67 protein-coding genes, 1 tRNA gene, 5 pseudogenes and 2 riboswitches (2 of these 75 running past the window's edge) are annotated in these 56,170 nt (G+C 41.6%); of the genes and pseudogenes, 35 read left to right on the top strand and 38 right to left on the bottom strand.

All coding sequences use genetic code 11. The annotated features are described in order from the left end of the window. A protein-coding gene (gene fdhF / locus LJF29_RS07895; RefSeq protein WP_229147888.1) for a formate dehydrogenase subunit alpha crosses the window boundary here: on the bottom strand, positions 1-1,998 show its 5' portion. The gene continues 960 nt to the left of window position 1, outside the view; only the first 1,998 of its 2,958 coding nucleotides appear in the window; its start codon is at positions 1,996-1,998; the stop codon falls past the left edge of the window. Between the two features lie 146 nt (positions 1,999-2,144). Here fdhF and LJF29_RS07890 point away from each other — a divergent pair, with 146 nt between their 5' ends. Continuing rightward, entirely contained in the window at positions 2,145-2,711 is a 567-nt protein-coding gene (locus tag LJF29_RS07890; protein ID WP_229147887.1) for a YjgB family protein, read from the top strand. A 100-nt stretch (positions 2,712-2,811) separates the two neighbouring features. Further along, positions 2,812-3,204, top strand: coding sequence for a DUF2809 domain-containing protein (locus LJF29_RS07885; RefSeq protein WP_229147885.1), 393 nt, complete (start codon positions 2,812-2,814; stop codon positions 3,202-3,204). A 14-nt stretch (positions 3,205-3,218) separates the two neighbouring features. Here LJF29_RS07885 and LJF29_RS07880 read toward each other — a convergent pair whose 3' ends face one another. Next, positions 3,219-4,118, bottom strand: coding sequence for a DUF2268 domain-containing protein (locus LJF29_RS07880; protein WP_229147882.1), 900 nt, complete (start codon positions 4,116-4,118; stop codon positions 3,219-3,221). A gap of 125 nt (positions 4,119-4,243) precedes the next feature. On the opposite strand from LJF29_RS07880, the gene LJF29_RS07875 reads away from it, so the two are divergent. Beyond that, positions 4,244-4,411, top strand: coding sequence for a YjfB family protein (locus LJF29_RS07875; RefSeq protein ID WP_010333849.1), 168 nt, complete (start codon positions 4,244-4,246; stop codon positions 4,409-4,411). Positions 4,412-4,538: 127 nt separating this feature from the next. Then, positions 4,539-5,012, top strand: a complete 474-nt coding sequence (locus LJF29_RS07870) for a YjfA family protein (protein ID WP_168747468.1) — start codon at positions 4,539-4,541, stop codon at positions 5,010-5,012. Positions 5,013-5,062: 50 nt separating this feature from the next. Here LJF29_RS07870 and LJF29_RS07865 read toward each other — a convergent pair whose 3' ends face one another. Beyond that, the gene (locus LJF29_RS07865; RefSeq protein WP_168747467.1) at positions 5,063-6,463 is read right to left on the bottom strand and encodes a polysaccharide deacetylase family protein; all 1,401 of its coding nucleotides are present in this window, start codon (positions 6,461-6,463) and stop codon (positions 5,063-5,065) included. 273 nt (positions 6,464-6,736) lie between these two features. Here LJF29_RS07865 and LJF29_RS07860 point away from each other — a divergent pair, with 273 nt between their 5' ends. The 4 genes from LJF29_RS07860 (at position 6,737) to LJF29_RS07845 (ending at position 9,410) form a co-directional block, all read left to right on the top strand. Beyond that, positions 6,737-6,973 (top strand): hypothetical protein, encoded by a 237-nt coding sequence (locus LJF29_RS07860; RefSeq protein ID WP_010333846.1) that lies wholly within the window; start codon positions 6,737-6,739, stop codon positions 6,971-6,973. 125 nt (positions 6,974-7,098) lie between these two features. Then, a complete protein-coding gene (cyoE, locus tag LJF29_RS07855; RefSeq protein WP_229148174.1) occupies positions 7,099-8,088 on the top strand; it encodes a heme o synthase in 990 nt (329 codons plus the stop codon). A gap of 494 nt (positions 8,089-8,582) precedes the next feature. Next, the gene (locus tag LJF29_RS07850) at positions 8,583-8,891 is read left to right on the top strand and encodes a YjdJ family protein (protein ID WP_010333844.1); all 309 of its coding nucleotides are present in this window, start codon (positions 8,583-8,585) and stop codon (positions 8,889-8,891) included. A gap of 324 nt (positions 8,892-9,215) precedes the next feature. After that, positions 9,216-9,410, top strand: a complete 195-nt coding sequence (locus tag LJF29_RS07845; protein WP_229147881.1) for a DUF4177 domain-containing protein — start codon at positions 9,216-9,218, stop codon at positions 9,408-9,410. A 220-nt stretch (positions 9,411-9,630) separates the two neighbouring features. On the opposite strand, the gene LJF29_RS07840 is transcribed toward LJF29_RS07845, so the two are convergent. The 3 genes from LJF29_RS07840 to LJF29_RS07830 form a co-directional block, all read right to left on the bottom strand. After that, positions 9,631-10,398, bottom strand: coding sequence for a MerR family transcriptional regulator (locus tag LJF29_RS07840; protein ID WP_168747465.1), 768 nt, complete (start codon positions 10,396-10,398; stop codon positions 9,631-9,633). 126 nt (positions 10,399-10,524) lie between these two features. Further along, on the bottom strand, positions 10,525-10,668 hold the full coding sequence (locus LJF29_RS07835) for a YrzO family protein (protein WP_010333841.1): 144 nt from the start codon (positions 10,666-10,668) through the stop codon (positions 10,525-10,527). A gap of 17 nt (positions 10,669-10,685) precedes the next feature. Continuing rightward, entirely contained in the window at positions 10,686-11,657 is a 972-nt protein-coding gene (locus LJF29_RS07830; RefSeq protein ID WP_229147880.1) for a DMT family transporter, read from the bottom strand. 128 nt (positions 11,658-11,785) lie between these two features. Between LJF29_RS07830 and LJF29_RS07825 the strand changes: the two are divergent. After that, positions 11,786-12,642: pseudogene (locus LJF29_RS07825) on the top strand (LysR family transcriptional regulator). 318 nt (positions 12,643-12,960) lie between these two features. Beyond that, positions 12,961-13,467: a GNAT family N-acetyltransferase gene (locus tag LJF29_RS07820; protein WP_229147879.1), complete on the top strand. Its 507-nt coding sequence runs from the start codon at positions 12,961-12,963 to the stop codon at positions 13,465-13,467. Between the two features lie 40 nt (positions 13,468-13,507). Here LJF29_RS07820 and LJF29_RS07815 read toward each other — a convergent pair whose 3' ends face one another. The 7 genes from LJF29_RS07815 to LJF29_RS07785 form a co-directional block, all read right to left on the bottom strand. Next, on the bottom strand, positions 13,508-13,990 hold the full coding sequence (locus LJF29_RS07815; RefSeq protein WP_229147878.1) for a YjdF family protein: 483 nt from the start codon (positions 13,988-13,990) through the stop codon (positions 13,508-13,510). A gap of 421 nt (positions 13,991-14,411) precedes the next feature. Continuing rightward, positions 14,412-14,705: a YozQ family protein gene (locus LJF29_RS07810; RefSeq protein WP_229147877.1), complete on the bottom strand. Its 294-nt coding sequence runs from the start codon at positions 14,703-14,705 to the stop codon at positions 14,412-14,414. 71 nt (positions 14,706-14,776) lie between these two features. Next, the gene (locus LJF29_RS07805; RefSeq protein ID WP_168747461.1) at positions 14,777-14,899 is read right to left on the bottom strand and encodes a biofilm-forming protein; all 123 of its coding nucleotides are present in this window, start codon (positions 14,897-14,899) and stop codon (positions 14,777-14,779) included. Positions 14,900-15,413: 514 nt separating this feature from the next. Next, positions 15,414-16,250 (bottom strand): chitosanase, encoded by an 837-nt coding sequence (csn, locus tag LJF29_RS07800; protein WP_229147876.1) that lies wholly within the window; start codon positions 16,248-16,250, stop codon positions 15,414-15,416. Positions 16,251-16,607: 357 nt separating this feature from the next. Beyond that, positions 16,608-17,327, bottom strand: coding sequence for an NPP1 family protein (locus tag LJF29_RS07795; RefSeq protein ID WP_229147875.1), 720 nt, complete (start codon positions 17,325-17,327; stop codon positions 16,608-16,610). A gap of 277 nt (positions 17,328-17,604) precedes the next feature. Continuing rightward, on the bottom strand, positions 17,605-17,871 hold the full coding sequence (locus LJF29_RS07790; RefSeq protein WP_168747458.1) for a hypothetical protein: 267 nt from the start codon (positions 17,869-17,871) through the stop codon (positions 17,605-17,607). A 411-nt stretch (positions 17,872-18,282) separates the two neighbouring features. Beyond that, entirely contained in the window at positions 18,283-18,726 is a 444-nt protein-coding gene (locus LJF29_RS07785) for a DUF805 domain-containing protein (RefSeq protein ID WP_229147874.1), read from the bottom strand. A 281-nt stretch (positions 18,727-19,007) separates the two neighbouring features. Here LJF29_RS07785 and LJF29_RS07780 point away from each other — a divergent pair, with 281 nt between their 5' ends. From LJF29_RS07780 to LJF29_RS07765, 4 genes and pseudogenes are all read left to right on the top strand, one after another. Continuing rightward, positions 19,008-19,403, top strand: coding sequence for a hypothetical protein (locus LJF29_RS07780; protein ID WP_229147873.1), 396 nt, complete (start codon positions 19,008-19,010; stop codon positions 19,401-19,403). 435 nt (positions 19,404-19,838) lie between these two features. Continuing rightward, positions 19,839-20,297, top strand: a complete 459-nt coding sequence (locus LJF29_RS07775; protein WP_229147872.1) for a DinB family protein — start codon at positions 19,839-19,841, stop codon at positions 20,295-20,297. A gap of 131 nt (positions 20,298-20,428) precedes the next feature. Then, positions 20,429-20,835 (top strand): annotated as a pseudogene (locus LJF29_RS07770) (T7SS effector LXG polymorphic toxin); the annotation flags it as partial. 540 nt (positions 20,836-21,375) lie between these two features. Then, complete coding sequence (locus LJF29_RS07765; RefSeq protein ID WP_010333831.1) at positions 21,376-21,648, top strand: hypothetical protein; 273 nt, start codon at positions 21,376-21,378, stop codon at positions 21,646-21,648. A 363-nt stretch (positions 21,649-22,011) separates the two neighbouring features. Here LJF29_RS07765 and LJF29_RS07760 read toward each other — a convergent pair. Next, a pseudogene (locus tag LJF29_RS07760) lies at positions 22,012-22,291 on the bottom strand (putative quinol monooxygenase). Between the two features lie 169 nt (positions 22,292-22,460). Next, entirely contained in the window at positions 22,461-22,781 is a 321-nt protein-coding gene (locus tag LJF29_RS07755; protein WP_168747452.1) for a hypothetical protein, read from the bottom strand. Positions 22,782-23,808: 1,027 nt separating this feature from the next. On the opposite strand from LJF29_RS07755, the gene LJF29_RS21295 reads away from it, so the two are divergent. The 4 genes from LJF29_RS21295 to LJF29_RS07735 all read left to right on the top strand — a co-directional run bounded on the left by LJF29_RS21295 (position 23,809) and on the right by LJF29_RS07735 (position 26,053). Then, positions 23,809-23,991, top strand: coding sequence for a YolD-like family protein (locus LJF29_RS21295; RefSeq protein WP_229147871.1), 183 nt, complete (start codon positions 23,809-23,811; stop codon positions 23,989-23,991). Positions 23,992-23,995: 4 nt separating this feature from the next. Then, entirely contained in the window at positions 23,996-24,205 is a 210-nt protein-coding gene (locus LJF29_RS07745; RefSeq protein WP_229147870.1) for a hypothetical protein, read from the top strand. A gap of 1,005 nt (positions 24,206-25,210) precedes the next feature. After that, positions 25,211-25,411, top strand: coding sequence for a hypothetical protein (locus tag LJF29_RS07740; RefSeq protein ID WP_015715692.1), 201 nt, complete (start codon positions 25,211-25,213; stop codon positions 25,409-25,411). A gap of 126 nt (positions 25,412-25,537) precedes the next feature. Further along, positions 25,538-26,053 (top strand): hypothetical protein, encoded by a 516-nt coding sequence (locus tag LJF29_RS07735; protein ID WP_168747450.1) that lies wholly within the window; start codon positions 25,538-25,540, stop codon positions 26,051-26,053. Between the two features lie 37 nt (positions 26,054-26,090). Here LJF29_RS07735 and LJF29_RS07730 read toward each other — a convergent pair. Continuing rightward, positions 26,091-26,180 (bottom strand): annotated as a pseudogene (locus tag LJF29_RS07730) (peptidoglycan-binding domain-containing protein); the annotation flags it as partial. Positions 26,181-26,325: 145 nt separating this feature from the next. Between LJF29_RS07730 and LJF29_RS07725 the strand changes: the two are divergent. The 4 genes from LJF29_RS07725 (at position 26,326) to LJF29_RS07710 (ending at position 29,218) form a co-directional block, all read left to right on the top strand. Further along, positions 26,326-28,116 carry a T7SS effector LXG polymorphic toxin gene (locus LJF29_RS07725; RefSeq protein WP_229147869.1) on the top strand — a complete coding sequence of 597 codons (1,791 nt, stop codon included), beginning with the start codon at positions 26,326-26,328 and terminating at the stop codon, positions 28,114-28,116. 11 nt (positions 28,117-28,127) lie between these two features. Continuing rightward, a complete protein-coding gene (locus LJF29_RS07720; RefSeq protein WP_229147868.1) occupies positions 28,128-28,520 on the top strand; it encodes a hypothetical protein in 393 nt (130 codons plus the stop codon). A 105-nt stretch (positions 28,521-28,625) separates the two neighbouring features. Beyond that, positions 28,626-28,865, top strand: coding sequence for a hypothetical protein (locus LJF29_RS07715; protein WP_229148173.1), 240 nt, complete (start codon positions 28,626-28,628; stop codon positions 28,863-28,865). A gap of 53 nt (positions 28,866-28,918) precedes the next feature. Further along, positions 28,919-29,218, top strand: a complete 300-nt coding sequence (locus tag LJF29_RS07710; RefSeq protein ID WP_229147867.1) for a contact-dependent growth inhibition system immunity protein — start codon at positions 28,919-28,921, stop codon at positions 29,216-29,218. Positions 29,219-29,375: 157 nt separating this feature from the next. Here the strand turns inward: LJF29_RS07710 and LJF29_RS07705 are convergent. Continuing rightward, positions 29,376-29,448 (bottom strand) — tRNA-Val (locus LJF29_RS07705). A gap of 175 nt (positions 29,449-29,623) precedes the next feature. On the opposite strand from LJF29_RS07705, the gene LJF29_RS07700 reads away from it, so the two are divergent. Continuing rightward, on the top strand, positions 29,624-30,814 hold the full coding sequence (locus LJF29_RS07700) for a DUF819 family protein (RefSeq protein WP_229147866.1): 1,191 nt from the start codon (positions 29,624-29,626) through the stop codon (positions 30,812-30,814). A gap of 70 nt (positions 30,815-30,884) precedes the next feature. Further along, a complete protein-coding gene (locus LJF29_RS07695) occupies positions 30,885-31,430 on the top strand; it encodes a GNAT family N-acetyltransferase (RefSeq protein WP_229147865.1) in 546 nt (181 codons plus the stop codon). Positions 31,431-31,460: 30 nt separating this feature from the next. On the opposite strand, the gene metC is transcribed toward LJF29_RS07695, so the two are convergent. Next, the gene (metC, locus tag LJF29_RS07690; protein ID WP_229147864.1) at positions 31,461-32,633 is read right to left on the bottom strand and encodes a cystathionine beta-lyase; all 1,173 of its coding nucleotides are present in this window, start codon (positions 32,631-32,633) and stop codon (positions 31,461-31,463) included. Beyond that, positions 32,626-33,747 (bottom strand): cystathionine gamma-synthase/O-acetylhomoserine thiolyase, encoded by a 1,122-nt coding sequence (gene metI / locus LJF29_RS07685; RefSeq protein ID WP_229148172.1) that lies wholly within the window; start codon positions 33,745-33,747, stop codon positions 32,626-32,628. Before metI ends, metC begins: the two co-directional genes overlap by 8 nt. Before the next feature lie 67 nt (positions 33,748-33,814). Beyond that, a riboswitch (SAM riboswitch) is annotated at positions 33,815-33,935 on the bottom strand. Between the two features lie 166 nt (positions 33,936-34,101). Here metI and LJF29_RS07680 point away from each other — a divergent pair. Genes LJF29_RS07680 through LJF29_RS07670 form a run of 3 tightly spaced genes read left to right on the top strand, consistent with a single transcriptional unit; the run spans position 34,102 to position 35,796 of the window. After that, a complete protein-coding gene (locus tag LJF29_RS07680) occupies positions 34,102-34,824 on the top strand; it encodes an esterase family protein (protein WP_168747444.1) in 723 nt (240 codons plus the stop codon). A gap of 28 nt (positions 34,825-34,852) precedes the next feature. Beyond that, positions 34,853-35,368 (top strand): YjcG family protein, encoded by a 516-nt coding sequence (locus tag LJF29_RS07675; protein ID WP_010333788.1) that lies wholly within the window; start codon positions 34,853-34,855, stop codon positions 35,366-35,368. Positions 35,369-35,373: 5 nt separating this feature from the next. After that, positions 35,374-35,796, top strand: coding sequence for a GNAT family N-acetyltransferase (locus LJF29_RS07670; protein WP_010333787.1), 423 nt, complete (start codon positions 35,374-35,376; stop codon positions 35,794-35,796). Positions 35,797-35,866: 70 nt separating this feature from the next. On the opposite strand, the gene LJF29_RS07665 is transcribed toward LJF29_RS07670, so the two are convergent. Beyond that, entirely contained in the window at positions 35,867-36,121 is a 255-nt protein-coding gene (locus LJF29_RS07665; RefSeq protein ID WP_010333786.1) for a hypothetical protein, read from the bottom strand. 119 nt (positions 36,122-36,240) lie between these two features. Between LJF29_RS07665 and LJF29_RS07660 the strand changes: the two genes are divergently transcribed. Continuing rightward, on the top strand, positions 36,241-38,520 hold the full coding sequence (locus tag LJF29_RS07660; RefSeq protein ID WP_229147863.1) for an ATP-dependent helicase: 2,280 nt from the start codon (positions 36,241-36,243) through the stop codon (positions 38,518-38,520). 65 nt (positions 38,521-38,585) lie between these two features. Here LJF29_RS07660 and LJF29_RS07655 read toward each other — a convergent pair whose 3' ends face one another. From LJF29_RS07655 to LJF29_RS07640, 4 genes are all read right to left on the bottom strand, one after another. Next, positions 38,586-38,840 (bottom strand): stage VI sporulation protein F, encoded by a 255-nt coding sequence (locus LJF29_RS07655; RefSeq protein WP_010333784.1) that lies wholly within the window; start codon positions 38,838-38,840, stop codon positions 38,586-38,588. A 163-nt stretch (positions 38,841-39,003) separates the two neighbouring features. Next, positions 39,004-39,144, bottom strand: a complete 141-nt coding sequence (locus LJF29_RS07650) for a YjcZ family sporulation protein (RefSeq protein ID WP_168747441.1) — start codon at positions 39,142-39,144, stop codon at positions 39,004-39,006. Between the two features lie 79 nt (positions 39,145-39,223). After that, a complete protein-coding gene (locus LJF29_RS07645; protein WP_229147862.1) occupies positions 39,224-39,430 on the bottom strand; it encodes a hypothetical protein in 207 nt (68 codons plus the stop codon). Positions 39,431-39,717: 287 nt separating this feature from the next. After that, positions 39,718-40,074 carry a DUF1360 domain-containing protein gene (locus LJF29_RS07640; RefSeq protein ID WP_229147861.1) on the bottom strand — a complete coding sequence of 119 codons (357 nt, stop codon included), beginning with the start codon at positions 40,072-40,074 and terminating at the stop codon, positions 39,718-39,720. A 155-nt stretch (positions 40,075-40,229) separates the two neighbouring features. Here LJF29_RS07640 and cotV point away from each other — a divergent pair, with 155 nt between their 5' ends. From cotV to cotZ, 5 genes are all read left to right on the top strand, one after another. After that, positions 40,230-40,616 carry a spore coat protein CotV gene (gene cotV / locus LJF29_RS07635; RefSeq protein ID WP_229147860.1) on the top strand — a complete coding sequence of 129 codons (387 nt, stop codon included), beginning with the start codon at positions 40,230-40,232 and terminating at the stop codon, positions 40,614-40,616. Positions 40,617-40,656: 40 nt separating this feature from the next. Beyond that, on the top strand, positions 40,657-40,986 hold the full coding sequence (locus LJF29_RS07630) for a spore coat protein (RefSeq protein WP_168747438.1): 330 nt from the start codon (positions 40,657-40,659) through the stop codon (positions 40,984-40,986). Between the two features lie 88 nt (positions 40,987-41,074). Then, complete coding sequence (gene cotX / locus LJF29_RS07625) at positions 41,075-41,584, top strand: spore coat protein CotX (protein ID WP_168747437.1); 510 nt, start codon at positions 41,075-41,077, stop codon at positions 41,582-41,584. Positions 41,585-41,733: 149 nt separating this feature from the next. Further along, entirely contained in the window at positions 41,734-42,222 is a 489-nt protein-coding gene (gene cotY, locus LJF29_RS07620) for a spore coat protein CotY (protein ID WP_010333777.1), read from the top strand. A gap of 127 nt (positions 42,223-42,349) precedes the next feature. Beyond that, positions 42,350-42,799: a spore coat protein CotZ gene (gene cotZ / locus LJF29_RS07615; protein ID WP_168747436.1), complete on the top strand. Its 450-nt coding sequence runs from the start codon at positions 42,350-42,352 to the stop codon at positions 42,797-42,799. A gap of 87 nt (positions 42,800-42,886) precedes the next feature. Here the strand turns inward: cotZ and cotO are convergent, their stop codons facing one another. From cotO to LJF29_RS07565, 10 genes are all read right to left on the bottom strand, one after another. Beyond that, positions 42,887-43,612 carry a spore coat protein CotO gene (gene cotO / locus LJF29_RS07610; protein WP_229147859.1) on the bottom strand — a complete coding sequence of 242 codons (726 nt, stop codon included), beginning with the start codon at positions 43,610-43,612 and terminating at the stop codon, positions 42,887-42,889. 100 nt (positions 43,613-43,712) lie between these two features. Further along, positions 43,713-44,489: an enoyl-ACP reductase FabI gene (gene fabI, locus LJF29_RS07605; protein ID WP_229147858.1), complete on the bottom strand. Its 777-nt coding sequence runs from the start codon at positions 44,487-44,489 to the stop codon at positions 43,713-43,715. A gap of 136 nt (positions 44,490-44,625) precedes the next feature. Continuing rightward, a complete protein-coding gene (gene thiD / locus LJF29_RS07600; protein ID WP_229147857.1) occupies positions 44,626-45,441 on the bottom strand; it encodes a bifunctional hydroxymethylpyrimidine kinase/phosphomethylpyrimidine kinase in 816 nt (271 codons plus the stop codon). An 18-nt stretch (positions 45,442-45,459) separates the two neighbouring features. Further along, the gene (gene thiF / locus LJF29_RS07595) at positions 45,460-46,470 is read right to left on the bottom strand and encodes a thiazole biosynthesis adenylyltransferase ThiF (RefSeq protein WP_229147856.1); all 1,011 of its coding nucleotides are present in this window, start codon (positions 46,468-46,470) and stop codon (positions 45,460-45,462) included. Continuing rightward, positions 46,467-47,237 (bottom strand): thiazole synthase, encoded by a 771-nt coding sequence (gene thiG, locus LJF29_RS07590; RefSeq protein WP_081720775.1) that lies wholly within the window; start codon positions 47,235-47,237, stop codon positions 46,467-46,469. The genes thiF and thiG overlap by 4 nt, the downstream gene beginning before the upstream one ends. Then, on the bottom strand, positions 47,234-47,434 hold the full coding sequence (gene thiS / locus LJF29_RS07585) for a sulfur carrier protein ThiS (protein ID WP_081720798.1): 201 nt from the start codon (positions 47,432-47,434) through the stop codon (positions 47,234-47,236). The genes thiG and thiS overlap by 4 nt, the downstream gene beginning before the upstream one ends. Continuing rightward, positions 47,434-48,543, bottom strand: a complete 1,110-nt coding sequence (thiO, locus tag LJF29_RS07580) for a glycine oxidase ThiO (RefSeq protein WP_229147855.1) — start codon at positions 48,541-48,543, stop codon at positions 47,434-47,436. Before thiO ends, thiS begins: the two co-directional genes overlap by 1 nt. Beyond that, complete coding sequence (tenI, locus tag LJF29_RS07575; RefSeq protein ID WP_229147854.1) at positions 48,527-49,144, bottom strand: thiazole tautomerase TenI; 618 nt, start codon at positions 49,142-49,144, stop codon at positions 48,527-48,529. Before tenI ends, thiO begins: the two co-directional genes overlap by 17 nt. Beyond that, complete coding sequence (gene tenA / locus LJF29_RS07570; protein WP_010333767.1) at positions 49,122-49,829, bottom strand: thiaminase II; 708 nt, start codon at positions 49,827-49,829, stop codon at positions 49,122-49,124. The genes tenI and tenA overlap by 23 nt, the downstream gene beginning before the upstream one ends. An 80-nt stretch (positions 49,830-49,909) precedes the next feature. Further along, positions 49,910-50,018, bottom strand: a riboswitch (TPP riboswitch). A gap of 62 nt (positions 50,019-50,080) precedes the next feature. After that, the gene (locus tag LJF29_RS07565; RefSeq protein WP_229147853.1) at positions 50,081-51,925 is read right to left on the bottom strand and encodes a monovalent cation:proton antiporter family protein; all 1,845 of its coding nucleotides are present in this window, start codon (positions 51,923-51,925) and stop codon (positions 50,081-50,083) included. A 182-nt stretch (positions 51,926-52,107) separates the two neighbouring features. On the opposite strand from LJF29_RS07565, the gene prpE reads away from it, so the two are divergent. Beyond that, positions 52,108-52,845 (top strand): bis(5'-nucleosyl)-tetraphosphatase PrpE, encoded by a 738-nt coding sequence (gene prpE / locus LJF29_RS07560; protein ID WP_168747427.1) that lies wholly within the window; start codon positions 52,108-52,110, stop codon positions 52,843-52,845. Between the two features lie 17 nt (positions 52,846-52,862). Here the strand turns inward: prpE and LJF29_RS07555 are convergent. The 4 genes and pseudogenes from LJF29_RS07555 to LJF29_RS07540 form a co-directional block, all read right to left on the bottom strand. Then, positions 52,863-53,715: pseudogene (locus LJF29_RS07555) on the bottom strand (RluA family pseudouridine synthase). Between the two features lie 62 nt (positions 53,716-53,777). Further along, positions 53,778-54,578, bottom strand: a complete 801-nt coding sequence (locus LJF29_RS07550; RefSeq protein ID WP_010333761.1) for an NAD kinase — start codon at positions 54,576-54,578, stop codon at positions 53,778-53,780. 19 nt (positions 54,579-54,597) lie between these two features. Next, entirely contained in the window at positions 54,598-55,233 is a 636-nt protein-coding gene (gene yjbM, locus LJF29_RS07545; RefSeq protein ID WP_024120930.1) for a GTP diphosphokinase, read from the bottom strand. Between the two features lie 28 nt (positions 55,234-55,261). Further along, positions 55,262-55,630, bottom strand: a complete 369-nt coding sequence (locus LJF29_RS07540) for a hypothetical protein (RefSeq protein ID WP_229147851.1) — start codon at positions 55,628-55,630, stop codon at positions 55,262-55,264. A gap of 123 nt (positions 55,631-55,753) precedes the next feature. Between LJF29_RS07540 and LJF29_RS07535 the strand changes: the two genes are divergently transcribed. Beyond that, on the top strand, positions 55,754-56,170 hold the 5' portion of the coding sequence (locus LJF29_RS07535; RefSeq protein WP_229147850.1) for a CYTH domain-containing protein. The gene runs 156 nt beyond the window's last position; the window shows 417 of its 573 coding nt (coding positions 1-417); its start codon is at positions 55,754-55,756; its stop codon lies beyond the right edge, outside the window.

Here is a 56,170-nt window from a genome sequence, read left to right as displayed (position 1 = left end):
CACATGATTGATATTTGAGTCGACAAGACCCATTTCCTCCCCTTTTACATACATCGCTTTCAGCTGTCCGGAATGGATTTTTTCAATCATTTCATGGTTGGTCATGCCCGGCTCCTTCGGCAGCTGCACACCCCAGGCTTGTTCGTATTTCTTGCGGACTTGTTCATCCTTCACTTTTTCATAGCCCGGCAGGCTGTCAGGCATGCTTCCGAAGTCACTTGCTCCCTGGACGTTGTTATGGCCGCGTAATGGATAAGAACCCGCACCCGGTTTTCCGTAGTTACCTGTGACAAGCAGCAAATTTGAAATCGCAGTGCTTGTATCGCTGCCTCCAATGTGCTGGGTCACACCCATGGCCCACAACGCGCACACACTGTCAGCCTCATGAATCATTTCAGCCATTTGAATCAGGGTTTGTTTATCAATTCCGGTTTTCTCCTCTGCATATTCAAGTGTGTACGGCGCAAGGCTTTTCACGTATTCATCCCGGCCGTTGACCCTTTCCTGCAAAAAGCGTTCATCGGCCTTGCCGTTTTCAATCAGATATTTGGCGATGGCATTCAGCCAGACGATATCTGATCCGGCACGCGGCTGGACAAATAGATCAGAACGCTCAGCCATTTCGTGTTTTCTGATATCGGCCACGATGACCTTCTGCCCTCTCAGCTTGTGAGCCCGTTTAATGCGGGTAGATAATACCGGGTGCGACTCTGACGTGTTCGAACCGATAATCAAAACTAGATCTGCCTGGGCGATATCTGTAATCGATCCTGAGTCACCGCCATATCCAACTGTCCGGAACAGTCCGGCAGTAGCCGGAGACTGGCAATAGCGCGAGCAGTTATCCACATTATTTGTGCCGATAACCCCTCTGGCCAGCTTTTGCATCAGGTAGGATTCTTCATTCGTACATTTAGACGACGTGATAAAAGCAAGTGAGTCAGGGCCACATTCTTCTTTCAATTCAGTGAACTTGCCGGCGATCAGTGTTAAAGCTTCCTCCCACTCTGCTTCCCGGAAATGGTCGCCTTCGCGGATGAGCGGTTTTGTCAGACGCTCCTCGCTGTTTACAAAATCCCAGCCGAACTTGCCTTTTACACAAGTGGAAATGCCATTGGCGGGCGCCTCCTCCTGCGGCTCCACTTTCAGAATATCTCTGCCCTTTGTCCAAACATCAAAACTGCAGCCGACACCGCAATAGGTACAGACGGTTTTGGTTTTTTTGATTCGTTCATCACGCATGGCAGATTCCATGTCAGAAATGGCGAGAATCGAGCCGTAACCTGTCTCTACGCCTTTCGTGATCTCAATCATCGGGCGCAGTGACTTGTTATTGATGCCTGTTAAATATCCTGCTTCCCCTTCCATTCCTTTTTCCATCATCGCGTTGCACGGACATACGGTTGAGCAGTGGCCGCACGACACACATGACGACTCGTTAATCGGCACGTCATGATCCCAAATGACGCGTGGGCGTTCCCGCTCCCAGTCAATCGTCAGTGTTTCTGTCACCTGTACGTCTTGGCATGCTTCGACACAGCGGCCGCACAAAATACATTGATCAGGATCATACCGGTAAAACGGATGGGACTCATCCTTATGATAAGGCTTATGATCAAACGGGATGCTTTGGTGATTGATTTTCATTTCCTTCACCGTATTATGTATTTCGCATCCTCCATTGTTATAATCGCAAACTGTACAGTAAAGCTCATGATTATATAAGATTTTATCCATCCCGATGACCTGTGCTTTTTTCACATCAGACGAAACCGTATCAATGACATCGCCATCCTTTATTTCAGCAGAGCACGATCTCTTCAGCTCACCATTGATGCTGACGATACACGTATCACATGTTTCAATCGGCCCAAGGCTCGGATGATAGCATACTTGCGGCACTTCGATTGAACTGTTATTCAAAAGCTGCAGCACCGTCTGGTCCCCGGCTGTCTCTAGCTCAACGCCGTTAATTGTTACTTTTTTTGTGTCCGCCATCTCCATTCCCCTTTCTTGCGTTTATATACCGAATTACCCATTTCAGTTCCCTTACATGTGCTGATTAAAACATACAGAGCGCATAGGAATGTTTTAATGCACGAACACCGGGAAACGACATGATAGACAAAAAGGGAGGGATAACCATGAAGAAAACCATTTCCGCATTAACAGCGGCGGCAGCACTGTCATGTACTGTTTTTGGCTTTGGGACGGCAATTCCGGCGAAAGCTGCCGCTCAGGCAAATCCGCCTGCTGAAGAAACAACCTCATCATCCGCTGAGCTTGTAAAAAGTCTTTATAACACCGCTTTTACAGGTGAAATGCCGCAGCAGGTACAAGGCCTTACGATGAACAAAAGCACAAAAGGGGATGTCCATGCCAAGATGGGAGAACCGGAAAGACCGGCTGGAGGAAACAATATGTTTGATTTATACAGCTGGAATATGGGAAATCCCGGTTACGGCTTTTCCTATAACAAAGACATGACCATTTCAGAAATCCGTTACTTTGGAACCGGAGTAGAACGCCGGCTGAATCTTGGAGGGGTTACACCGGATGTACTGAGCGATCAAATTGGCCCCGCCGATCGAATTTTAACTGTCCCATTCACGGATGAAATCGACTATATCTATGATACAGGCCGCTATGAGCTTCATTTCGTCATTGGAGAAGACCAGACAGCCAACCATGTCAATCTAAGAGCAAGATAAAGTACCTGCGGCTGTTCAGCCGCTTTTTTTATGGACAAAGTGAGGATGGATTCCTTACAATACATGGGAGGAAAAATGCGAGAAGAGGTATCAATCATTAATGAGAAGGAACCGGTTCATATATGCGGCCTTTACAATATTCATCATTGGGTTGGGACTGGGGTCAAGAGCGTTCTCCAGTTTTCTTCCGGCTAGCGTCAATGCCTATCTCGGAGATGCGCTGTGGGCCGCAATGATTTTTACGGGCTGCGGCTTTCTGTTTCAGACGACGAAAACCATCACGACAGGCATTATCAGCCTTTCATTTTGCGTTATTATCGAATGCAGCCAGCTGTACCATGCTGAGTGGATCGACCGGATCAGGGACACTTCGCTCGGCGGCCTCGTGCTGGGATACGGATTTTTATTGAGCGATATCATAGCTTATACGATGGGAATTGTCACCTGCACACTCATAGAGCTGATCCATCAAAACATCAAAAAGCGCCGCTGACGTGACGCTTTTTCTTATGTTGAGAACAGTCCGCACTGAGACAGAATCGTTTCTGTATCCAAGAGTGTGGCCTCCTTTATATCGACCCGGTGTTTATTCATAAAAGACTGAACAGCGTGATATCCAACCGCATATCCGGCAAAAGCAGATAATCCCGCCGGCTCGAAGCCTTGCGCTTTCGCTATTTGATCTCCAAACATGTAACGGCTCACCTCTGAAAAGCCTTTTACATCAAGCACCTCTTTTATAACTTCAATGGAATATTGCAAATCGTCCCGATCAAAGCGAGTAACCCAAGGGCCTAATTGTTCTTCGCCAAAGAGCTCCCGCGCAAATGACTCAGCCAGCCCTTCAATGACAAGATAATCCCCGACTGACACAGAACCACGATGAAAATCAAAATACGAAAACCGCAGATTATGGTGAAATTCATGGGCAATAATCGATGAAATCCTCAGAAGGTTATAGCTGTTCGGATACATCCAAACGTGAATAAAGCCTGGAATTCCCCCAAACCCGCAATACCCTTTTTGCAGCTTCAGCTTGTTTGGATCAGCAATGTAAAGCCCGAACCTCATTTCTTCCGCATTTACGCGCAGCTTTTCACGCTCGGCAAAATGTACGCACTGCTGCAGCGCAGATGCAGCAGTCTCGGCAATATGCAATTGCTGCAGTTTTCTCAATGCTTTCTGTCCGGTTTCAGCATCACACACATCCAAATAACCAAGCATCTTTACCGCCATCATCACATCATATCCATTCGGTGTCTTCGCTTTTAGCGGAACCTGTATGGCGCGCCACATTCTTTCAAACGGTCCCATCATCGTATACCGAAACTCGTCCTCTCTTTCGTGTTCTTCCATGGAAAACAGCTTTTCATATTGCTGAAAGGTCTGTTCTATTACGATATTCATCCTAATCCCTCCTTACGAAAAATATACGGTATGCCGCAGCGTAAGGGTCAACAGAAAAAATTAAGCCTTTCTGCCCTATAAAATCAAAGCGGGCCGCCGATAGGAAAGGCATAGGAGGTGTAGCAATGGATATTCCTGCATTATCAGTTGCCATGCATCAAGCAAATCTGGCCCAGAATGTTGATATCGCTTTAACGAAAAAGATGCTGGACACTGCCCAGCAAAATGCGGATCAAACCCTTAAGCTGATTCAGCATCCGACGCTTGGACAAAAAATTGACCTAAAAGCTTAGCTTCACGCTAAAGGCGGCAAAGAAACACCATCTCCCGGCCGCCTTTGTTTTTCACAAAAAAGCATGCATGTTTTGCTCTTTCCTCCGTATGATTAATTGTTTGTCATTTTAAGGAGGTCAGGAAAAAATGAAAAGAATGGTTAAAAAGGTGTCTTTGGCGTTGTTCGCATTCGTATTTATTTTTGCCGTCAAGGGAGCACCCGCTCATGCGGAAACGCATGCCTACGATGGAAAAAGCCCTTATTACAATGATTGTGCGTCCAGTGCCACCACAAAAAAATCTTCTAACCTAGTGAACGCAAACAATCAAGTCATCGGAGTCGTCGAGCTCAAGTTCAGCAGTACGTGCAAAACGGCATGGGCAAAAATCACGATGAACAACACCTTGACAACAGGCTATGAAGCAAATGCGGAAATTACCCGGAACACAGATAAAAAGAGATATAACTGTGACTCTGCAGGCGGCAATGGCAAAGCAGTGGCAGGCCAAAAATCTTGTTATACGCCTATGGTTTATGACTTAGACCCGAGAACCTCCTACGCTTTCGGTAAATATTCAGGCCCCAACCTGAATGTATGGGCAACCACAGGCTCTTATTAAAAAGAAAAAAGGCTGTCCAACGGGCATTTCCCGCGACAGCCTTTCCACATTTATTTCGCTTCCCTTTGTTTTTTTACCTCTTCAAGCTGAGTGACCGTCACCAATTGGTAGCCTTGATCGGTCAGTCTTTTAATAATCTCATCGGCCGCATCAGCAGAGGTGCCGTAAATATCGTGTACTAAAATCGTCTTACCGTCAGCCGCGTGGCTCATGACTCGGTTGACAATTGTGTTTTTATTTCGGTCTTTCCAATCTTCCGGATCAATGTCCCATAACGCGACATCCATTTTCAGCTTGCTTCGCAGTTCATCATTAATGCCCCCATATGGAGGCCGCACAAGCGCCGGACGATACCCGCTTATTTTTTCAATTATGTCCTGCGTGTCATTGATCTGCTTTAATGCCTCTTTCACTGAAAGCCTTGTGAGAAGCGGATGGCTCCATGAGTGGTTCCCCACTTCATTCCCTTCTTTCAGCATTCTTTTTAACGTTTCCGGATAATATTGAACCCTGCTGCCCAGCACAAAAAACGTTGCATGCCCCTCATATTTCTTCAAGGAGTCCAGAATCTGATTTGTTGTCGCAGGATTCGGGCCGTCGTCGAAAGTAAGCGCAATGACTTTTTTATTCGGATCAATTGTTTCTTCTTTGGGTAATGAAATGACTTCGTGCTTCGGTTTTTGTTCTTTGATTTTATTTTTGTTTTTCGCTTTATCAATATATTGTTCTTTCAATATATCTTTTAAAAGATGTTTCTTAATCGCAATCGACTGCTCTCCCAGATAGCCCGCAGCGACTTGATATGTATCAAAATAAAACTCGATATAATCTTCCTTGACGGCAAAACGGCTGAAATTGTCTTTTGCCGGTGCAGTTCCCTCTTTTAACAGTTCGTCGTCCGCTGCAATGTCCTTATTCTTTTTAAGCTCATGATAAGCGATCAGCGAAAGCTTTTGTAAATAATCCGATTCCTTTTTAAAAATATCATCAATAGAAAGAAAGGCTTCCTTACTAAAATCAAAGTTAAACGTTCTTTTCACGGTTTGTCCATGAGCGCCGCCTATGTATTTATATTCAGTAAAGACCACTGCCGCTGTCTGCTTGGCGTAATGAACGATTTCGTAATCAATGTTGAGTTCATTGCGCTTTTTTGTATGCTCCTGGTCAGCATCTTTCGTTTCCTTTTGAAATTGCCGAACCTCTTTCTCTGCGAAACGCTTTAATGCCGCATCCATTTTTTTATTTTTAAAAACAGGATAGTTGACCGCGTAATTAAATGTTTTCCCGTCATTCACAAGCGTTGCGATCTCTACATCTCCATACTGAGAATCGGTTTTCACTTGATTCATGACCGTTTCTTTTTTTGATGTATTATGGCAAAAGCCTATGACCCCTGCCACACAAACTACTGCTAGCAATAATTGAAACCATTTGATTCTTTTCCCCAACAAAACAAATTCCTTCTTTCGTAATCACTTCGATTTATATTCCATCAATAGATTCAGATAATGTTCTTTATGCTCTTTCGTCCCAATGAGAAATGCTTTTGTAACATTAAAGTAACATTTATTTCACATTTGTAATATTAGGAGATTTAGAAGTTCTTGTCAATCCCTTTCTAAGGATTTACTCATTAAAAAAACAATCTGGTCAATGGACATACACCTATTTCTCATATCAGGAATAAGGTAAACAGAATAAAAAATGCTAGGGAGGTAACCCTCTTGGAATTTCCTGTGAATTACGACCAGTATGAGCAAGTTTCCCCTTTTGATGAAAGACAGCCATATTACTACCCGCGTCCGCGCCCTAGACCGCCCTTTTATCCGCCTTATTATTACCCAAGACCGTTTTATCCGTTTTATCCACGTCCGCCTTACTACTACCCGCGCCCTCCTTACTACCCTTGGTACGGATACGGCGGCGGATACGGCGGCGGATATGGCGGATACAACAGATAGCAGGCGTTATGTACCGAAAAGGGGGGCAGTCCAGCCCCCCTTTTTTTGTATAAATATTGACAATACCATGACAAATACAGGAAATAATTGTGATCTGGCTGACCTCTTGGTACGATAACAAAAGCATGCAGTTTTGGGGGAGGCGTCTATTTTTGGAGAATTCAAGAGTTTCTGCTCCGATTTCTGAAACAAAATACATAAAAGCCTCGAACCGGGTATCCGTTTACGATTTTATAAAGCTTGCAAAACCCGGCATTATCATATCAAACTCAATAGCAGCCTTCGGCGGATTTTGGATCGCATTTGTGAGCTCAGAAAAACCATTAACGGGACTCGCTTTTTTCATGACAATGGTGACGGCAATGCTTGGAACCGCGTTTGTCATGGCTTCCGGCACTGTCTACAACAACTATTTTGATCGGCATATGGACGCAAAAATGGAGCGCACCCGCAGCAGGGCCTCTGTCACAGGAAAAATGCCGCCGGCTTTAATCTTAACGTATGGCTCTGTTTTAGGAATAGCAGGTCTTGCCATGCTGTATTCCCTCAATCCTTTACCTGCAATTCTCGGACTGGCCGCCTTTATTTTTTATGCCATCATCTATACAGTATGGGTGAAACGGGCCTCGTTATGGAGCACATTTGTCGGAAGCTTTCCGGGAGCTGCTCCGCCGCTAATGGGTTATTGTGCCATCACAGGGGAAATCAGTGTAACCGCCGTCATGTTATATGCCATTATGTTTCTGTGGCAGCCCCCGCATTTTTGGGCCATTGGGATAAGACGCAAAGAGGAATATCGAGCGGCTGGTGTCCCGCTCTTGCCTGTTGTAAAAGGAAATCATGTAACGAAAGTAAAAATGATTCAATATATTGCAGTCCTGATGCCGGTTACGCTATTATTTCCTTTTTCTCTCGGCACCGGCCATATAAGCCCATTTTATTTTTTAACTGCCTTGGTTCTCGGAGGTATATGGATCAAAAAAGGCGTCCATGGATTCAAAACAGACGATGACGTAAAGTGGGCAAAGGGTATGTTTGTCTACTCGCTCATTTATTTTTGCTTGCTGTTTTTTGTCATGATGATCGATTCATTAGTAATGTTTTTAATCAGATGATGTTGCAAAAAGAGCCACACATTAATGTGACTCTTTTTTGTTTGGAAAAACAGTATCTAATAGAAATGTCATGATAATAAACACAGCCGTGCAAATCAAAAATCTTATGATTTCAGTCAAAATCCAGCTATGGGCAATACTCATATCATCGGTTTCCTGGAGGGCTGCACATATTAAAAAAATAGTAAGTATGTATTTTAGAGATTCTTTTTTTCATGGACACCATCACTTTCTGGATATGATCACCAATATCCAAAATAACACATAGCTGAGAGCCACAAAAGACGAAAGAGTAAAAAAGCACCCGCCCAGGCAGAACTAAAATCCCAATAAAATACATAATATCTATCCATTTTAAAATATGAAACTAAACCAGACTAAGATCTTTTCCATTAATAGTCCCAATCCGGAAATAAAGAAAAAATTGTCGAACTGCCTACATTATGGTAATATATGATTTGCTTTTCTCATGTTCATTGATTTGGAGGCATACGATGAAAGGGATTGTTTTAGTTGTTCAGCTTGGATTTTCATTTATGGCTTTTCTGTTTTTAGCCGCTGTCAATTGGTATCAAGGAAGCGAGCTTGTTTCAGATCAATTCGATTGGAATTACACAGCCAAATTTACAAAGCTCCTTAACGGCATTGACACCATCACGAGCCCCAAACAAATTTCACAGCTGGACTTTTTCATATACTCTGCGAAACACTATCCACTCATGAGTATACTGATGATCTGTTCGTTTTTATATGTGTTATTATCACTTGTTTTGCTGATCCGCGATTGCCACACGGCTCGGTAAAGAATATGTCATTTCCACATGCCCCATTGAAATATCATAAAAGGAGCACCGTTATGATCCTCTCCCCCTTTTTCTAAATCGCCGGTTCATCTAGATGATAGGACAAGGCGTACCTCGCTCTACGTTCTTGCTTCCGACCATTGGCTTTTTTTGAAAATCAGCATCTAACGATTAGGTACTGGTCAATCAGAACTGTGTGAATATGATCAGAACTCAAATGTTCTTGAACCGTTAGTTATTTTCGGTATGTTCATCTTTTGTATTCCCATCTTTCGGAAACTTTTCTCTCGCTCTTTCGTATAACCTTAGAGGAGGTATCACATGATGAAAGAGTATGAATTCGTTAGAGTCGAACTTAGTACCATGAGAAGAAGACCCAAAGAAGACTACAAACAAATTATTCGTGACTATGCTCAAAGAGGATGGAAGTTTATTCAGATTTTCGCCCCTAGTATAGACGGGTATGGAGCAGCTGCTTATTTTGAAATGATATTTGAAAGAGATGTCGAGGATGCTTAGTCTTTTGGCTAAGTATTCTTACATACATTTATAAAAAAGCTTACAATTAGTAAGCTTTTTACATTTTTCAGGTCCCACGCTACCTTACATTCAAAACTTTTTGAAGAAAGTAAACAAGAGGATTCCCCATCATTACCAAGGAATACTCTTGTTTATTTCAATCGTGCTTCAAACTTCGCAATCGTTTTCGCCTGATAACGTCCATGCATCAGTTGCACGCTTAATCATTTACTTTCCCCGTATATACATAGATCACCTGTCTTAGAAATTCAGCTAATCCCACACCATGTTGATCGTAATATCGTTTAAAGCGCTCATCTGATACATACATCTCCCCTAGACCTGCATGCGCTTCTTTGCTGTAGTCGCTCCAATGATAAAGAAGCCATTTTTTGTGCAATTCCGCCGCTTTCAATGCATCTTCACTTTTTGGATCTCCTTCTTTAAATGCTTTTTTAAGTTTTTCAAACATTTCTTTCTCTGTAGCGGTCAGCTCTTCATATTCCTCCTTTGTCATATTCAACACTTTTTGGTTAGCTTCTTCTACCACTTCTTTGCCGTACTTTTGGCGTATTTCCGCTCCGTATTTCCTCTCGTTTTCTTCCACAAGCTCTTTTTTAAATCCGGTAAATTTCTCTTCATCTCTCATTTTTTCATTTCTCTCCTCTGCATGAATTGTTTTCTCTACATTTTGGATAAGGCTATCAATCCGGGCTCTTTCTTCTAAAAGCTCTGCATGATGATCCTTTAATGCTTTCTGACGATCAAAAGATGGGGAAAAGATTAATTTTTTTATCTCCTCTAATTGGAAGCCTAACTCTCGATAAAATAAAATGTGCTGTAATTGGTTGACTTCTTTTTCCCCATAAATTCGGTATCCAGATGAATTAATCCGTGCTGGCTGTAAAAGGTTAATCTCATCATAATACCTAAGCGTTCTTGTGCTGACTCCCGCTAATTTGGCTAACTTCTGAACGGTATATTCCATTTCTTCTCCCTCCTTATACAGTAACCGTACACTTTAACGTAACGTGAATGTCAAAGCTTTTTTTAAAAAAAGATCTCCTTGAATGTTTCAAGGAGATGATGTATCTACAACTTGTCATATACCGGATTATCTGGTGTCTTTATTAAGAAGTTCTTTTAAAAGTTGATTGAACTCCTCCTGTTGTTTTATATTTTTGCGGCCATTTCGATTAATTGCTGCTAGTTCGCAGACAATTCCAGCCGAAATAAAAAACAATAAACCTTCAAACATATAGCATCCTCCAACGTTTAAGAAATAGTCAACTGTGTTTGTTTATTTTCTAAAGATTGCTTATCATTTTTATCTTCCCTACGCTGAAAAATGTTATTTAGAATAAGTGCTGTCATGACAAGCATTGTTCCTACTACATCAAAAATGGTGATTTTAGATCCTTGTATCATCATGATCAACAATGTAGTAATGGGAACAAAGTTAATAAATAAAATCCCGTTAATGGGTGATAAAATTTTAACACCATAGTTCCAGCTAAGGAGAGCTACGATACCTGGTAAAGTAATCATAAATAATAAGTCATACTTAATTTCAGCAATCACTTTTATACTTGGTATGGACACGTATCCTTGAGCGGTGAGCGCAGCTGTTAGAATACCCGTTACAGCTGTACCAAATAAACATGTCAATGTTGAATAGCGCAGTGTAGACCATTCTTGAAACATCTGTCCTCCCATTGTATAAATGACCCATCCCACAACACCCATTAAAATAAAGGTTAGCGAAAACAGATTATCTCTCAATGTATAAAAGAAACTCATATCACCTTTGGTAATAACAAGTGCGGCACCAAAAAAAGCAATCATAATAGATAGAATCTTATATTTTTTCAGCTTCACATGTTTATACCCCCAAAGGATAAAAATAGAAATGATTGGCATCAGTGCCTCTGCAATAGACGCAGTCATGATTCCAGACTTCCCCATCAATCTTTGGCCCCAAAAAATAAAAACATTGTATACAGTAAACGCCATCACACCAAAAAAAATGAGCAATTTTGCTTTACCCTCTAAACGAAATGATTTCTTCCCCTCCCTCACCAATAATAAAATCACTAAGATAACTGCTGCCACACCGTATCGAATAGATGAAAAATAAAATGGATCAACAAATGCTAATGCATGATCCGCAACTGGAAACATTGCGCCCCACGACATACTTGCTACTAAACATGTGAGGACACCAATGAATAATTGGCCGTTTTTCATTGTCATTCCCCTCCTTTTCTTGTATTGACAATGAGAATTATAAAAAGAGGAATGACATCATGTAAAATGAATAAAAATGATGAAAAACATCATTTATAATGATATTTTAAATGAAGGAGGGATACCAAATGGAGTTGCGAGACTTACAAATTTTGCCCATCACAAAAGTATTACCAGCGCTGCAAAGGAATTAAGCTATGTACAATCCAATGTAACAGCACGTATTAAGCAATTAGAAAACAAACTCAAAACACCTCTTTTCAATCGGCATAAAAAAGGGGTAACATTAAATCCCGAGGGCCGAAAAATGCTTGAATACGTGAACAAAATCTTGATAGATGTTGAAGAGCTAAAACAAGTCTTTCTTGATGGTGATATACCGTCGGGAATATTAAAAATCGGGACAGTGGAAACAGTGAGGATACTGCCGACCATCTTAGCCTCCTATTATAAAAAGTATCCTAACGTTGATTTATCATTGCAGGCTGGCTTAACAGAGGAACTGATTGAGAAGGTAACTAACCACGAATTAGACGGGGCTTTTATATCAGGGCCAATTAAGCACTCCATACTCGAACAATATGATGTCAATACTGAAAAACTTACTCTAGTAACAGCAAATAAAACGTTTCAAATAGAGGATTTTATGACGACGCCGATCCTTGTGTCTAATCAAGGATGCGGATATCGTTCTAGGCTAGAACATTGGCTCAAAGATGAAGGTTTGCTTCCAAAAAGAATTTTGGAATTTAACATTCTAGAGACCATTTTAAACAGTGTTGCACTTGGTCTTGGAATCACAATCGTACCCGAATCTGCCATTACACATCTTTCAGCCGCAGGTAAGGTTTATTGTCACCCGCTGCCTGAGAAATATAGCATGATCTCAACCATCTTTATTCGTCACAAAGACGCTTACATGACAAATTCGATGCGCAGCCTGCTGAAGACGATTGGTGAGCATCAAAGTATGTGTATGTCTTAGGAAAGTCTGCTACTGCTTTGTTCTCACCGTCAAACTTATGCATATTCCTGTGAATGATAAATAATAAAGAGCAAGCACCAACTCTGCTCCCCCTTTACTCCGTGTCATCCATTTTTTCTATTTAGTATTTAGATGCAGACGATTTTTCTTACCATTTTGAAGGCATACTGATTTCTTAATCGTTTTCCTGTACCTAGTTAATGAATTTTTCTGGTGTGGCACATATGACGGATACGTTAAAGAGAGAGAAAATTATGTAATGAAGTACTTAAAAAGGATTTACAAGTATGGATATCAAGCAGAAGAGAGGCTAAAGAGATGGTTCTTCTTGAAACGGATCGGTTACTATTAAAAACGATTGATGTTAACCTTCTAGACGCTGCATCTAAGCGGGATCATCAGGCTATTATAGACTTGGGTTATAAAACAAATGGGGAATGGCCAAACTCCGATTTTTTTGAAGCAATTCCTTATTTCCGCGAGATTTTAATGAAAAACAAAGGAACAAAAGGATTCGATTCATGGATCATTTTAAAGAAGGATGATTATGAAATTGTTGGAGGAATTGGATTTTTAGGCGACCCTGATACGGATGGCATGGTTGAAATCGGTTTTGCAACAAATAAAAGTCACTGCCGTAAAGGTTATTGTTTTGAGGCTGCTCAAAAGTTAATAAACTGGGCATTAAGCCAAGAGAATGTTAACTGTATTACGGCTAGATGTGAACATGGCAATATTGGTTCACAACATATTTTGGAGAAGTTAGGGTTTAAACTGGGCGCTAAAGAAAAAGACTTTATCCATTGGAGATACGCTAAAGTGTAAAAATATATAAGAAAGCAGGCTCTATGCCTGCTTTTTTAAGCTATTTTCCTCTATGCTTTTTTTTAGCTTTTTGCTTTCTGAGGAGATACTTTTGTTCTTTTATTTTCTCTCTTTGTTCTTTGGTTATTTGTTTTTTCTTTTGCTTGTTCGCTTCAAACTCTTGTTTCATGGCTTCCTGTGCCTTTAAGGATGCTCCGGCACGTTTTAATTCCTTCGAAACCTGACGTTGCAATCTTTTCGGATTTATCTTTTTCTGATCTTGGGCTTTTACACGAACCCCTTCCTGCTCAGCCTGAGACAGAGTCTTTAAGAGCTGCCTATTAACAAAATCGAATACTTCAGAATCCTTCGGCTCATTGCCAAACAAATGCCGAGAGGCCTTTAGTTTTCCGTTTTTCACAACCTCGATAACGCCTACCCAAAACTGACCATCGTAGTAAATCGTTAATTTCATAACGATTCCCCCCTCTTTTAAATGATGAAAGAATGACGGACATCCCGAGGAGGGGAAGGTTACTGACATGTAAAATGCATCCGGACTACCAACCGAATCGTGTTTTTTCATTCTTCTGCATAAATTTTATCAATTTTTCCAACTAGAGAAAAGAGATTGAGAGCATCTTTACGTTTTGTTTCATGCATCAGCATGAACCTTTTTCTCTATTCAAAATTAAGAAATCCAAAGAAGCCTGAAAAAGATTAAATATAATTGCTTGTTATAGCCTCTCTTGTAATGAGATGGGTTCTTTTCTTTCAAAAGATCATCAGGCTTCGGTTTCCTTTTCGTTTCGCAAATGCCGGCAGCTGTCAGGCCCGTTCACATAAACCGTGAATGCCATTATTTTCACACCTCTTTTGAAAAAGGCCTTAGAAGTAGCCGGCGATCAGATGAAAAATAAAAACGGAACTAACTCAAGTTCATTCGAGTCAGCTCCGCTTGATGATTAGTCCAAGTTTTGGTCGATGGTTCCCTCAAAATAGTCATCACTGACTTGTTCATGCGTTTCTGCCAAACCCTGTTCCAATTGCGTGCTTCCTTTGTAATCTGACGGTTCAAAATATCTTCCTGCCACATTCATATTTTCGTTTACATCTTCTTTGTTATTGGTTTGTTCGTTCTTGTCTAATGTCTCCGACTTAGGATTGCCATGTAGGGTTTGATTAAAATCAAAGTCCTTGTCAATTTCAGAAAATCTTTTATAATCATCAGGTCTGTCTGCTCCATTTTTTTGAGTCACATCATCCACTCCCATTCCTTATCAATCAATACGACAGGCCAAAAACAATTGGCCTAAATCTTGTGCAAAACTTATTTTGTCCTCTTTGAATCTGTACCATGTTTTTTAGGATCATCTGCTTTGAATGCTGTTTCAGTCTCATGATCATTTCTCATTTGTTCAATACTTGAATTTTGAATCCCTTTTTTTGTCATGCTTTCACCTCTTTTCTGAAAACATTGGAATATCAGCTTCACCCTTATTCTGTCTTTTGAGCAGGCATTCATTCACCCCTTTTGACCAATAACAAAAAAACTCTTAAGAGTGACCATTCGTCATTAGTACTAGTTCTGTATCTGCCAAAGCATAATTTATCTTTCAGTCAACACAATAAGTTTAAAGAATGTAATATGACAGAAACTGTTCCGTTTACTGTAAGAAAAACACTCTTTATTTAGAGGATCAGCCAGCATGAAAACAAGTCTAGAATTATGTATTAAGACTAATTGCTGATGTGACTGCCGTTGGATCAGATACATTCATGCCTAGTGAATCTGTTTTTTTTCATTGAATCGGAAAAGCAGATTATTGAAAAAAGCCCTTCTCTGAGAAGGGCTAAGTAATGGTAATGACATTTACACAATCGGTTCACACGTTAACCCCCGCCATATTAATGAGGGCGGCGGGTGTATACGCAAAGGGTGCATCCGGTTTCTATACACTCGCTGCTTATTTGATTACGAAATTACCGTATTCTGTTGAATGGATATTGATCGGTCCATTCAGATTGTAGTTGTTCGACTTAGCAATAGAGCGAAGCACATCCACACGGGCAACCGATTCTCTCCACTCATCACGGGTGTCCGGATCTGCTGGATTCATCAGGTCGTCATAGCGCACGTCCAGAAATTTATTTAACCATTTCTTCTCTTCTATTCCGTCTTTAGGTGAGCCGCCCGCCTTTTTATTCGTGCGTTTGATCAAGGCATAAAAAGAGTCAGGGTCATCACCATCGCCATGCTGAATAACTGTATCGTACATCACAGCTTTTGCCAGTGCCGTTTTCAATCCGGCATTCTCTGATCGTTTCATGGCAGGCTGATAATACAAGCGGTCATTTACCTTGTCTTGGGCAGCACGGAAATCTTTATCATTTCCAAGCGAGCGCCAGGCAGAAGCAAATCCCTTGAGGTTGCTTATGTCATCGCTTTCTTCTTCGGCCAGACGGCGCAATTCAGGCAGGTACTTTTTCAGTTTGTTATTCGGCACTGCCTTTGTGTATACTTCAACTACTTCCAATGCATCCCCGGTAGCCGTTGTAAAGCCTGCCCGTCCGCATGTATAGCCCCTTCCATCACCCAATGGTTCCACATATCCGTATTGGATTTCCGTCGTGCCGTTTTCAAAGATACTGGTCAGCTGTTCCGCCCGGCGCTTTTGATCCTTGTTCAGTCCGGCCGCAAAAACCGTATCACTCAGCATCAGGGTAAAAAACATGGTGAAAATAAGTGATGAAATCGCTGCCTTCTTCCAGAAACCTGCTTTTTTCTCCAAACTGATTTTCATTTTATTACCCCTTTCTTCATTGTAATTACGGACTCAGTATACAGGAAGGGGCTGCCCTTTTGTTGAAAACACATCGATTTGTCAATATTTTGAACCTTAATTACTACTCTTAATGGTAAATAGATTGCGGCTTGAACCTTATCCTCTCTTTTAAAAGACAGACATCATTTTCACCACAGAGAGATTCTTGAGAGAAAAGGCTTTCCGACAAGGACTTCTCTTATTATCATTCGTTCCATTTTTTAAAGTAATCATTCCCAATCAGCTATTGTTTAGAAACTGCAACTAATAGAAATTCGTGTAAGTCAAAAAAAAGAATCCTTCTTTGTAAGGACTCTTCTCAACACCAAGATGTTTTTATTTAAACCATGCTTTCTTTAAATTGATGGTAAAGTTATTATCATTAAAAGGAACATTTGCTTTACCGAAATCAGTTGTATTTAATGCATTCCTTGCGGCAGGAGTTAAATCATCCCATCCGATTAACGGTTGAGTTCCGCCAACTACATCATCGCTCATACGTAATTCATGGTTCAGCGGCCAAGTGCTGTCATATGCAATCAAAGGATGATGATCTCTCATGTTGCTTCCACTCGGTGCTGCATTTGTGAATTTTCCGTGTCCGGAATATGCAATGGATAAAACTTTTGGATTTTGATTTGCTGGATTATCAATCCATACAACGATTCCTTCCCAGTCATGTCTGTGACCTAATTTTGGCGAGGCTTCATCTTTTGGAAAATACCAGGAATACATAATTGCCCAAACCCCATTGTACCATGCAGAACGCGAATATACTTGTCCAGTATTTTTGCTGCAATGTCCTTCAGGCGCTCCAGTAGGCTCTAAACCTCCACTTGTATTGCCTTGTGCATCGACTGCAGGAAAAGGAACGCAGCCGCTATAAACCTTCAAATATGGCTGAAAACGTTTCGCCGCTTTTTGAGTAACAGTGGCAGGCGCTGCCTCTTTAAAGCCGACAACCTTGTCATGATCGATTACTGCTGCATTTGCTGTTGATACAATGCTGACAGAAGTGAAAACGGATAAAAAGAGAGCCAAGAAAAACTTGTTCATGATTCCAACTCCTTTTGACAATGTAGACAATTATTAGTTATCAAAAATTCGAGTTGAAATCAATGATTCTAAAGTATTATTTGAATTTTTCTTATGTTTTAAATTCGGTAAATAATATTCATTTCAAAAACGTGTCACAAACACACAATAAGCCCCATCCACTAAGGACAGAGCTTTTTGTCATTTTAGAGCCTTTCACAAAGCATGGAAAAGAGTTATAAAACTTCTCTGCACGAAGAGTCGGTTCTTCTGCAAACAATGATGATGTGCTGTTTTCTTACTCATCTTTTTTATCTTTATCGGCATCTTCATTATCCTCAACCGGATCTTCGGGATCGGTCTCATTATCTTTTTCATCATCTTTATTGATCGTATCGTCCTCATCAACACCCGGCGCATTGTTACCGTTATTATCCTGATCGTTCTCCTCAACATCTGGAGTATTGTTATCTTGATCATTATTATTTTGATCGTTATTACAGCCCATTAATATAAAAGTGGATAGAAATAACGCAGTTATTATTTGCAGCCATTTTTTACTCATTTTCACCCTCCTCTCTTCTTTTTATTCCATATAAGTTTGTCCATTAAGTTCACTTTGATTCGTTCCATTCTTACATGTCTTCTTGATCAGCATATTAATTCAATCCTTTGCGAAAATTATAACAAAGGTGCTTAGGAAGTGGTTCTAAGTTAGTGGATAACAACTCTTTTTAATTGGTTTAAGAAGAAAAAATAACAACAACTATTCAAAATGCAGTTAACCTTTTTAAACAACATAATGTAAGATCATACATGCCGATATTTTACAGCACAACATTCTCTAAGGTTGATTTATTCCTCCCTCTTTGGTGAAGTTGTTCTCTATCTTGAATAATTAGTTTCCTTATGAGTTCTTCAGGCTATAAAAAACACCCCAATCGCTAAACTCACTGTCTAACAATTGGGGCGCAATTTACGATTCATTTATAGCAGCCTTAGGATTTTCTCCATATTGATTAACTTTTGTTTCACTATCTTGGCAGTTAAAGACAAGCATGATAATAGGACCGACCACCGGAATAAAGCCTGTACATATCCACCAGCCACTTTTGCCGATATCATGCAATCTGCGGATACTGAGAGCAAGCGACGGAAGAAAAACAGCTAACTGATAAAGAAAGATCAGAATATATGCCAGTAATCCCCCGCCATATCCAATTACGTATCCTACTTGAGCACTGGCATATCCTTCTGCCGCCAATGGGCCTGATGTAAATAATCCAACTAGTATTAATGATAATAGTAATAAAATAACACAAATGATGCCATTAAAAAGATGAAACATCCAGTATTCCTTTCGCCGAGCTCTGCCTTCAAAATTGACATAGTTCTTTAAGCCATTCCAATACCACTTCATATCATTTCCTCCGTTACCAATACTATAGTTTACTGCAAAACATATCCATTATATCATAAAAACAATGAAAAATAGGAGGTCTATAAAACTAGTCAATGGCAAAAAGATCTCATTATCAAATAGCTTGCTATACAAAAAATGAAGGCAGGCGTAAAAAAAAATAGACAAGTTCATGATCCTCACTCCTTTAGTTCCATATTTAGTCAACGTGAAACAAAACAGGAATTAACGAAATATGCCAACATACACTTTGTATGAATGTAAACGAAGGAGTGGTTACTTTGTATCATTACTATTATGTTCCTGCGTTAATTCCTCACTTACCACCTGCTCATCACACGCAAAGAAATCAAGACTTTTCAGAAAGACAGCGAAGAAGAGAAATCACATTGAATGTAGATGGCTTTATACCGCCATCTTCCACCGAGGATCTTGGTGACGGCTTTTATTCTTACGCATGGACTAACCAACAGGTCATAGATCCTGGTGAATACCTTGTTTGTTATCTTGAAGGAAGAGAGATAAAGGTCATTAATGGCGGGTTTACTTCACGTGATTATGCTCCATTGTATGCAATAGGCAGCTATCCAAGGAGAAGAAACCAGTGGGTGATTACGATTCATAATCCTCTTCAAACCCAAAGAGCCATATCACTTTATCTCATTGCGAAAAGATAAAACAAAACATTGCACACATTAAGCATCCAGATGATATTGAAATCGGGATGCTCTTTTTTTTTCTGTTTTTACATGTACCAACACGTTGATGTTTGATTTTGTAAAGTTGGATCATTCTTGAGCTGTTTGCCTATCCTTATTTTTTTCTTGAATTGTACGTTTCAGTGCTCAATGTAATTTGAGTACCAGCATAATAAGAGCATGAGCAATGTTTTTTCCCCTTCTATTCCTCCCAGTATTGAACGTATATCTTACTTTTTGATTTCATTTCCCTCCCATCCTCTGTACATGCCGCTATATAAGCAGACAAAACAAAAATCGGCGGGAACGCATTTTAATAGAAGATGAGGATGATATATTAGCGGCAGAAAAGGAGTTTAGGCATAAAACGCTAATTTTTATCAGAGGAACAAATATTATATTGGAGTGTTTACAATGATTAAATTTTTTGAGTATAACTGGCAGGTAAGAGATGAATGGTTTGAATGGTGCAATCACTTAACTACTGAGGAATTATTAAAAAACCGCATTGGAGGAGTTGAAAGTATTTTATATACCCTCTTTCATATCATTGACGTGGAGTATAGTTGGATTCGTGCCATTCAAGGCAAGAAAGACATTGCAGTGAATTTTAGTGACTACAATACCATTCAAAAACTTAAATCCCTTTCAGTTACTCTGCGTACTGAAATTAAGGAGTTTGTTGACACAGACTTAGACAATTTAGAAGATGAACTTGTTTCAATTCCATGGATGAAAGAAATGTTCAAAAGGAATGAGATATTACATCATATAGTTGCTCACGAAATTCATCACATTGGACAACTATCTGTTTGGGCAAGAGAATTAAACTTAAAGCCAGTATCTGCTAACTTTATTGGGAGAGGGATATAATTTAAATATATGTGTGGGAACTGCGATTTAAATGGTAGAAATAATAAGATGCCTTTAAACAATTGAAACACTTCATCTTTATCAATTGAACTTTTTCGTGCCACAGGACTCAAAAAGGTAAGGATATAATCATGAAAGTCTTTGAAGCTAAAACATTGCTATCTGAAGCTGAGAGCTGATCAAGAGAAGAAGAAGCCAGATGGTCAATCTCAAGAAGCCTTCAATGCCGGAGCAGATTTAGATGACAGTGAGTTTTCCGGCAAAGGTGCCAATAACATCAACCCATTTTATAAAGATTATGCGAGTGTTGCTGACAATTCGATTGATTTAATTGCTATAAAAATTGCTATTTTGATAAACATTTCATGTTCTTTAGAGGACGCCAGCTTATCTGTGCATACATCGAAGAATCCTCTTTAGAACACAAGATGCTAACGCTTAAACATTATCAAAATCCATTATGTCTGAACAGAAGAAAACCATAAAAGATATCTTAAGTGCTATAAACGATATCCTTCCGCTTGACCTATTAAGCAGCTGGAAAAGCAATCCCCCTGACTACTCTCTCTAGATTAGGAGCATTTTGTGAATTGAAACAGATCTGGTTCAATCTAAAGCATGTTCATATTTCTAAAAATCCGTTCATTTGTCTTCCCTCTTCTCTATATAATTTCAATATCTCTTAAGTAAGCAGCAGCGTGAATGTAATGATTCCCCCGATCAAAGTAGGTTCGCTCTCATGCCCGGCCTGTAATCGTGTTGGACATATATCCTAAAGCCGCATCCTATTAGTTGAAACAGTAGTATCCTGAGAATAAAAATCAACAGTGGTTAAGGAAAGCCTTACTACTATACAATCCCTACCGCAAAGTGAGCTAACATTAAAAAGAAGTACGGCCTAAAAGATGTTCGTCTTCATAACTTTCGGCATACAATAGTTTGTCTAATCACTGTGATCGAATTCTTTCACCTAACTTATTTTAAACAGCCCTATTAATAAATTATCAGTGAATTTGACCATACCATATAATATAAACTTCATATATTAATTTTGATCAAAACAATAGGAGGGTTTACATTGGGTTATTATAAAAAATATAAAGAAGAGTATTACACTTGGAAAAAAACTTATTACAAGAAGTATTACGACCACGATAAAAAGCATTATGATTGCGACAAGAAGTATTATGACTGCGATAAGAAGCATTATGATTGCGACAAAAAGTATTATGATTTTGATCATGACAAGAAGTATTATGATGATGATCACGATTATCATTACGATAAAAAGTATTATGATGACGATGATCATTATTATGATTATGTCAAATCGTATAAAAAACATCACTAAATCTCTTAACACCTATAAAAGTTTTATATAATTAATACACTTTATGGCAAGTGATGTAAAAATAGAAAAGCTCCCTATTCTGTGGGAGCTTTTCTTAGAAATTTGAGATTTTATGTACATATCCAGGTTGAAATTAACCACCGCTGAACTTTTCAATAATTTTGACCCTAAAACGAGATAGGAATAATGAATTTCTAAGCCGAAAAATCAAGTTTGTCCTTTTATTTAAAGGCATATTGAATTATACATCTGATGATTTCTGAATGAAAATGATGATTGTTGGCAGAGTTGGACATAAATCCGTCAATAATTTACAAGTGGCTGTGTTCTTAGTCATTGAATGGCTCTTCCATAAGGAGCTTTTTAATCATTCACATTACTTTTCATTAACCATTCAACTTCCGTTAATTCTTGTTTTTGAACGTCTTTTGTGTGTTTTTGCGTGAAATGGGCTTTAACAGCTTCTTCGTTTTCCCAAATCTCCCAAAGCATTATTTTACGTTCTGATGGTTCAAGCGGATAAGCATGAAATTTGATACACCCTTCTTCTTTGTTTGTTTCTTCCTCAAGTTTTTTAAATTCCTTCATTATTTCATTAAGGTCCTTATCACTGATGATTTTTAAGCATAGTTATGTAATGCATCGAATTTCCCCCTCTTCACATTATGTCAGGGCTTTTCATATAGCATTTTCTCGAAAAATGAAAACAACTACGAAAAGATCTAGTGGTTGTCCTATGGATTTCCTAGTACTTGAAAACTGTGAAGTATATCAAATAACAAGAAATAATAGAGTATTAATTTCTGTTTTTGTTACGGTCCAGTTCCACAGCTTACTTTGTATTCACCTTCTGATGCTTTTTTTGAATAGCATAAGTGTGGAGTTTGTCCAGTTTCATCTTTCCAAGCTAACCAATTTACATAATAAAGATTCCCAGATTCATTGTCACCTTCTCTCTTTTGGAGAATTGCAAAGTAGCTTTGGTATGGATATCCCCTTTTATAAATTTCAAATCTGATTGCTCCTTTTTCAGAAGATGCTGTAAAGACAACAGGAGATAGAACCGGTAGTGTTATCAATATAACTATAAGTGCTGCTAAAAGGGAAAGTATAATTTTAGTTTTCTTGTTCATTTTTTCTCCTAGATCTTTTTATACATTTAAAATTATGTTAAATTATTACAAGTATTTTATACTATAATTCCTGTAGTGTATTACTTAATCAGATCTAATAGAAGATTTAGAATTCTCTTCGATACATTTTCCATAGTGGGAAAGGTAAGCCCTATTATTACACAACCCCCACTGCAAAATGATCCAAATTCACTAAAAAGTATGGGCTAAATAAAATACGACTTCATGAGTTATATCATTCAAGAACGATTCAATCACGCCAGTTATCGAGCTACATTTGATAGGTGTGGTCAAGCAACAAAAAAATCAGCTGATGAAATTGCTTATATTTTAAATAATTATGACCCTAAAAACAGATATTATCAATGGATTTCAAATCTAAAAAAGACGCCTCGCGAATTTGATAATCAGACTTTATTAAACGATTGTGAAAACCCCTTGCTGCGCAAGGGGTTAAGCTATGATTCCGACTAGGCTCGAATCAGCGACCTCTCCCCTGTTAAAGTAGCGATTATGTTCTGACACGAACTGATGTTTTATTTTAAAACCTTATTTTATAAGGTTTGCTGACAAGTGTTTCTGATAAAAAATCTTCTATTTTGACTAAAAATGAACAAGTTGGTCCCCATTCGTCTCCATCTGTCCCCAAATAGCATTATAAATTAAAGTTAATTTCCCACTAGATCTGCCATCAAAACGCCCATCACAATCAATAATAATAGTAAAAGTAAACAAAGTGCTAGGATAACAAAAGAAATATACTTAGCAGTTCCTTTAGGTGATTTGATTGCTAGAATACTCCCCACGACAATTCCTAGAATTCCAAGCACCCAATGAATATGAGGTAGAAAACACAATGTGAATAAAAGGATGATAAGCGACACTATCCCAAAATACTTTCTCATTTCTCTCTTTTCTATTTTCCCTTCATTAAATTGATAAATTGAAAAGAAAATTGAACTTATAAATTCTATAAATTCTTATATATTCTTAAGGTTTAAAAATATAGAGTGCCATATTTTATGAAATGTTAGGCACAGATTTGTCGTTCGATCTTTATCACGACGGATACATACGCGAGGTTATCGGCGCAGTTCATTACGTGGACCACCCACGGAAGGAATTACGTGTGAACGACTTAAAAGGTGATACATGGTTTATTGAATTTGATTCCCTTTTATCCGTTAGGACATATGAAGTTGGGAGATGATTCAATGACTGATTTTGAACGGAAAGTATATCAGATCATAGTGAACATGCACTTGTATGGAAAGAATACAACTCTGGACGATTTGAAAAGTAAAACAGGAAAGAGTAAAAGAGATATTCGTGTAGCTGTGAAAAGCCTTCTAATGAAAGGTGAATTGAAGTGGGATAAGCTAAAGAAAAAGTGGTTACACAACAAACTTTGCAATGATTGTTAGCGATCCAATTGTCCCGATAGCTCCTTGTTTTAATGGAATTATCTTCTTTCCTTTTTCTGAATCCTTTTTATCGATTGCTTCTTTAATTGTTGTGCCATAAACTCTGTAGTATCTCGTTTATTCTCATCCTGAATTTCTTGATTTCGGATAAGAGTTCTTCATATGCTTTATCAATCTCTTGTTTTTCTGTAATAGTTGCTTTATTGAATTGATTATGATCTCCCATTACATTAACGTTGTCTCCGTTAACACTAACATCGCCGGGCCGATACTTCTATGATCATTCATATGATTTCCCCCAAAATACATCGTAATGTTTGGCAATAGCCCTTTGTCTAAAGCCTTATCAAAATTTGGTGACATTTGCTTAAGAATATTCACTATTTCTTGATCAAACAATCCATCATCTATGATAGACACAGGACTAGGACTTTGTCCTCTATTTCTGTTTCTTTTCCTGGTTTTAGTGCCACTGCTTTTTTTTTATCGATGTTTTGTATTCCGGATAAAATCCAAAAACCGGAAAAATACAATCTGCTTTTATTTCATGCTCTTCATGACAAAGTTCATTACAATAAACAGTCTTTCCATTAACTAAATCAGGGAAATCATCAAGCGTCGCTAACGTATAATAGCATTCAGGGCACCTTATTTACCATTTTAAGTTCAACTTGTGATCCTTCGATAAATCTAATAGTCTCTCGAAAACCACCGAAAGGGGTATATCTGTGTCCTTAGATACAATAGTGGGGTAAAAGCTCTTTATCATTGACTTGGCTTTATCTTCAATCCAATAATCTACTTCCCATTTATCCGACACAACAGATCCCTATCTATAAACAATTGTATATAGGTTTAATAAAAAAATCCTTCTCCGTTAAAATAATAACTGGATAAGGGAAACATCATTCTTATACCATTAGACATATTACGGATTGCTTAATTTTTATATAACTGTTGGAAACGGTTTTTCCGTCTGCGATAATTAAATAAGAGGTGAAATCAATGAATGGTATAGAATTTTTAGAGTCCGTGTCGCAACTGGGACAAATAATTTTATTGTTCTCCGGCTACGCCCTTTATTGGAGATTAGGTAAAACTAAAAAAGAACGAAAACTAACAAAATATGAAACTTTTCTTAGGTTCTTTGTAATGTTCGGCATATTTGCATGGGCACTTTCGTTTCTTGCTTTGCATTTATGGTAACAATCTTCTGTTAATATTTTACTAATTGTGTCTATTTTATTAATTCTAAATCGAACTCCCTTTTTATTGAAAAAATGTATGTTACTATTAAATTACTTAATTATTTCAAAAAGGGGGAGCTCACACATGTTAAAAAGATTGTTTTTTCTGGCGTCGATTTTCTTTCTTGCTATTGCCACAATAGCACCAGTAGCTTCAGCAACACAAATGAATCCGGAGGACGGCTTAGATGGCTTAACTGAAGAACAAATTGAAAAATCTGTAGCTGAAGTTGAGTATATTTTTACTAAAATTTTAGTTTTTGACAAAAAGACGGGGTATACAGTCAAAGAGGATGAGCTTGAAAAGTCTGCTTATACTACAGGTCAAAAAGATGGCATGATCGCTTTCGCTAATTATATGAATAAGGAATATAATTATACAAATGTAAAAATAAGTAGTGTTCAAGGATGTTTAGAAGATGCACTTAACTTAAGTAAAGGTGCTTTGAATCAAGTTCAAAAAGCCATTGAAAAGGGAGATTGGTTGACTGTTGTAGGATTTCTAGGAACTATAGGTTTAGCAGTTTCCCCACCAGCAGTGTTTGCATTCTTCCTACTCTGTGGTGCTCCAGTGGCAAAGATTGCTCCACAAGAAAATTGATAAATGAATTTTAAACCCCTTCTACAACAGAAGGGGTTTATTTTGCTTCAAGTTTTGCTTTTGTAGCTGGACCATAAATGCCGTAAGCTTTTAATCCATTTATCAGCAGGAACCGTCTGACTGCGTCATCCATTTCCAAACAAATAATCTAGATAGGCAAATTGACACAGATCAAATGATTCATTTCGCACTTTTGAATCACATCGCTGTCTTGTTCTTCATTCTCCCATGGTAAAATCTACTTGGAGCTTTTTAAATGAAAGGATATGAACATGAAAGTATTTGAAGCCAAGACGTTGCTTTCTGAAGCAGATAAACGTGCAAAAGAATACAAAGAATTAAGAAGTCAGATGGTCAATCTAAAGAAAGCCTTCAAAGCTGTAGCTGATTTAGATGACAGTGAGTTTTCCGGCAAAGGCGCCGACAACATTAAAGCATTTTATCAAGACCACGCAGGTGTAGCTGACAATTGGATTGACTTACTTGATATGAAAATTGCTTTTCTGACAAGCATTTCAGGCGCTTTAGAGGACGCCAGCTTATCTGATGCATATATAGAAGAATCCTTCTTAGAACATGAGCTGGCTAACGCCTATACAAAATCAAAATCCATTATGTCTGAACAGAAGAAAGCCATGAAAGATATCTTACATGATATCGACGATATTCTTCCGCTTGATTTGTTCTCGACAGAAAACTTCAAAGACGAACTCGCTGATGCGGAGGACAAACGTAAAAAAACAGTCGATAAATTAGGAAATGTGGACGAAGCACTTGTTACTGAATATGCCCAGTCAGAGCCAAACGAGCAATTCATCAAGAAGGACTTCCAAAAGCTTGAGGAATCCACAGGCAAAGGCAAGAATGCTACACCCATCCATTACAATGCCAAGGCGTACCGTGAAAGTGACATACATAAGAAAAATGGTGATATCGAGAAACAAACAGAAGCTTATTTGACGATTAAGAAGAAAGAAGAAAAAGAACGAGAAATCAAAGATTTAAAGAAGAAGCTAGCTGACGGAGTGACGGATCCGGATGAATACTTAGAAATTGCCAAGAAGGTCGGCTATGAGAATCTTACCCCTGAACAGCTTGAATTTGTTTCATTTCTTGAACAGCGTAAAGCTTTCATGGATAACGGAAAAGAAGTGTTGCAAATCATAGGTGATGGAGCCAAAGGTGCGATTGTTGGTGTATACGATCTTGCCAAGGATACCGGTGAAGGAGCCATTCAGTTTGGATGGAATATCGGTTGGACAATTGACAACTTAAACAAGGATCCTCAAAAAGTGTTGGATACAGTTCTGGAATACGACTATCAAGCCGCCTTTCAAAGTATGGTTGACACATTGAAGGATGATTGGGATAAAAAAATGATTCACGGGGATGCATATACACGGATGCACTATGTTACTTATTTGTGTGGAAGTCTTCTGTTGTTAAAAGGTGGAAAGTCCTCTGTCTCAACAGGCTCGAAAGATCTTGCTAAAGTTGGGAAAGCAGCTACTGGCACAATAAAGAAAGGCGGAAAGTCTGTAAAACAGTTTGTCAAATCTCCTGTCAATCAGTATACTCCTGCATTAGAAGGGATTCTACAAGACGCCGGGAATACTATTAACGTTAAAAATACGCCACTCCTAAAAAGAATAGCCGATTCCACTAAAGATAGTGTACTCTTTAAATCAGTCAATGGTAAGTCATCAAAAAACAAGACAGTTAAAAAAGGCCTTTCCAAAAAAACAAGAGAAGTTGCGCTTCCAAAGGTAGACACATATGAACAAGCTAGAAATGAGGCGCTAAATCTAATTGGTGATTTAGGAATAGATTCAAAACCTTTTATAGGTACTTTATCTAAAAGCGCAGGATTTGGTAAAGTTACTGGCCGAATGTCTGGAGATAATAAAGTCCTTTGGAGATTAGATTATGACCCCGAAAAGGGACCTCATATAAATGTTGAGGATTATAGAAATGGAAAAGGAGATAAGGCAAAAAAATATTATATACCTTTTAACGGAAACGAAAATACTTATAAATCCCTTTTAAAACATTTAAATAAATAGGAAGTGTTAATATGACTTTATACGAAGAATGTCTAGAAGCTCTTGGAAATAACAAAGAAGTCCTCACTATTTCTGACACACGCAAATATCATGAACAACTTGGCGAAAGTTTCCCCTTCACATCATGGGGAAGAATTAAATGGGATGAAGTAACTACTCACAGATCTATTGATTACGCTGAAGATATCGATGAATGGTTAATTGAGAATAAAATAGATGATAAAACTGTTATTCTCCTTTGGGCTTACGGTGATTATCCAGCTGTAAAAACCAGCTTAGACAATGCCTTAAACGTAATCGATGATGTAACTGCTGTAGGTTCAGATACTTTCATGTTCAGCGAATCTGGTTATGTTATTGAATTTTTCCATGATGGAGATGTAACAATAGGAAAGGCAATTTGAAAATAATAGCCCTTCTTAGTTAAGAGGACCAATATGAACTTAGAGAAAAAAATAGAAGCTATATTAATTAAAAGAAAAGAACTGAATCTTAATAATGACTAAGGAATTCAAAAGAGTTGGGATGAACAAATTGAAATACTCTCAGAAAATGAGGAAAATACAGTTAGCTATTTAGCAAATTGTAATAAAGAAGATTTATATTGGATCAGTGAGGTATTTGAAGATTTAGCTGAAAGTTTGCAAAGTAAAGAACTTATTATAAATTGTTTAAGAAAATTAGATGAAAAATACCCTGACTTAGAAATGACAAACGATATTGATATAGCAGAAAGTTATATAGAATAAGATACGCACCATTTCTCAGATTTGAAGTTAACATTTCTTGGTGGTGATAAGTAATGATTGAAATTGAAGTTTCTGATCCTATGTTTAGATTCCTTGGTGGGTTTTTCCATCAGGATATTGATACTCCAGAATCAGCACTGGACGGATACTTAGGAGAGATTCCAAAAGAAGAGCAAGAAACTGATATAGTAGCATTAAAAGATTTTATTAACAGTGATTATTCGGATGAAGAAAAGAATGATTTTATCGATGAAGCTGCTGACGGAGTGGACATTCTTAGTTACGGAGTATCTCCATTAGTATGGCTCGAACAAGTTATTCAAAAAATAGAAAAGAATATTGAAACCTTATAATCCATTAAACCTAGCATAGAAACAGGGCTGATTTTGAATTCACTTCTTAATCAGTCCAAAAAAATTTTCGTCCTCAATTCGTCCCATGTAGACACAAAGCTAACAAATATAACTAAATACAAAAATAAAAACCCTTGCTGCGCAAGGGTTTAAGCTATGATTCCGACTGGGCTCGAACCAGCGACCTCTACCCTGTCAAGGTAGCGCTCTCCCAGCTGAGCTACGGAATCATGATATGTATGTGTTGCTGGGTATGTTGTTGTCTTTCTGACAAGTTCTATTATATTACCTTCCCTTCTATTCGTCAACTGCTTTTTCAGAAAAACTTTTTTATCCGGACTTGCTGTTCTTTCCTCAGGCCTTTATAATATGTCTTAATTTTCTAACAATAGAGGTGATGAGGTTTTGCATTCTTTGATTTCTTCTGATGATGTTTGGGTGCTGTGGGGGTTTATTGCGGTGTGGGCAGCGGTGAGCATCGGGCTGGAGCAGCGCTTTAAGTGGGCGTCCTCTGTGTCTGGCGCTATCATCGCGCTTTTAGGTGCTATGGTGTTTACAAATATCGGAGTGCTTCCTGTTGAATCGTCTGTATATGATACTGTGTGGTCATATGTGGTGCCGCTTGCGATTCCTCTTTTGCTGTTTCAGATCAATGTGCGGCAGATATTTAAGGAAAGCAGGCGTTTGCTGTTTATTTTTCTTATAAGTTCCTTAGGGACTGTGTTTGGCAGCATCGCCGCTTTTTTTCTATTAAAACAGCATATTCCCTATCTAGACAAGATCGGCGGAATGATCAGTGCCTCTTATATCGGCGGAGGGATTAATTTTGCGGCGATGGCTGCAAAATTTGAGACACCGGGCGAATATGTGTCGGCAACGGTTGTGGCAGATAACTTTATGATGGCGCTGTTGTTTTTTATTTTAATCAGCATTCCCGCACTCAAATGGTTTCGCCGGCATTATGCGATGCCGTTTGAAGATAAGGCAAAAGCAGAAGGAAACAGTAATAACAGCGCGGAAAGCTATTGGAAGCGGAGGGACATTTCATTAAAGGATATTGCCTTTAATGCCGGAGCTGCTTTTGCCCTTGTTGCGGTAAGCGTTAAGATTTCCGGCTATTTCAAAATTACGTTTTCCCATCCTCTTTTGACCGGGACGCTTGGCGATCAGTACCTTGTGTTGACGTCTCTATCTGTTCTCATCATCTTTCTGTTCCCTCGTTTTTTTGAAGGGCTCAATGGATCTCAGGAGCTTGGCACCTACTTGATTTATTTGTTTTTTGTGGTAATTGGTATTCCTGCAGATCTCCGATTAATCATTACAAATGCGCCTCTTATTCTCTTATTTGTCTTTATCATTGCCATCAGCAATTTAGCGGTTTCCTTAGCTGTCGGTAAATTGTTCCGCGTGCGCCTTGAGGAAATTCTGCTTGCCGTAAACGCCACAGTCGGCGGCCCTACGACAGCTGCTGCGATGGCGATTGCCAAAGGGTGGCGAGAGCTTGTTGCGCCAATTATGCTGGTCGGCACACTCGGCTACTTGATCGGCAATTATGTTGGCACCTTTATGGGAAATTGGTTTTCTTCCTTTTTATAAAGGATTTCCACACTTTCCTTAGAATATTATGTAAAAGAAATTGCTGACGAGAGAACGGAGAGATTACTGTATGTTAAAAGGACATACTATTTATATAAGACCTTTAGAAACAGAAGATGCTGAAGAGAATCTTCGGCTGCAAAGCGAAAACCAGGAATTTTTTGAACAGTTCTCCATGATTCGCGCAGACGATTACTATACGATTGAAGGACAGAGAAAAAGGATCGAACAATATCAGCAAAGGCTGGAGAATGACCAAGAGTATCACTTCGGCATCTTCACAAACACAGACCATACATTAATCGGGACGGTTTCCCTTTTTCAAATGATCCGCGGAGCGCTGCAATGCGCGTTTATTGGATACTTTTTAGACAAAGCTCATAACGGAAAGGGCCTGATGACTGAGGCCGTCAGATTGGTTGTTGATTATGCGTTCCACGAGTTAAAACTTCATCGCATTGAAGCCGGTGTCATGACTCGCAATCTGGGGTCCATGCGCGTATTAGAAAAAGCGGGATTTCATAAAGAGGGCATTGCCCGAAAAAACGTGAGAATCAACGGAAAATGGGAGGATCATCAAGTACTGGCGATTCTCAATCCTGATGATGAAAAATAAAAAGAAGCCGGGCTATCGCCGGCTTCTTTTTTAACGGACCGCCACTGGCGCGATTTCTTTCAGCGCTTCTTCAAAATCGCGCTCTAAATCATCTGCATGTTCAACTCCCACACTGAGACGGAGCAAGCCGTCAGTAATGCCTCGTTTTTCGCGTTCTTCCTTAGGCATTGCCGCATGAGACATCGTTGCCGGATAGGACAAAATCGATTCCACGGCGCCAAGGCTCACAGCAAAGACCGGCAGCGACACGTTCTCTACTAATTTCTGAACAGCTTCCTTGCTTTCTAGCTCAAAGGAAAGCACAGCACCCGCTCCCGACGACTGGCCTTTATGAGTTTCAGCGCCCGGATGATCAGACAGCCCCGGGTAATACACGCGTTTCACCGCCGGATGCTTCTGGAAAAATTCCGCAAGCCGCTGCGCTGTTTGGCTCGCTTTTTCTAAACGGACCTGTAATGTTTTTAAGCCGCGCAGCACGAGCCAGCAATCTTGCACACCAAGGACGGCGCCGAACGAGTTTTGGAGCTTATACAGTTGCTTCCCAAGCTCTTCATCCTTGACAGCAGCGAGGCCTGACAGCACATCGCTGTGTCCGCTCAGGAATTTTGTTGCACTATGAAGCACAATATCCACGCCGAGATCAAGCGGACGCTGCAGTGCCGGTGTCATAAATGTATTATCCAGAAAGGTCAGACAGCCGTTTTCTTTTGCAAGCTGGACAACCGCTTTAATATCAGTAATCCCAAGTGTCGGATTTGACGGTGTCTCCATGTAAATGACCTTTGTGTTTGGCTGGATACTCCGCGCCATTTTGTTGATATCTGTCATATCAACAAACGTGTGCTCAATGCCAAAACGGGTCAAAACCTCTGTCACCATGCGGAAGGTTCCGCCGTATACATCTTCTGTCACAAGAACGTGATCGCCATGTGAGAGAAGTAAAAATGCTGTTGAGATCGCAGCCATGCCTGAACTGAAAGCAAATCCTCTCGTTCCGCCTTCCAGTGCGGCAATTGTTTCTTCGAGCGCTGTTCTTGTCGGCGTGCCTGAGCGGCTGTAATCATATGCGCCAAACGCTTCAAATGAATATTGGTGGAAGGTCGAGGCGTGCTGGATCGGTACACTGACTGCCCCGGTTGCGCCGTCTGTTTTAAATGGATTGTGCACGAGCTGGGTTTCCAGCGTCCAATTATGATTACTCATATGAAACAGCTCCCTCTTTGACCTGACATAACGCCTGTTTTAGGTCCTCTTTTAAATCTTCGGCATGCTCAATTCCGACCGAGAAGCGCAGCAAACGGTTGCAGACGCCGTTTGCGATGCGGATCTCTTCAGGAATGTCCATGTGTGTCTGTGTGGCAGGATATGTAATAAAGCTCTCTACCCCGCCGAGGCTCTCCGCAAAGCAAATCGTTTTCAGCGCTTTTAAAAATGGATTCACCCATTCTTCTTTTTGCAGACGGAAGGACAGCATGCCTCCTTTTCCCGGGTAAAGCACATCCTTGATTTCTTCTTGCTTCTCTAAAAAGGCCGCTACCTCCTGAGCGTTTGCCTGATGCTGGCGCATTCTGAGACTGAGCGTCTTCATTCCTCTCATCAAAAGCCATGAGTCAAACGGAGGCAAGACGGCGCCAATGGCGTTTTGATGCTGAAACATTTCTTCTCCAAGCTGTTCATCCTTGACAACAACAAGCCCCGCAAGCAGATCGTTATGCCCGCCTAAATATTTGGTTGCGCTGTGAATGACAATGTCGGCTCCAAGCTCAAGCGGACGCTGCAAAACCGGTGTATAAAATGTGTTGTCAACAATCACCAGAAGACCGTACTCTTTTGAAATCCGAGCGATCTTTTCAATGTCCGCCTCCTGCATCAGCGGATTTGTCGGTGTTTCTACAAACACCGCTTTTGTATTCGGTGTAATCTTGGAGCGCAAACAGTCCTCATCGCTGAAATCATCATAATAAAAGGTCAAGCCGTATTTTTTCCATTCATTTTCAAACAGACGGTACGTGCCGCCATACAAGTCCGATGAAACGATCAGTTCATCCCCGCTTTTAAACAGCGCCATAATCGTTTGAATTGCTGCCATTCCCGAACTGAAGGCAAGCCCTCTCGCTCCATTTTCTAAACTGGCAATCGCGTCCTCAACAAGCTGGCGTGTCGGGTTTTTTGTCCGAACATAATCAAATCCGGTTGATTCACCGACCCCTCTGTGGCGGTATGCTGTTGATAAATAAATAGGGGGACTCACTGTTCCTGTTACTTCATCGCTTCGGTTTCCGATTTGGGCTAATTTCGTTTCAACGTGCTGTGACATATAGCTGACACCTTCCCTTTTCATAATAAAAACCCCTTCTTCATAAGAAGAAGGGGTTTAACGCTTCTTCTTATCTTCCAAGCATAATAAACGCTTGCTGGATTTAGCACCTTGGCGCTTTGCATATGCAAAGCAAGCCGGTTGCTGAGGTTTCTAAGGGCCAGTCCCTCCACCTCTCACGATAAGAAATATCGGTTTCAATTTTCTGATTGTTTTATATTAGCGCAATTTGCAGTTTATTTCAATACTTTTTTCTTCGAGTTCCGAACGGTTTAAAGAGAGAAATTTCTAATAATTCATGGTACAATAATTTCAAATGCAAGAAAGTCTAGTGATGTCCTGGAGGAATGTATTATGGCACCGAAAAATGGCACAGTTCAAGAAAAGAAGCTCTTTTCAAAAGAGCTTAACGAGGAAATGACAGTACTCGTTTATCTGCCGTCAAACTACTCCCCTCTTTATAAATATCATCTTATTATCGCGCAGGACGGCCACGATTATTTCAGGCTGGGGAGAATCGGCAGACAAGTGGAGGAATTGCTGTCTAAAAGAGAAATAGACCGAAGCATTATTATCGGTGTTCCTTACAAGGATGTAAAAGAACGCAGAAAAACCTATCATCCGGAAGGTTCTAAGTTTTCGGCATATAAACGATTTATTGCCCACGAGCTAGTTCCTTTTGCGGACCATGAATTTCCGACGTACCAAGTCGGCTACGGGCGGACACTGATCGGTGATTCTCTCGGAGCGACCGTTTCTCTTATGACAGCGCTTGATTATCCAAATATGTTTGGGAACATCATCATGCAGTCTCCCTATGTTGATCAACATGTATTAGATGCCGTGAGACAGTCAGACGACATCAAACACCTCTCTCTTTACCACCAAATCGGAACAAAAGAAACAGATGTCCATACGACAGACGGCAATATTTTGGACTTCACAGAACCGAATCAGGAGCTGAAAATGCTCTTGGAGGAGAAGCTTTCCGATTATTATTTTGAGCCATTTGATGGAGACCACAAGTGGACATACTGGCAGCCGCTCATTACGCCGGCTCTGAAAAAAATGCTCTAACATACTTTATTTTCAGGAGGGACATACTATGAAATACGGAATCGTTTTATTTCCATCAAAAAAACTGCAAGATCTCGCGAACTCTTACAGAAAGCGCTATGATCCGAGCTATTCCCTGATCCCGCCTCATTTGACGCTGAGATCTTCATTTGAATTTACAGAAGAGGAAGCCGGTGAATTGGTATCACAATTGAGAGAAATCGCTAAAGAATCTCATCCGATTGTTCTCAAAATGACCAAATACAGTTCTTTTGCACCTGTCAATAATGTCATTTACATTAAAGCTGAGCCGACAGAAGAATTAAAAACACTGAATGAAAAACTTTACACCGGTGTATTAGCCGGTAATCAGGAATACAATTTTGTTCCGCATGTGACGGTCGGCCAAAACCTTTCCGACGATGAGCATTCTGATGTATTAGGGCAGTTAAAAATGCAGGAAGTATCTCATGAAGAAATCGTTGACCGTTTTCATCTCTTGTATCAATTGGAAAACGGTTCATGGACGGTGTATGAAACGTTCCTGTTAGGCGGAGGAGAATAAACGATTTGGAAGCTGTTATCGCAAAAAATGAAGAACAAATGAAAGATGCATTTTATGTAAGAAAAGAAGTCTTTGTCAAAGAACAAAACGTACCAGCTGAAGAAGAAATTGATGAGCTTGAAAACGAATCAGAGCATATTGTGGTGTATGACGGAGATCAGCCGGTCGGCGCTGGAAGATGGCGGCTAAAGAACGGATACGGCAAATTAGAGCGAATTTGTGTCTTAAAAAGCCACCGCTCAGCCGGTGTCGGCGGCATCATTATGAAAGCGCTGGAAAAAGCGGCAGCAGACGGCGGTGCTTCAGGTTTTATGTTAAATGCGCAGACACAAGCGGTGCCATTTTACAAAAAACATGGCTATCGGGTGCTGTCTGAAGAGGAATTTCTCGATGCCGGCATTCCCCATTTGCAAATGATTAAGGATTAAACACCATCCGGGTCTTCAGAGATCCGGATTTTTTTCCATATAAAAACCGCTCTCTCATGTGAACGGTTTTTTATACATATCGATTAATAGATGTGCCTATCCCTTTTTCTCGCAATCTTTTATAAAGAGAGCGCTTACGTTTCGCCTCGTTTACTTTTCTTTCAGCGGCTGTCTGAATCTCCTGCTGTTTTTCAAGTTCCTTGTACATCCGCTGAAACGGGACATATCTGACCTTCTCTGTTCCGGCATAATCCTGTTTATGGCCTATTGTGCGATTGGCATATTGAGCGTATTGCTGGTTCTGAATCTGACCTGCATATATCATTCGATACCCACCCTTCTGCTGTCTCTTTTCCCTTAAACTTACTTTTTGAAACACGTTTCTTTTGATATGATAGTCTTTGTCTGTAATGAACACCTTTTTTTGATTGGGAGGACCCCTTTTTGAAATGCGCCCGACTGAATAATCGAACCATACATTTACATACATATTCGAGAGAACATTATCAATTCCTTTTTGAAGAAGGAATAAAAGGCCATTTATTTTGTTCTCATTGCGGAAAACCCGTTTTGTTAAGGCTTAATATCACCGATCCGCCGGAGTTTATCCACCGCCAGCCAGGCCATTTTCCGGCATGTGAGGAGGCCTGCGAAACGAAACCCGCTAAAGAAGAAAAGAAGGAAAACTATCAGGAATCCGGTGTTTTTCGATTACCCAAGGGGAAAGCGATTGCTGCTGACTCGTCTCCGGCTGTCATGGAATGGCAGCGGCCGAGAAGCATTAAACCCGGAACACCATTTGTTCAAAAAACAATAGAACCTGATACGAGCCTTTTTCCGACAGTCGGCTTAAACACAGATCAGTTGAAAGCTGTCACGGAAACGGAAGGCCCATTATTGGTGCTTGCCGGTGCAGGAAGCGGAAAAACACGTGTGCTGACTGCGCGCGCTGCCCACATGATCGAACACCTAGACATACCGCCGGAACATATGCTGCTTGTCACCTTTACAACAAAGGCCGTCGCGGAAATGAAAGATCGCATGGCGAAGCAGTACGGATTACAGCCGTCAAAAGTCAGAAGACTTGTCACCGGAACATTCCACAGCTTGTTTTATAAAATCCTGTATCACTATGATTCTGCCAAGTGGAATGGCGAGCACCTGTTGAAAATGGAATGGCAAAAGGAACAATATATGAAAAAAGCACTCTATGAAGAAGGCGTAGATGAGAAAGAGTTCCCCGTCGATCAGGCCTTGCAGCAAATCGGTTTTTGGAAAAACTCTTATTTGCCGAATGAACGTATTCCTTTAAAGGATGACTGGGAAAAACAAGTCTACCGCCTGTACGAATATTATGAGCGCCAGAAAAAAGAACACCGCCAATTTGATTTTGATGATATGGCGTCTGCCTGCTATGAACTGTTCATAGAGCGGCCTGATCTTCTGGAGCAATATCAATCTAGGTTTACGTATATTTTAATTGATGAATTTCAGGACATTAATCCGGTCCAATATAAAATCATGCAAATGCTGGCGAGTCCGGAACAAAACCTGTGCTGTGTTGGGGACGACGATCAATCGATCTATGCGTTTCGCGGCAGCAGCCCTTCTTTTATTCTGGAGTTTCAAAAGGATTATCCTGGTGCCAAAACAATCTACTTAACAGCGAACTACCGTTCAACACATCCGATCGTTTCCAGTGCTGATATTGTCGTGAAAAAGAACAAAAACAGGTATGCCAAGATGCTGGAAGCCGCTCGTGACGACGCTCAGGTCCCTGTGCTGTTTTATCCTTATGACGAAGAAGAAGAAGCGACAATGGTGGTTTCCGATATGAAAGAAAAAATTCAAAACGGCGCAAAACCTGAAGACTTTGCGGTTCTCTACCGGACAAACAGCGCCGGCCGCGCCATTTATGAAAGGCTTCATCAATCATCAATTCCGTATACCGCTGATCGCGGCGTCCAGTCCTTTTACAGCAGAAGAATCGTCCGCCAGATACTCGCATACTTGTACGCGAGTCAAAACGAGGATGATACTGAAGCGATTAAACACTTGCTGCCTGCCTTATTTCTAAAGCAGTCTGCTTTAAACACGCTGAAGGCGCTCTCGATTACCGAGGACTGCTCCATGATTAAGGCGCTGGCTAAACTGCCGGATCTGAAGCCGTTCCAGCTGGATAAAATCAAAAAAATCGTACCCTTTTTCGCAAGCATCCGCACCATGAAGCCGGTGGAAGCCATTACCTTTGCTGAAGGAAAAATGGGCTTCTCCGAATACTTAAAAAAACGTGGCAACGAAGGAAACAAGCTGGAAAAAGGCTCTGATGACTTGCGTGACGTCAAGGTTGTCGCAAAAAAATTCAAAACCATCCCTGACTTTCTCGCCCATGTGGATCACATGCGGGCTGCTGAGAAAAACAAAACGGATGAAAACGGTGTACAGCTGATGACCATTCACCGATCAAAGGGCCTTGAATTCAAAACCGTCTATGTATTGGGCACGGTAGACGGCTCCATCCCGCATGATTTCTCATTAGAAACAGCGAGAAAGGGCGACGAAGCGCCGCTTGAGGAAGAAAGACGTCTTCTGTATGTTGCAATGACACGGGCCAAACAGCATTTATATTTGTCTTGTCCCGCAAACAGGCGCGGCAAAACAGCCCACCGTTCAAGGTTTTTGTATCCTCTTTTGCAGCAAACGAGACAGCTCTTGCCCAAATAAACAGCCCGGCAGCGATACTGCCGGGTTTTTCACTGTAAAAAAGGCCCGTTGCCCAGGCCATCCGCTTATTTATTATCCAACATTTTAGAAATCGTTCCAAAATCAAGCTTTTCTTTTCCGCTTGTAATGGACTGGACAATCTTATCTTCCATTTCTTTCGGCACGCGTCTGTTTGCCAGCTGCGCCACGCGCTTAATGACGCTGCGGACTGTGTTTTCATCTTTAAAATTGGCGTTTTGAAGTGAGCCTGCAAGATTCATGACATCCTGCATGTTCACGCCTGTTTTCTTTTCAATGTTCTTAAAAAATTGATTATCCATAATACGCCTCCTTTTGGCGGAGTAATACAGTATTGTATGAACGCTTTACGCATAATGTGATGATTCGCAAGCAGAAATAAGTTACTGATTTAAAAAGCAGCAAAGGATACATAAAGTAGGAAGAAGCACGGAAATCATCCGCACTTCCTCCTTCATTCATTTCTTAGTAGTTAAAAAAAGATGCACCTACGATGATGAGAAGAATGAACAGTACGACCACAAGAACGAATGTTGAACCGTAACCGCCTGAATATCCTCCAGCATAACCGCCGCCGCAGCAGCCGCCTCCGTAACCAAATCCCATAACTAAGCACCTCCTTTACTCTATACACTATGCGAGTCATCATGATTGGCTTGGATATCCGCATAGGGCGCTTGCGGATTTATAATGGATCATGCTGAGCCTGCCGTTTTTTCAGTAAGGCTTCCGTCTTTTCAGCCAATTCTTCAATTTCTTGTTCAAACGACAAGCCGGCTTCGTCAAATAAAGCCAACTCCTTTTCAATCTGTTTGATCATCTTGTCATGCTTGTTTTGCTTTTGATCGTGCGGTTCATACCTGCCCTCTATGAATTTTTCAAACTCATTCATGAGATCCCCCCTCTCATGACATATGCTGAGCGAATCAGCATTGTTAAAAAAAAAACAAAAAACCGGACATCTCCGGTCTCTTGTCAGGGTCAGGCTATTGAGGTTTTTTCTTTTTACTGCCGCACCCGCAGCCTTTCTTTTTGATCTTTTTTGTTTGATACGATGAATCTGTATATGGAGTTTTTTGGGAAGGTTTGTTAATTTGATTCACTTTGATCCCTTCCTTTCCTTATGTCATATATGCTACTTTATGCGGATACTGACGGAAAGTTGCTGGTGGGAATGCCTCATTCCTGCAGCCATTTTGATACAAGGGTTTCAATTATACCGGCCAGCCCGGCGATCGCCAGCAGCAAAACCAGCCACTGGGCCGCCTCTGGAATGAAAACCTGGCACAAAATCAAAAAGCCGGCGCACCACACGCCTGTGCACCAATAGCAGCTCAGCAATTCACCGATAAACGCCCTCACACCTGTTCCCTTTATGACAATATACGTTTCAATGTTCCCGTCCGCATCCTTTTCCTCCTTCTCTTCATGAAAAAGGCTGCGAAGCGGCGCCATAATCGTATCAAACACGAAAAGACGCGCGAGCCGGAAGACCGCAAGCGAAAGAAGGAAAAAAGACAGCCAATTGATAACCACTTGTTCACTCCTTTCATCATCCCCTTCACATATATGCAGAAACCCTAGCTTTCATGAATTTGTATCTTGTCCTGTTGAAAATTGGTTATTTTTCTTATTCCGCTCTGCACCTCTTCTGCATTATATACAGTATGGATAAGAAAGGAGTGAAGGTTATGTCATTTGAAGAAGAAGTTGAATCCCTGCATCCTGAAATATTTGAGCAATTATCAAGCGAATTCGAGCAGCAGGTCGAAGTCATTGATTGCGAAAATATCACAATAGATACGTCACATATAACAGCTGCCCTTTCTATACAAGCCTTGGCTACAACATTGATTATCCTGACGACACAGCTCGTCATCGCCGACGAGGACTTGTCCGACACAGTAGCAAGCGAAATACTCATTCTCGATAACTCCCAAATCAAAAAAAGAACCATCATTAAAATTATCAACAGCCGAAATATCAAAATCACTTTATCTGCCGACGAAATAATAACCTTTGTACAAATTTTGCTTCAGGTGCTAAATAGTATTCTCCTTGAGCTTGACGTCCTTTAACCCTTTCTTTTCACAAACTTAAAAGTCGAGGTGAAAACAAATGTCAGATAACGATAAAATCAAAGAAGAGCTTGAAAAGCTTCCAGAAGTTGATCCTATGTCGAAAATGCTGGTTCAAAATATCTTTCTGAAACACGGCGTCACCAAAGACAAAATGAAAAAACTCTCAGATGAAGAAAAGGAAATGCTATTGAATATGGTAAAAGACTTGCAAGCTAAATCAGCGGAAATAGTTGAAAAACAAAAGAAGAAAAAAGAAGAAGCCACTGTGCAAGAGCAAAAGAACGAAAAACCGCTAAGCCGGAGAGAACAATTAATTGAACAGCTCAGACAAAGACGTCAAAACAATAACAATTCAAACCAATCATAAAAAATAGGGTTCTTCATCAGGATATATGCCTCAGTCAAAATTTGAGGCTCGCTCATCTAATAACAGTAAAAGAAAAGGAGGAATAGATATGGAAAGCAGACCATATTCTTGGGTTGCACTTGATCCTGACTGTGACCATCCGTTAGACGAAAAAGATAAAAAAGAAGAAAGAAAATGCAATTGCGATATTTGCTGTAATGGCAATGGGGCTTTTGGCGACGACAACGCCTTCATTGACCAAAATCTCGCACAGGCAAATCTCAACAAACAAGTTTCCGATGAAACAATTATTATTAGAGACTCTTGTGACATCAACATTTCATCTACAGACATTCAAGCCGTAACATCAGTTGTAACAGCGCTTAATGCAGCTGTTCTAACAGTAGCTCTCACATCCATTGCAGACGGAGTAATTGCAGAATTAGTCGCACAAGATTTATTGCAGCTGACAGCTAACAAACAAGTAAACCGCCAAAAACTTCTCATCGAATGCTCCCGCGGTGTAAATGTCACAACAGTAGATGCTGATGTAGCAACATTAATTTCCACAGCTACTAACACACTTGTGGCAGCCCTAGTCATCATACTCATCCTGTAAATCTAAAAGCAGAGCTAAAAACGCTCTGCTTTTTCTTATTTTCCCGCATATGATGAATATATAGACGTTCACCCACACCAAGTGAGGCACGAGTACATATGTTGTTAAGGACTAAAGTCAAATACCCTATAAAGAAGGAGCTGAAATCAATGAGCTGCGGAAAAACCCATGGCCGACATGAGAACTGTGTATGCGATGCAGTGGAAAAGATTTTAGCAGAGCAGGAGGCAGTTGAAGAACAGTGTCCGACTGGCTGCTATACCAACCTTTTAAACCCTACGATTGCTGGAAAAGACACAATTCCGTTTCTCGTTTTTGATAAAAAAGGCGGGTTGTTCTCCACATTCGGAAACGTGGGGGGATTTGTGGATGATATGCAATGCTTTGAATCCATTTTCTTCCGCGTCGAGAAATTATGCGATTGCTGCGCTACACTGTCTATTTTACGCCCGGTCGATGTCAAAGGCGAAACCTTAAGTGTTTGCCATCCTTGCGACCCGGATTTCTTCGGGCTTGAAAAAACAGATTTCTGCATAGAAGTGGATCTCGGATGCTTCTGTGCGATTCAATGCCTGTCACCAGAGTTAGTTGACAGAACATCCCCTAACAGAGATAAAAAGCATCATCACAATGGATAAACACTTGTAAAGAGGAATCCCCTTCCAAACTCTATTACAGGTGCAAATCATTCAGCTGCTTCGAAAGTGAGGCAGCTGACTCTCCATCATTTCGCCAGTCTCAAAATTACAAGGCAGGAGGGATAATATGAGCCAGAAAACATCAAGCTGCGTGCGTGAAGCGGTAGAACAAATTGAAGATTTGCAAAACGCGGTTGAAGAGGATTGCCCGACCGGCTGCCACTCAAAGCTTTTGTCAGTAAACCATTCATTAGGCGATACAGTGCCTTTTGCAATATTTACATCAAAATCAAAGCCTTTAGTCGCCTTCGGTAATGTCGGCGAGCTGGATAACGGACCTTGCTTTAATACAGTATTTTTTAGAGTGGAAAAAGTTCATGGCAGCTGCGCAACGCTATCCTTATTAATCGCTTTTGACGAACACAAACACATTTTGGACTTCACCGATAAAGACACGATTTGTGAAGTGTTCCGACTTGAAAAAACGAACTACTGTATTGAAGTGGATTTAGACTGCTTCTGCGCGATCAATTGCTTAAATCCTCGTTTAATCAATCGCACACATCATCATTCATGATAAGACGGAAAAGCTTGCAAGATTTGCAGGCTTTTCTCTATGTAAAAAAGCTGCCGGAACGATCTGCCGGGCAGCTTTTTGCTTTCATTAAAAACCTAACGGGTGCAGAGATGTTATATCATCGATCGCCAGCTCAGTCGGAGCACCATTTCCGGTCGTCCGAAGCAGGACGGAATCATTTCTTCTTCCGACAATCACGCCTCTGTACGTTTTTCCATTGGCTTCAATCAGACAAAGCGCTCTCGGCATGTTATGCGGCAGTTTTGTTAAAAAATCGATTTTTTCATGGATGGACATCTTGCTCATCGGTTTTTTCACTTTTCTTGCCGGCGGTGCCTTTTCTTCAGCTTTAGCTGCATTATGCACGGCCTCCGGTTCCTTTTCAGGCTTACGGGCTTCAGGTGCAGGCTCTTCCTTTTTTTCCGCTTCCCGAGACTGCTGTTTGGGGATTTCTTCAATTGCCTGCGGCTCTTCTAACGGTACCTGCTGCTTTTTCTGGTTCTCCGGCTCTCTTACCTCTTGTTTTTGCTGACGCACTGGTTCCTCTGCCTGTTTTTTCTCTGTTTGCTGAGCATCTTTTGCCTGAATGTCTTCCCGCTTTTTTTCCTCTGTTTCCACAGCATCTTTTACCTGAATGTCTTCCCGCTCTTTTTCATGGTAAACCGGCTGTTCCTCTGCTTTTGGCGGAGCCGGTTTAGCCTTTCTTTTAATGACGATCTCCTGCATGGACGAGCGTGTTTCCACATAGTCCGGCTGAACAATATACATGAGCGGTTTTTTATCCGCGTTTCTTTTCTTATTAGACATCTTCATCCCTCCGATTCTGTCATATTCTATCTATATGACAGAATGCTGAAAATCAGAAGAAATAAAAAAGCAATCCCTGTTTGGGACTGCTTGAAGGTGAATCTGCTTAGCGGGCAGTGATATGGAAACCTGAATCAACGTGAAGATTTTCACCTGTAATGCCTCGGGACATATCGCTAAATAAAAATGCAGCTGTATCTCCCACCTCTTCAGGTGTGGTCGTGCGGCGAAGCGGTGCACGCTCTTCGATGTCTTTTAAGATTGAGTTGAAGTCACTGATGCCTTTAGCAGATAATGTTCTGATCGGACCAGCAGAAATGCTGTTAACGCGGATATTTTCTTTTCCTAAGTCAGCAGCTAAGTACTTCACACTTGCGTCAAGAGAAGCTTTCGCTACACCCATCACATTGTAGTTCGGCATAACGAGCTCTCCGCCAAGGTAAGTCAGCGTTACGATGCTTCCGCCTTCAGTCATCATCGGACGCGCCGCTTTTGTGACAGCGGTCAGTGAGTATGAGCTGATGTTGTGAGCTAGAAGGAAGCCCTCACGATTTGTGTTTAAATATTCGCCGACAAGCTCTTCTTTGTTGGCAAACGCGATACAATGTGCGATACCATGGATCACACCGACCTGCTCCTTAATGCTTGCGAAACAAGTTTCGATTTCCGTGTCGTTTGTTACGTCGCAAGGAAGGATAATGGAATCGTTTCGCTCTAAAGTTCCAGCGAGTTCATGAACAGATTTCTCCAGGCGTTCACCTGCATATGTGAAAATCAATCGTGCGCCCGCTTCATGTAAAGAGCGCGCTATTCCCCAAGCGATACTGCGTTTGTTGGCTACTCCCATAACAACAATGTTGCGGCCTTCAAGTGAAAAATTCATATGTATAAAGCCTCCTATATTTGTTAAAGACATAGTATTAGTACCTGATCTTAATACCTATCATATCATAACCTTGTCCAGATGAAAAGCGCATACCAAAGTCAAACATGAAAGAGACCACCATAAGCAGGTGGTCTCATCGGTTTATTTTTATGCTGTTTCGTTTAAAAGCGAAATGATTTGTCGGTCCGTGGCCCGATCCAATGCCGAGCGTATTTTCTACGGCTTCGCGGACAAAGTTGGCAGCAACCTCGAATGCCTGATGGATGCTGTCTCCTTTAGCTGTTTGGGCTGTTAAAGCCGCAGCAAAGGTGCAGCCTGTGCCATGCGTATGCTTCGTATCGATATAAGGATGGCTGATTTGCATAAACATGTTTCCATCAAAAAGAAGGTCAGTAATGTGATTGTCCTCAGGCTGGTGCCCGCCTTTGATAATCACATGCTGCGCGCCCATCTTCACCAGCTGTTCCGCAGCTTTCTTCCGGTCATCAAGCGAACGGATCACCATACCCGTCAGCGCTTCTGCTTCCGGCACATTCGGCGTGATCGCATAGCTTCGTGGGATCAGCAGCTCCTTCAGCGTAGCGATTGATTCATCGCGAAGCAAGGACGCGCCGCCCTTCGCGATCATAACCGGATCAACGATCACCCGGCTTAATTCGTATTGATCCATTTTCCTTGCCACTTCTTTAATCATTTCTGCATTCCAAAGCATTCCTGTTTTTACGGCATCCGGTCTCAAATCCTCCGCCACAGCATCAATTTGCTCTCTCAGTGCCTCTGCAGTCAGCGGATACACGCCGTGAACGCCAAGTGTATTCTGTGCAGTTACCGCCGTGATGGCAGACATTCCGAATACACCAAGCTCCTGAAAGGTTTTAATATCTGCCTGTATCCCCGCGCCGCCGCCTGAGTCAGAGCCGGCGATCGTCAAGGCTTTATATATACTCATTAAACTACACTCCTTTTATTACCCGATCCATTTATAATAGATGGATTTTGCCCTGGCAATATCATTTGTTCCATGGATCAATGCTCTGCCGTCCCGAAACAGCACCATTTTCATGTCATCCGAGCGGCAGGATATTAAATACGGATTCGCTGCTACTTCCAGCCCCGCCTGCCTCAGCTGTCCCGCCATCACGTCAAGATCTGCTTCTTTTGTGAAAGAGGATCTGATTTGCACCGTGTTTCTGCCGCACAATACTGCTGCTTTCGTTTGGTTTTCGTATGATAAAAACGGAAAATCCTTTGTGCCGCAGCTTGGACACGAGTCATCTTTAAGTCCCGCTGCTCTTACTTCTGACCGCTCATTTTTCCACAGGTCAAAGGAGCGCAGCACGGGCTCGCATTCCTCTCCCGTCAGCAGTTTCAGAGCGTCTGTCACCTGAAGGACAGCAACCTGCAGAACAGCCGGGCTGATAATGCCGGCTGTGTCGCATGTCGCACCGCCAATCGGAAGGGTATCGAGTAAACAATGAAGGCAGGGGGTTACCCCCGGCAATACAGTAAACGTAAGGCCGTAGCTACCCACACAAGCGCCGTAAAGAAACGGAATTCCTTCTTTCACTGCAGCATCGTTAACAATAAGCCGGGTTTCAAAATTATCGGCGGCATCTACAATGATTGATGCGCCGCGAATCAGTTCGGATACGTTTTCTGCTGTGACATCCATGACAAGTCCGGTCACATCCACATCACTGTTAATGGAACGAAGACGCTGCTCAGCAGCCGCTGCTTTCGGCATTTCCTTTCTGACATCATTTTCTGTGTAAAGCTGCTGGCGCTGCAGATTGCTCCATTCGACGTAATCTCTATCGGCGATTTTCACCGATCCGACTCCCGCTCTCACCAGTATCTCTGCGCTGGCCGTTCCCAGTGCGCCGGCGCCGATGATCACAACGCGCGCCTCTCTCAGTTTCTTCTGGCCTTCGGGGCCGATTGGAGCAAACAGCTCCTGTCTGGAGTACCTGTCCGTCATACAGGAAGACCTTCTCCCGGACTGCTTGCCGTTCCATATGACTTGACTGGAATGCGGCCTGCTTCATAAGATAGACGCCCTGCTTCTACTGCGAGCTTCATGGCGCGCGCCATTTTCACCGGATCGTTCGCACCTGATACGGCCGTATTCAGCAGTACGCCGTCCGCTCCAAGCTCCATTGCATATGCCGCATCTTTTGGCGATCCTATTCCGGCATCCACGATGACCGGCACTTTGGCCTGTTCAATGATAAATGACAGATTCAGAGGATTTAAAATCCCCTGTCCCGATCCAATCGGAGAAGCCCCCGGCATAATGGCATGAACACCAAGCTCTTCAAGCTTTCTCGCCAGCACCACATCATCCGAGGTGTACGGCAGCACAATAAATCCCTCTTCAAGAAGCTGTTCAGACGCTTTTAACGTTTCCACAGGATCCGGCAGCAAGGAACGGCTGCACCCGATGACTTCGACTTTAATCATGTCACAAAGCCCGGATGCTTTCGCGAGCCGTGCAATTCGAACTGCTTCTTCCGCCGTACTGGCGCCAGCTGTATTTGGCAGAAGCGTATATTTGGATAAATCAAGCTGCTCCAGAAAATTAGGCTGAGACGCTTCAAAGATATTCATTCTCCGCACAGCAAATGTTAAAATATCAGACTCTGAAACAGCCACCGCTTCCTTTTGAATATCAAACGATGGATATTTTCCCGTGCCCAACAGCAGCCTTGATTGAAATTGTTTCCCGCCAATTGTTAACATTCTCATCCGCCTCCTACAAAATGGACAATTTCGATGACATCACGATCACACAGCTCTACCTCGTGATATTGTTCTTTGCCGATAATTTCCTTATTTCTTTCAACGACAACGATTTTATGTTCAAGCTGATAAGACGCAAGCAGATCCTGAATCGTACCTGTGTCTCTATCCCACTCAACTTGTTTACCGTTCAGCTGTAGCATCATATCTGAACCGCCTCCTTGCGATCAATTCGAAAGGCATGCAGCCAGTCTGCCTTGACCTCTTTATTCATAATGAGATCACCAATTAAAGCACCCGTTGCAGGAGCAAGCAGAATCCCGTTTCTGAAATGGCCCGCCGCAAATAAAATGCGGCTGTCCTGAGGGTGCTTGCCAATGTATGGCTTTCCGTCCTTTGTCCCCGGACGCAGTCCCGCCCAAAAACGATCAACCTTCATATTCTGAATCGCCGGCAGCATCGTTTTCGCTTTTTCCATAACCGACTGAAGTCCGCCAAGATCCGGCTTCTCGCTCCAGTCACCAGGCTTCATCGTCGCGCCGACAACCAGTCTGCCGCTTTTTCTCGGTACGATATAGCAATGATCATGATAAAGTGTTTTTGTCAGCGGAATGTCATCATTCCAAACAGACAGGCACTCTCCTTTTACAGGAAAAAATGACTGATTCAGCCCGAGCTGCTTAAAAAACATCCCGCTCCAGACCCCGCTGGCAACCACGACATAATCCGCATGCATGTCACCGGACGCTGTTTTGACCAAAATGGATTCACTGCCACATGTCACATCGAGAACAGGAGTATGCTCAAAAATATCCGCACCAAGCGCTTTAGCCGATTTAGCGTATGCCTTGCATACAAAATAAGGCTCAACATGAACATCATCCTGAATAAAGCTCGCCCCGTAAATCTCACTGGCCGTATACGGCTCTTTTTCCAGCACTTCTTCTTTTGTATGCCAGCTGACAGAATCCAAATCGTCCATCCGTCTGAGGCATGACACGTCTTCTTCGGAGAATGCAAGCTTAAACATACCGCCATCATGCCTTCTAATATCGATACCGGATAATGCAAATAGCTCCTCTCCAAGACCTCGGTACATACGCTGACTGTGCATGGCGAAATCAAAAAACGCATCCCGTTCCTCGCACTCGGCATGGGCGCCAAGCATCCCTGCCGCGGCGCTTGTTGTTCTGCCGCCTATTGTTCCGCTTTCAAGCAATGCGGTGTTTTTCTTTTCTTTTGCCAACTGATAAGCGATCGCGGAACCAATAATTCCGCCTCCAATGACAACTGCATCATAATGCCTTTTCATACTGAATCTCCTTTAGCTTGCGGGAATATCGTCTGGCAGCTTCCAAAGGATCATCGGAAGAAAAAATTCCGGACATGACAGCAATACCGTCTGAACCTGCTTGCTTCATTTCTCTTAATCTGGCAGGTGTTATCCCTCCAATTGAAATAACCGGAATCGAGATCCTCTGTTTGATTTCTGAAAGCAAAGACACGCCTCTGCCCTCAAGGCCTTGTTTGCAATCCGTTTCAAACACATGGCCGAACAAAACATAATCAGCATCATCCTTTTCTGCCTGAAGCGCTTCCTCCAGTGAATGCACTGATCGCCCAATGTGCAGGTGAGGAAATCTGGCTCTTACTTGTTTCGGCGAAAAGCTGCAGCTCGGCAGCTGAACACGATGAATATTTGAAAAAAGTGCAATATCAACCCGGCCATTCATCACCAGCTTTTGCTTATCAACACCGCCTTCAGAAATAAGCTCCAGCAGTTTCAAAATGTCAGCTGCCGATTTAGACCGTTCGCGAATATGGATGAAATCAACCTCATCCTGAATGGCTATAATGGATCTCACTAGATCTTCAACCGGCTTGCGGTCATCAGTTATGGCGTGCAGCTCCAAGTCCTTCCACCTCTTTTACGCCGCTGTCTGACCAGCCTTCTTTTCGATAAGCCATTCCCCAGAACTGATATTCATAATAGCTGGAAATAACAAAATTCTCTTTCATCTTGGCACGCACTTCCTCGGTGCTGTTTTCCGCCAGCTCATCCAAACGGTTAATTTGTTCTTCCACCTGCTGTCTGAACCAGTCACCGCCGTAGGTACCAATCCACTTCTGATAGATCGGATGCCCCGGATCACATGTCAGCAATTTCTCACCAACCTCATAATAAAGCCAATAGCACGGGAGAAGAGCTGCCAAGATTTCTGCAAAATTCCCGCTCAAGACCGAACGGTACATATGAGATGTATAAGAGTAAGCGGTAGGAGATGGCTTAAATGCCTTCTGTTCTTCCTCACTAATTTCCAAAAGCTCTGTAAACTCGCGATGAAGCGCCATTTCCGCTTCATACGTACCTTGAGCATGGCTGGCCATGCGTCCCGTTGTGTAAAGGTCCTTCGCATAAGCGGCGCCGAACGATTGCACCTTCGCAAAATGCGTTAAATAATAAGAATCTTGAAGCACGTAGTATTTAAAACGGTCAATCGGAAGAGTTCCGTCACCTATTCCCGTAACGAACGGATGGACAAAACTCCCCTCCCACCATTCTGCGGCTGCACTGCGGCATTCTTCTGAAAACTTCACACGTCATTCCCCCTGTCTGATAATAAAAAAACCACTTTCCCGCAAGGAAAAGTGGTTTGGAATTGGCATAGTTATATAACACAAATACCGCTCCACTTCCCTACGCAGGTCTGAACCTGTTCAAGTTATGAGGGTCTAAAAGTCACACTTTTATCTCAGCCCTTATAAAGGACACCCCTAGTGGTTTTACGAATACATATTGAATTGTTCTGCACCTCTATATTAACACGAATCCTTATTTGGTCAAGATTTTATCCTTCCAATGTTTTCTTAAGATCCGTTACATACCCGCGTGATCCGGTGACAATTAAACGGTCTCCGATTTTCAGCCTTGTATCGCCGTGAGGAACGATGCTGTCCACACCTCTGAAAATCCTGACAAAAATCACATCGCCTGTTAAAGGGAATTCACGGAGAATCACGCCGTCGTATTTGCTGTTTTCCATATTAATTTGATACAGCGAGGACTCTTGGTTCGTGAGCAGTTTCATGACGCCAGGTGCTTCTATCAGCGCGCGAAGCAGTGTTTTGGTCGACAGCAAGATGGAAAAGATGCCGATGCCCTGCTCCTTCAATTTCGCTTCGTTCTTCGGTGATCCGGTGCTGGCGATGACTCTTTCTGTCCCCTTTTCTTTGGCGTATAATGCGATGTCCGTATTCATGTCTTCATCCCCTGTCGCCACTACAAGGATATCTGTATCAAATATACCGAGTGATTCAAAGGTTTGATGCTCATAATCAGGAAGCGTTTCGACGGAAAATACTGAGTCTGACAGCTTTTCCTCAGCGTTTTCTTGATAAACGTGCACGACTCGCACTTCATACTCACTCTCAGGCAATTCAAGTGTAACAGGCAGTGTCATTTGATTAGCGCCGATAAATGTGATCTTCTTTTTCTCCTCCGGCTGCTCCTGTTTTTTGTACAGCTTTTTAAATCCGACCGGCGTAAAAATGCTTGCAATAACCGCCACCAGCGTAAGCGCTCCTGACATATTCGCACTGATGACATGAAGCTGCTGGCCGATTGTCGCAGCGGCAATCACAAGAGAAAGCGTTGATGTCAGCAGGAAACCAGACGCCAATATTGTGCGGTTATCATACCATTTCTTCAAGTACAGGATAGGAAGAATTTTGCTTACTAACAGTGCCATAAGCAGCAGCGGAATCATCACTAAAATTTTTGGGTCCTGAAAAAGTGTCCAAATATCCAATTTTACGCCGACCATCACAAAGAAAATCGGTATTAAGAACCCGTAGCCGAAGGAATCGAGCTGCTGAACCAATTCCTTGTTCGGCGAGAGCAGGGAAACAAGCACACCCGCTAAGAAAGCGCCGAGTATATTTTCTGCTCCCAGTGATTCAGACAGAGCCACCAGTACGATAATTAAGGTGAAAATAGCACGGGTGCCGATCTGTATCGTCCCTTTAGACATGGACTGAACAAAAGAACGGTGTTTAAAGATCCGCCCGAAGAAGTAGAGCACTACTCCCGCTGCAAACAAGATCATTAAGAGCCACATGTTTCCGCTGTCCTCTCCGTATAGAGAAGAAAATACAGCAAGAAGAATCATAGTGACCAAGTCAGCAATCACGGCAACAAGCAGGATGATCTGCCCGATGTTTGAATCCATGATCCGTTCTTCCTTTAAGGTTGGAACGACAACACCTAACGAAATTGTAGAAATAATAAGCGTCATTAAGAAAGCATTTTGGATAAATCCGGCCACGACGAACCCATAAGACAGCAGCAATGATAAAATAAAAATACCGATAAAAATAATGGATGCTGTGGCAAATGTATTGGGTGCTTCCTTGCCGTTTTGCAGAAACTGCTTTTTCTTTCCCTTCTCAAAGGATGAAAAATCAATTTCAAGACCGCTTAAAAACATTAAAAAGATAAATCCGAGCATAGAGAGTGTCTGAAGCCAAGTATCACCCTCCACAACTAAATTAAGACCGCTTTTTCCTATAATCAATCCCATAATAATTTCAGCAACAACAACAGGGATGCTGAGTTTAAACCGATGCAAAAGGATGGGAGTCAAAAATGCAACGATAAGTACGACAACTAATGATGCGACAGATGTATGCGCCATAATCTGAACCTCCTTTTAAAAAAACATAACGCGATTTTAACAAGGGTGATGATGAAAAATAAAGTAATAAGGTCTCATTTTTTTTAGAAAATGATTCTTCTATAATTTGCACATAAAAGCCGGTGATGACTCACAGCAATTTGCTTCATAATAAATAAAATCATGAGTAAGGAGGATGCTGCATGGCCTACTACGATATCATCAGCGATATTCATGGCTGCTACGATGAAATGACAGCCCTAATAGAAAAACTTGGATACACAATAAAAAATGGATTGCCTGTACATGATGAAGGCAGGGTGCTTGTTTTTGCCGGGGATTTGACAGACCGAGGCCCTAAATCAATTGAAGTCATCCGCTTTGTAGCCGGAGCTTATGAACAAGGAGCAGTGCGCTATGTCCCGGGAAATCATTGCAACAAGCTGTACCGCTACTTAAAAGGAAATCCAGTTAAAGTGATGCACGGTCTTGAAACAACTGCGGCAGAGCTTAAAGCACTTTCTGAAGAAGAAAGAAGAAAAGTCAGCGAACAATTTATGAGGCTTTATGAAACTGCGCCGCTTTACGACATCTTACATAATGGAGAATTGGTTGTCGCCCATGCTGGCATAAAGGCTGACGATATCGGCAAAAACACGAGGAGAGTAAAGGACTTTGTGCTTTACGGCGATGTGACGGGTGAAACGTATCCGGACGGCAGACCCGTCAGGCGGGATTGGGCCGCTGCTTATAATGGGACAGCCTGGGTTGTATACGGACACACACCTGTTAAAGAGCCCCGCATAAAAAATCGCACAATTAACATTGATACAGGCTGTGTGTTTGGAAATGAACTGACGGCCTTCCGTTTTCCCGAACTGGAGACCGTCTCCGTTCCAAGCTCTATGCCTTATGACGAAACTAGATTTCGCCCCATATAAAAAAGGAGAGAATCGTTTTAATGATTCTCTCCTTTACATAATTCCTAACATATCGTGCGGCAGAGCCGCATGAAACGTCATTTTTTCCTGCGTCAGCGGGTGGATAAACGACAGCTGCTCACTGTGCAGCGCCTGCCTGTCAATCTTCTGTCTCGTTCCGCCGTACAACGTATCGCCGCACAGCGGGTGGCCGAGATAGCTCATATGGACGCGAATTTGATGGGTCCGCCCTGTCTCAAGCTGCAATGCCACCGTGGTTAAGTCATCCGTAAGACGTGTGACACGAAAGTGAGTAACAGCCTTCTGACCGCCCGGTGTCACTATCCGTTCAATGATACTGTCAGGATGTCTGCCAATCGGGGCGTCTACCTTTCCCTCTGTCTCTGTCATACGTCCATGCACAATCGCAACATATCTGCGTTTCACAAGGCCGTTTTTTTGCGCCGACGATAAAATGGAGTGGGCAAAGCGGTGCTTGGCAACAAGCATGACACCTGACGTATCCCGGTCTAGCCGGGTGACAAGATGAACCGTGGCCCGTACTCCGTTTTTTTGGTAGTGATGGATGATGCCATTCGCGATGCTTCCCGCCGGGTGCTCTCGCGACGGAATAGATGACACATACGGCTGTTTGTTTATCACAAGCACGTGTTCATCCTCATACATAATATCGAGCGGAACAGGCTCGGCCAAAAGCGTCTCGCTCACCTGTTCCTCAGGAAACTTTACAATAAGAAAGTCCCCCTCTTTCAATACGTATTTAACAGTCACATGTTCACCGTTAATGAGAAGATCTCCTCCGCCAAATTTGATGTCGGTCAGTAGACGCTTCGAAATGCCCAGATCGACCGTATATTCCTTTAGGGTCATTCCGTCTTCAGCGGTAGTGATCTTCTTTTCAAGAATAAATTGCTTCACGATACGTCCTCTTTCTACTCACCTTTTCCGATAAATGAATCCTGGACTCTTTTCCAAAACGGAAACGGACGGAATCTTGCAAATCTTACATTTTCGGATGCCACCTGACAGCGGATGGACTTTACATCCTTATGAAGCAGGGTTAAATGGTCAATTGTCACTTGAAAGTCAACTTCATTTCTCGGTTTAATCATGCAATCATGATGGGAAGGGAGAAGGAGCGGTGATCCGACCGTCCGGAATACACGGTTATTGATAGATGCCATTTCCGCCAGCTGAATCGCTCTGATGGATGGGTGGATAATTGCTCCGCCCAGCGCTTTATTGTAGGCTGTGCTCCCGGAAGGCGTGGACAGGCAAAGGCCGTCGCCACGGAACGTTTCAAAAAGCTGCCCTTTGATTTCCACATCCGCCACAAGGCTTCCTTCTATACTTTTAATCGTACATTCATTTAACGCCAAATATCTTTCTTCCCGCTCATTTTCATGATAGGTTACTATTACTTCAAGGAGCGGATATTCCACAGTGTGATACGGTGTTTTCGCAATTGCGAGCACGAGTTTTTCAATTTCATGAGGAACCCAGTCCGCATAAAACCCCAGATGACCCGTGTGAACGCCGACAAAAGCTGTTTTATCTAATCTGTCGCTGTATCTGTGAAAAGCGTATAAAAGCGTCCCGTCGCCCCCGACTGAAATGACGATTTCCGGTTCATTTTCATCCAGTTCCATGTCAAAATCCAATAAATACGCCTGTATTTTGCTTTTCAGCGTATCAGAAACATTGTCTCCTTTTGACGATACGGCAAATTTCATGCTTTTTCTTCCCCTTTACCTATTGATGCTCGCTTCCTTTTTTCTTTCTAGAAAAGGCAGCTTGAGCTTCCTGAATTTCACCCTTGATCTCCGACATCTCTTCATCAAGCCGTGAAGCTGCTTCAGAAGCGCGCTGAAGCCTCAGTTTTACTTTTTCAGGAATGTTTCCGCTGTATTTATAATTTAATGAATGCTCAATGGTCGCCCAAAAATTCATCGCCAGCGTACGGATCTGTATTTCAACAAGAACATGTTTCTCTCCGGATATCGTCTGCAAAGGATACATCACGACAAGATGATATGACCGATACCCGCTCTCTTTATGTTCTGCAATATAATCTCTCTGATCCACAACGGTGAAATCTTTTCGGGCAAACAGCATTTCCTTTACAAATTGGATGTCATCGACAAATTGGCACATGATCCTAAGGCCTGCGATATCCTGCATGGTTTCAATTTCATGTAATGGTATGCTTTTCCGTCTGGCTTTTTCGAGTATACTCGCCACAGGCTTGACGCGTCCTGTCACAAACTCAATCGGTGAATGGTCATCCTCATATTCATAAAGCGTGCGGATCCCCTTGAGCTTCACTTTTAATTCTTCAACAGCCTGGCGGTACGGCACTAAAAAACGCTCCCATTGCTTGTCATCCATCATACATCCCCCAATTCAGCACCAGTTTCTATAGAAAAACGCGTTTCACTGTTTCTTCCATTTCTTCTCCGTAGTTCGCATTATCTTTAATATTTTCTAAAAGATACTCCAGCTCCTCATGCAGGCCTGACAGCTCAATTTTTTCATTCCCTGCCTCTAAGACGATCGGTTTTCTTTGATCATGAGCCTGCTTCAGTTCAGGCCATATATGTTCCTTTATCATGACATATTCAAAAGAATCAGCTAATTCAAGTATGTATACAAAAGCAATGTTGTCAGAATCAACTAGCATTTGACCTGACGGCTTGCGTTCTGCTTCGTTTCCTTCTGTCTCACAGGTTAGGCGAAGCTCATCATCCGATAGTGTTGCATTTAAAATTTCGATTCTGTTTTGCATAATGCTCTCCTTTATAAACAAAGTACAGATTCATTTTATCATATCAAGCTTGATATTGATAAACCTAACATCTAAAGAGATAATAGTAAAAATGAGATTTACAGAGCTGAAAGGAAGACCATTATGAGCCAAGAAATTGAAATTGAATTTAAAAACCTGCTTACAAAACATGAATTTGAAAACATAGCTGCGGCACTGGATTTGGCAGAAAAAGAATTTACAAATCAAGAGAATCACTATTTTGATACAAACTGCTTCGCACTGAAACAGAAACAGGCGGCGCTTCGAATCCGTAAGAAAAATGACGAATATGTGCTGACATTAAAAGAACCGGCTGAAGTTGGACTTCTGGAAACCCACCAGAAGCTTTCCGGCGTATCCGACTTTACACGTTTCACGATTCCGAAAGGCCCTGTCAAGGACCAGCTGAAGAAGCTTCACATCGATACAGACGCCATTCATTATTTTGGATCTTTAGCAACAAATCGCGCAGAAAAAGAAACAGAAAAAGGTTTAATAGTTTTAGATCACAGCCGATAT

The organism is Bacillus sp. LBG-1-113 (genome assembly GCF_020708615.1).
Classification (GTDB): Bacteria; Bacillota; Bacilli; order Bacillales; family Bacillaceae; genus Bacillus; species Bacillus mojavensis.
Note: the sequence above shows the minus strand (reverse complement) of the source record. Positions and strands in the feature narration are given on the sequence as shown.

Coding starts and splice junctions, on each gene's coding strand:
- cotO (WP_229147859.1), bottom strand. CDS start 43,612: ATGAAGATGTCTAATAAGAAAAGAAACGCGGATAAAAAACCGCTCATG.
- LJF29_RS07650 (WP_168747441.1), bottom strand. CDS start 39,144: ATGGGATTTGGTTACGGAGGCGGCTGCTGCGGCGGCGGTTATGCTGGA.
- LJF29_RS07880 (WP_229147882.1), bottom strand. CDS start 4,118: ATGAATATCGTAATAGAACAGACCTTTCAGCAATATGAAAAGCTGTTT.
- csn (WP_229147876.1), bottom strand. CDS start 16,250: ATGAAAATCAGTTTGGAGAAAAAAGCAGGTTTCTGGAAGAAGGCAGCG.
- yjbM (WP_024120930.1), bottom strand. CDS start 55,233: ATGGATGACAAGCAATGGGAGCGTTTTTTAGTGCCGTACCGCCAGGCT.
- LJF29_RS07795 (WP_229147875.1), bottom strand. CDS start 17,327: ATGAACAAGTTTTTCTTGGCTCTCTTTTTATCCGTTTTCACTTCTGTC.
- cotV (WP_229147860.1), top strand. CDS start 40,230: ATGTCATTTGAAGAAGAAGTTGAATCCCTGCATCCTGAAATATTTGAG.
- cyoE (WP_229148174.1), top strand. CDS start 7,099: ATGCAGTTTTGGGGGAGGCGTCTATTTTTGGAGAATTCAAGAGTTTCT.
- LJF29_RS07565 (WP_229147853.1), bottom strand. CDS start 51,925: ATGGCGCATACATCTGTCGCATCATTAGTTGTCGTACTTATCGTTGCA.
- thiF (WP_229147856.1), bottom strand. CDS start 46,470: ATGACGGACAGGTACTCCAGACAGGAGCTGTTTGCTCCAATCGGCCCC.
- LJF29_RS07725 (WP_229147869.1), top strand. CDS start 26,326: ATGAAAGTATTTGAAGCCAAGACGTTGCTTTCTGAAGCAGATAAACGT.
- LJF29_RS07720 (WP_229147868.1), top strand. CDS start 28,128: ATGACTTTATACGAAGAATGTCTAGAAGCTCTTGGAAATAACAAAGAA.
- LJF29_RS07785 (WP_229147874.1), bottom strand. CDS start 18,726: ATGAAGTGGTATTGGAATGGCTTAAAGAACTATGTCAATTTTGAAGGC.
- LJF29_RS07735 (WP_168747450.1), top strand. CDS start 25,538: ATGTTAAAAAGATTGTTTTTTCTGGCGTCGATTTTCTTTCTTGCTATT.
- LJF29_RS21295 (WP_229147871.1), top strand. CDS start 23,809: ATGTTAGGCACAGATTTGTCGTTCGATCTTTATCACGACGGATACATA.
- thiD (WP_229147857.1), bottom strand. CDS start 45,441: ATGAGTATATATAAAGCCTTGACGATCGCCGGCTCTGACTCAGGCGGC.
- fabI (WP_229147858.1), bottom strand. CDS start 44,489: ATGAATTTTTCACTTGAAGGCCGCAACATTGTTGTTATGGGAGTAGCC.
- LJF29_RS07755 (WP_168747452.1), bottom strand. CDS start 22,781: ATGAACAAGAAAACTAAAATTATACTTTCCCTTTTAGCAGCACTTATA.
- thiO (WP_229147855.1), bottom strand. CDS start 48,543: ATGAAAAGGCATTATGATGCAGTTGTCATTGGAGGCGGAATTATTGGT.
- LJF29_RS07680 (WP_168747444.1), top strand. CDS start 34,102: ATGGCACCGAAAAATGGCACAGTTCAAGAAAAGAAGCTCTTTTCAAAA.
- metC (WP_229147864.1), bottom strand. CDS start 32,633: ATGAGTAATCATAATTGGACGCTGGAAACCCAGCTCGTGCACAATCCA.
- LJF29_RS07655 (WP_010333784.1), bottom strand. CDS start 38,840: ATGGATAATCAATTTTTTAAGAACATTGAAAAGAAAACAGGCGTGAAC.
- LJF29_RS07775 (WP_229147872.1), top strand. CDS start 19,839: ATGATTAAATTTTTTGAGTATAACTGGCAGGTAAGAGATGAATGGTTT.
- LJF29_RS07870 (WP_168747468.1), top strand. CDS start 4,539: ATGAAAAGAATGGTTAAAAAGGTGTCTTTGGCGTTGTTCGCATTCGTA.
- cotY (WP_010333777.1), top strand. CDS start 41,734: ATGAGCTGCGGAAAAACCCATGGCCGACATGAGAACTGTGTATGCGAT.
- LJF29_RS07875 (WP_010333849.1), top strand. CDS start 4,244: ATGGATATTCCTGCATTATCAGTTGCCATGCATCAAGCAAATCTGGCC.
- LJF29_RS07745 (WP_229147870.1), top strand. CDS start 23,996: ATGACTGATTTTGAACGGAAAGTATATCAGATCATAGTGAACATGCAC.
- LJF29_RS07675 (WP_010333788.1), top strand. CDS start 34,853: ATGAAATACGGAATCGTTTTATTTCCATCAAAAAAACTGCAAGATCTC.
- LJF29_RS07835 (WP_010333841.1), bottom strand. CDS start 10,668: ATGTTTGAAGGTTTATTGTTTTTTATTTCGGCTGGAATTGTCTGCGAA.
- LJF29_RS07540 (WP_229147851.1), bottom strand. CDS start 55,630: ATGCAAAACAGAATCGAAATTTTAAATGCAACACTATCGGATGATGAG.
- LJF29_RS07815 (WP_229147878.1), bottom strand. CDS start 13,990: ATGTCAGTAACCTTCCCCTCCTCGGGATGTCCGTCATTCTTTCATCAT.
- LJF29_RS07840 (WP_168747465.1), bottom strand. CDS start 10,398: ATGGAATATACCGTTCAGAAGTTAGCCAAATTAGCGGGAGTCAGCACA.
- LJF29_RS07695 (WP_229147865.1), top strand. CDS start 30,885: ATGTTAAAAGGACATACTATTTATATAAGACCTTTAGAAACAGAAGAT.
- LJF29_RS07665 (WP_010333786.1), bottom strand. CDS start 36,121: ATGATATATGCAGGTCAGATTCAGAACCAGCAATACGCTCAATATGCC.
- LJF29_RS07850 (WP_010333844.1), top strand. CDS start 8,583: ATGAAAGGGATTGTTTTAGTTGTTCAGCTTGGATTTTCATTTATGGCT.
- LJF29_RS07845 (WP_229147881.1), top strand. CDS start 9,216: ATGAAAGAGTATGAATTCGTTAGAGTCGAACTTAGTACCATGAGAAGA.
- LJF29_RS07790 (WP_168747458.1), bottom strand. CDS start 17,871: ATGAGTAAAAAATGGCTGCAAATAATAACTGCGTTATTTCTATCCACT.
- prpE (WP_168747427.1), top strand. CDS start 52,108: ATGGCCTACTACGATATCATCAGCGATATTCATGGCTGCTACGATGAA.
- LJF29_RS07645 (WP_229147862.1), bottom strand. CDS start 39,430: ATGAATGAGTTTGAAAAATTCATAGAGGGCAGGTATGAACCGCACGAT.
- cotX (WP_168747437.1), top strand. CDS start 41,075: ATGGAAAGCAGACCATATTCTTGGGTTGCACTTGATCCTGACTGTGAC.
- cotZ (WP_168747436.1), top strand. CDS start 42,350: ATGAGCCAGAAAACATCAAGCTGCGTGCGTGAAGCGGTAGAACAAATT.
- metI (WP_229148172.1), bottom strand. CDS start 33,747: ATGTCACAGCACGTTGAAACGAAATTAGCCCAAATCGGAAACCGAAGC.
- LJF29_RS07890 (WP_229147887.1), top strand. CDS start 2,145: ATGAAGAAAACCATTTCCGCATTAACAGCGGCGGCAGCACTGTCATGT.
- LJF29_RS07630 (WP_168747438.1), top strand. CDS start 40,657: ATGTCAGATAACGATAAAATCAAAGAAGAGCTTGAAAAGCTTCCAGAA.
- LJF29_RS07805 (WP_168747461.1), bottom strand. CDS start 14,899: ATGACAAAAAAAGGGATTCAAAATTCAAGTATTGAACAAATGAGAAAT.
- LJF29_RS07740 (WP_015715692.1), top strand. CDS start 25,211: ATGAATGGTATAGAATTTTTAGAGTCCGTGTCGCAACTGGGACAAATA.
- thiS (WP_081720798.1), bottom strand. CDS start 47,434: ATGCTACAGCTGAACGGTAAACAAGTTGAGTGGGATAGAGACACAGGT.
- LJF29_RS07550 (WP_010333761.1), bottom strand. CDS start 54,578: ATGAAATTTGCCGTATCGTCAAAAGGAGACAATGTTTCTGATACGCTG.
- LJF29_RS07710 (WP_229147867.1), top strand. CDS start 28,919: ATGATTGAAATTGAAGTTTCTGATCCTATGTTTAGATTCCTTGGTGGG.
- LJF29_RS07830 (WP_229147880.1), bottom strand. CDS start 11,657: ATGAAAAACGGCCAATTATTCATTGGTGTCCTCACATGTTTAGTAGCA.
- LJF29_RS07820 (WP_229147879.1), top strand. CDS start 12,961: ATGGTTCTTCTTGAAACGGATCGGTTACTATTAAAAACGATTGATGTT.
- thiG (WP_081720775.1), bottom strand. CDS start 47,237: ATGAGAATGTTAACAATTGGCGGGAAACAATTTCAATCAAGGCTGCTG.
- LJF29_RS07885 (WP_229147885.1), top strand. CDS start 2,812: ATGAGAAGGAACCGGTTCATATATGCGGCCTTTACAATATTCATCATT.